Origin of the sequence: Mixta calida, from assembly GCF_002953215.1 — a bacterium.
In the GTDB taxonomy this organism is placed as follows: domain Bacteria; phylum Pseudomonadota; class Gammaproteobacteria; order Enterobacterales; family Enterobacteriaceae; genus Mixta; species Mixta calida.
In genome coordinates, this window is the sequence record NZ_CP026378.1 from 1,601,114 (window position 1) to 1,658,784 (window position 57,671).

45 protein-coding genes and 3 pseudogenes (2 of these 48 running past the window's edge) are annotated in these 57,671 nt (G+C 56.8%); 28 read left to right on the forward strand and 20 right to left on the reverse strand.

Translation table 11 applies throughout. The features are described 5' to 3' along the window. From rpsA to kdsB, 8 genes are all read left to right on the forward strand, one after another. Positions 1–1,136 carry the 3' portion of a 30S ribosomal protein S1 gene (gene rpsA / locus C2E16_RS07545; protein WP_038627041.1) on the forward strand. The gene continues 538 nt to the left of window position 1, outside the view, so only the last 1,136 of its 1,674 coding nucleotides appear in the window; the start codon falls outside the window, past its left edge; the stop codon is at positions 1,134–1,136. Positions 1,137–1,223: 87 nt separating this feature from the next. After that, positions 1,224–1,508, forward strand: coding sequence for an integration host factor subunit beta (gene ihfB / locus C2E16_RS07550; RefSeq protein WP_038627039.1), 285 nt, complete (start codon positions 1,224–1,226; stop codon positions 1,506–1,508). 203 nt (positions 1,509–1,711) lie between these two features. After that, entirely contained in the window at positions 1,712–3,973 is a 2,262-nt protein-coding gene (locus tag C2E16_RS07555) for a ComEC family protein (protein ID WP_084970358.1), read from the forward strand. 35 nt (positions 3,974–4,008) lie between these two features. Further along, positions 4,009–5,757 carry a lipid A ABC transporter ATP-binding protein/permease MsbA gene (gene msbA / locus C2E16_RS07560; RefSeq protein ID WP_038627035.1) on the forward strand — a complete coding sequence of 583 codons (1,749 nt, stop codon included), beginning with the start codon at positions 4,009–4,011 and terminating at the stop codon, positions 5,755–5,757. Beyond that, a complete protein-coding gene (gene lpxK / locus C2E16_RS07565) occupies positions 5,754–6,728 on the forward strand; it encodes a tetraacyldisaccharide 4'-kinase (RefSeq protein WP_038627032.1) in 975 nt (324 codons plus the stop codon). The genes msbA and lpxK overlap by 4 nt, the downstream gene beginning before the upstream one ends. A gap of 58 nt (positions 6,729–6,786) precedes the next feature. Further along, positions 6,787–7,998: a winged helix-turn-helix domain-containing protein gene (locus C2E16_RS07570; RefSeq protein WP_084970357.1), complete on the forward strand. Its 1,212-nt coding sequence runs from the start codon at positions 6,787–6,789 to the stop codon at positions 7,996–7,998. 74 nt (positions 7,999–8,072) lie between these two features. Continuing rightward, complete coding sequence (locus tag C2E16_RS07575; protein WP_038627028.1) at positions 8,073–8,255, forward strand: Trm112 family protein; 183 nt, start codon at positions 8,073–8,075, stop codon at positions 8,253–8,255. Continuing rightward, on the forward strand, positions 8,252–9,001 hold the full coding sequence (gene kdsB / locus C2E16_RS07580) for a 3-deoxy-manno-octulosonate cytidylyltransferase (RefSeq protein ID WP_038627026.1): 750 nt from the start codon (positions 8,252–8,254) through the stop codon (positions 8,999–9,001). Before C2E16_RS07575 ends, kdsB begins: the two co-directional genes overlap by 4 nt. Positions 9,002–9,131: 130 nt before the next feature. On the opposite strand, the gene elyC is transcribed toward kdsB, so the two are convergent. Further along, on the reverse strand, positions 9,132–9,920 hold the full coding sequence (gene elyC, locus C2E16_RS07585) for an envelope biogenesis factor ElyC (RefSeq protein ID WP_038630066.1): 789 nt from the start codon (positions 9,918–9,920) through the stop codon (positions 9,132–9,134). Positions 9,921–10,045: 125 nt separating this feature from the next. Here elyC and cmoM point away from each other — a divergent pair, with 125 nt between their 5' ends. The 7 genes from cmoM to C2E16_RS07620 all read left to right on the forward strand — a co-directional run bounded on the left by cmoM (position 10,046) and on the right by C2E16_RS07620 (position 20,684). After that, complete coding sequence (gene cmoM, locus C2E16_RS07590) at positions 10,046–10,831, forward strand: tRNA uridine 5-oxyacetic acid(34) methyltransferase CmoM (RefSeq protein WP_038627025.1); 786 nt, start codon at positions 10,046–10,048, stop codon at positions 10,829–10,831. Beyond that, on the forward strand, positions 10,828–12,150 hold the full coding sequence (gene mukF, locus C2E16_RS07595) for a chromosome partition protein MukF (protein ID WP_038627023.1): 1,323 nt from the start codon (positions 10,828–10,830) through the stop codon (positions 12,148–12,150). Before cmoM ends, mukF begins: the two co-directional genes overlap by 4 nt. Further along, the gene (gene mukE / locus C2E16_RS07600; protein ID WP_038627021.1) at positions 12,131–12,835 is read left to right on the forward strand and encodes a chromosome partition protein MukE; all 705 of its coding nucleotides are present in this window, start codon (positions 12,131–12,133) and stop codon (positions 12,833–12,835) included. The genes mukF and mukE overlap by 20 nt, the downstream gene beginning before the upstream one ends. Next, positions 12,832–17,316: a chromosome partition protein MukB gene (gene mukB, locus C2E16_RS07605; RefSeq protein ID WP_052133921.1), complete on the forward strand. Its 4,485-nt coding sequence runs from the start codon at positions 12,832–12,834 to the stop codon at positions 17,314–17,316. The genes mukE and mukB overlap by 4 nt, the downstream gene beginning before the upstream one ends. Before the next feature lie 146 nt (positions 17,317–17,462). Further along, positions 17,463–19,274 carry a L,D-transpeptidase gene (ldtD, locus tag C2E16_RS07610; RefSeq protein ID WP_038627018.1) on the forward strand — a complete coding sequence of 604 codons (1,812 nt, stop codon included), beginning with the start codon at positions 17,463–17,465 and terminating at the stop codon, positions 19,272–19,274. A 185-nt stretch (positions 19,275–19,459) separates the two neighbouring features. Next, complete coding sequence (locus C2E16_RS07615; RefSeq protein WP_038627016.1) at positions 19,460–20,008, forward strand: YcbK family protein; 549 nt, start codon at positions 19,460–19,462, stop codon at positions 20,006–20,008. A gap of 46 nt (positions 20,009–20,054) precedes the next feature. Next, a complete protein-coding gene (locus C2E16_RS07620) occupies positions 20,055–20,684 on the forward strand; it encodes an MBL fold metallo-hydrolase (protein ID WP_084970356.1) in 630 nt (209 codons plus the stop codon). Between the two features lie 57 nt (positions 20,685–20,741). Here C2E16_RS07620 and C2E16_RS07625 read toward each other — a convergent pair whose 3' ends face one another. From C2E16_RS07625 to pncB, 4 genes are all read right to left on the reverse strand, one after another. After that, positions 20,742–21,932 carry an amino acid aminotransferase gene (locus C2E16_RS07625; protein ID WP_084970355.1) on the reverse strand — a complete coding sequence of 397 codons (1,191 nt, stop codon included), beginning with the start codon at positions 21,930–21,932 and terminating at the stop codon, positions 20,742–20,744. 187 nt (positions 21,933–22,119) lie between these two features. Further along, entirely contained in the window at positions 22,120–23,295 is a 1,176-nt protein-coding gene (gene ompF, locus C2E16_RS07630; RefSeq protein ID WP_084970354.1) for a porin OmpF, read from the reverse strand. Positions 23,296–23,595: 300 nt separating this feature from the next. Next, on the reverse strand, positions 23,596–24,996 hold the full coding sequence (gene asnS, locus C2E16_RS07635) for an asparagine--tRNA ligase (protein WP_038627008.1): 1,401 nt from the start codon (positions 24,994–24,996) through the stop codon (positions 23,596–23,598). 195 nt (positions 24,997–25,191) lie between these two features. Then, the gene (gene pncB, locus C2E16_RS07640; RefSeq protein WP_167401661.1) at positions 25,192–26,397 is read right to left on the reverse strand and encodes a nicotinate phosphoribosyltransferase; all 1,206 of its coding nucleotides are present in this window, start codon (positions 26,395–26,397) and stop codon (positions 25,192–25,194) included. Positions 26,398–26,649: 252 nt separating this feature from the next. Here pncB and pepN point away from each other — a divergent pair, with 252 nt between their 5' ends. Next, positions 26,650–29,265, forward strand: coding sequence for an aminopeptidase N (pepN, locus tag C2E16_RS07645; protein ID WP_104951457.1), 2,616 nt, complete (start codon positions 26,650–26,652; stop codon positions 29,263–29,265). Between the two features lie 67 nt (positions 29,266–29,332). On the opposite strand, the gene ssuB is transcribed toward pepN, so the two are convergent. The 5 genes and pseudogenes from ssuB to ssuE form a co-directional block, all read right to left on the reverse strand. Then, positions 29,333–30,118, reverse strand: a complete 786-nt coding sequence (gene ssuB, locus C2E16_RS07650) for an aliphatic sulfonates ABC transporter ATP-binding protein (RefSeq protein ID WP_038626999.1) — start codon at positions 30,116–30,118, stop codon at positions 29,333–29,335. Next, a complete protein-coding gene (ssuC, locus tag C2E16_RS07655) occupies positions 30,115–30,906 on the reverse strand; it encodes an aliphatic sulfonate ABC transporter permease SsuC (protein WP_038626998.1) in 792 nt (263 codons plus the stop codon). Before ssuC ends, ssuB begins: the two co-directional genes overlap by 4 nt. A gap of 11 nt (positions 30,907–30,917) precedes the next feature. Continuing rightward, positions 30,918–32,062: pseudogene (gene ssuD / locus C2E16_RS07660) on the reverse strand (FMNH2-dependent alkanesulfonate monooxygenase). A gap of 15 nt (positions 32,063–32,077) precedes the next feature. After that, positions 32,078–33,037, reverse strand: a complete 960-nt coding sequence (locus C2E16_RS07665) for a sulfonate ABC transporter substrate-binding protein (protein ID WP_104951458.1) — start codon at positions 33,035–33,037, stop codon at positions 32,078–32,080. 10 nt (positions 33,038–33,047) lie between these two features. Then, positions 33,048–33,599, reverse strand: a complete 552-nt coding sequence (gene ssuE / locus C2E16_RS07670) for an NADPH-dependent FMN reductase (RefSeq protein WP_038626992.1) — start codon at positions 33,597–33,599, stop codon at positions 33,048–33,050. Positions 33,600–33,844: 245 nt separating this feature from the next. Here ssuE and pyrD point away from each other — a divergent pair, with 245 nt between their 5' ends. After that, positions 33,845–34,855, forward strand: a complete 1,011-nt coding sequence (gene pyrD, locus C2E16_RS07675) for a quinone-dependent dihydroorotate dehydrogenase (RefSeq protein ID WP_038626989.1) — start codon at positions 33,845–33,847, stop codon at positions 34,853–34,855. A gap of 199 nt (positions 34,856–35,054) precedes the next feature. Further along, on the forward strand, positions 35,055–35,600 hold the full coding sequence (locus C2E16_RS07680) for a cell division protein ZapC (RefSeq protein WP_084970487.1): 546 nt from the start codon (positions 35,055–35,057) through the stop codon (positions 35,598–35,600). Positions 35,601–35,613: 13 nt separating this feature from the next. Here C2E16_RS07680 and C2E16_RS07685 read toward each other — a convergent pair whose 3' ends face one another. Continuing rightward, positions 35,614–36,723, reverse strand: coding sequence for a YcbX family protein (locus C2E16_RS07685; protein ID WP_038626984.1), 1,110 nt, complete (start codon positions 36,721–36,723; stop codon positions 35,614–35,616). A 124-nt stretch (positions 36,724–36,847) separates the two neighbouring features. Between C2E16_RS07685 and rlmKL the strand changes: the two genes are divergently transcribed. The 6 genes from rlmKL to rmf all read left to right on the forward strand — a co-directional run bounded on the left by rlmKL (position 36,848) and on the right by rmf (position 44,829). Next, the gene (gene rlmKL / locus C2E16_RS07690) at positions 36,848–38,959 is read left to right on the forward strand and encodes a bifunctional 23S rRNA (guanine(2069)-N(7))-methyltransferase RlmK/23S rRNA (guanine(2445)-N(2))-methyltransferase RlmL (protein ID WP_038630064.1); all 2,112 of its coding nucleotides are present in this window, start codon (positions 36,848–36,850) and stop codon (positions 38,957–38,959) included. 4 nt (positions 38,960–38,963) lie between these two features. Then, positions 38,964–40,889 (forward strand): ABC transporter ATP-binding protein, encoded by a 1,926-nt coding sequence (locus C2E16_RS07695; RefSeq protein WP_038626982.1) that lies wholly within the window; start codon positions 38,964–38,966, stop codon positions 40,887–40,889. Positions 40,890–40,903: 14 nt separating this feature from the next. Then, positions 40,904–42,172, forward strand: a complete 1,269-nt coding sequence (gene pqiA, locus C2E16_RS07700; RefSeq protein ID WP_038626979.1) for a membrane integrity-associated transporter subunit PqiA — start codon at positions 40,904–40,906, stop codon at positions 42,170–42,172. Further along, on the forward strand, positions 42,159–43,802 hold the full coding sequence (gene pqiB / locus C2E16_RS07705; RefSeq protein ID WP_038626976.1) for an intermembrane transport protein PqiB: 1,644 nt from the start codon (positions 42,159–42,161) through the stop codon (positions 43,800–43,802). Before pqiA ends, pqiB begins: the two co-directional genes overlap by 14 nt. Next, on the forward strand, positions 43,799–44,380 hold the full coding sequence (gene pqiC / locus C2E16_RS07710; protein ID WP_038626973.1) for a membrane integrity-associated transporter subunit PqiC: 582 nt from the start codon (positions 43,799–43,801) through the stop codon (positions 44,378–44,380). The genes pqiB and pqiC overlap by 4 nt, the downstream gene beginning before the upstream one ends. Positions 44,381–44,646: 266 nt before the next feature. Next, on the forward strand, positions 44,647–44,829 hold the full coding sequence (gene rmf / locus C2E16_RS07715) for a ribosome modulation factor (RefSeq protein ID WP_071883689.1): 183 nt from the start codon (positions 44,647–44,649) through the stop codon (positions 44,827–44,829). Positions 44,830–44,888: 59 nt separating this feature from the next. Here the strand turns inward: rmf and fabA are convergent, their stop codons facing one another. Together fabA and C2E16_RS07725 are read right to left on the reverse strand one after the other, a co-directional pair. Continuing rightward, positions 44,889–45,407 carry a bifunctional 3-hydroxydecanoyl-ACP dehydratase/trans-2-decenoyl-ACP isomerase gene (fabA, locus tag C2E16_RS07720; protein ID WP_038626971.1) on the reverse strand — a complete coding sequence of 173 codons (519 nt, stop codon included), beginning with the start codon at positions 45,405–45,407 and terminating at the stop codon, positions 44,889–44,891. 67 nt (positions 45,408–45,474) lie between these two features. Continuing rightward, a pseudogene (locus tag C2E16_RS07725) lies at positions 45,475–47,297 on the reverse strand (AAA family ATPase). 116 nt (positions 47,298–47,413) lie between these two features. Here C2E16_RS07725 and matP point away from each other — a divergent pair. Further along, entirely contained in the window at positions 47,414–47,875 is a 462-nt protein-coding gene (gene matP, locus C2E16_RS07730; protein ID WP_038626966.1) for a macrodomain Ter protein MatP, read from the forward strand. A gap of 90 nt (positions 47,876–47,965) precedes the next feature. Here the strand turns inward: matP and ompA are convergent, their stop codons facing one another. Both ompA and sulA read right to left on the reverse strand, forming a co-directional pair. Further along, the gene (gene ompA, locus C2E16_RS07735; protein WP_038626964.1) at positions 47,966–49,039 is read right to left on the reverse strand and encodes a porin OmpA; all 1,074 of its coding nucleotides are present in this window, start codon (positions 49,037–49,039) and stop codon (positions 47,966–47,968) included. 351 nt (positions 49,040–49,390) lie between these two features. After that, complete coding sequence (sulA, locus tag C2E16_RS07740; protein ID WP_038626962.1) at positions 49,391–49,900, reverse strand: SOS-induced cell division inhibitor SulA; 510 nt, start codon at positions 49,898–49,900, stop codon at positions 49,391–49,393. Between the two features lie 210 nt (positions 49,901–50,110). Here sulA and C2E16_RS07745 point away from each other — a divergent pair, with 210 nt between their 5' ends. Beyond that, positions 50,111–50,728, forward strand: a complete 618-nt coding sequence (locus C2E16_RS07745) for a TfoX/Sxy family DNA transformation protein (RefSeq protein ID WP_038626960.1) — start codon at positions 50,111–50,113, stop codon at positions 50,726–50,728. Here C2E16_RS07745 and yccS read toward each other — a convergent pair. Together yccS and C2E16_RS07755 are read right to left on the reverse strand one after the other, a co-directional pair. Further along, a pseudogene (gene yccS, locus C2E16_RS07750) lies at positions 50,725–52,868 on the reverse strand (YccS family putative transporter). The gene C2E16_RS07745 and the pseudogene yccS sit on opposite strands and share 4 nt — an antisense overlap. A 12-nt stretch (positions 52,869–52,880) precedes the next feature. Then, a complete protein-coding gene (locus tag C2E16_RS07755; protein ID WP_038626956.1) occupies positions 52,881–53,327 on the reverse strand; it encodes a YccF domain-containing protein in 447 nt (148 codons plus the stop codon). 135 nt (positions 53,328–53,462) lie between these two features. Between C2E16_RS07755 and helD the strand changes: the two genes are divergently transcribed. Continuing rightward, positions 53,463–55,517, forward strand: coding sequence for a DNA helicase IV (gene helD / locus C2E16_RS07760; RefSeq protein WP_038626954.1), 2,055 nt, complete (start codon positions 53,463–53,465; stop codon positions 55,515–55,517). Positions 55,518–55,536: 19 nt separating this feature from the next. Here the strand turns inward: helD and C2E16_RS07765 are convergent, their stop codons facing one another. Further along, positions 55,537–55,995, reverse strand: coding sequence for a methylglyoxal synthase (locus tag C2E16_RS07765; RefSeq protein ID WP_038626951.1), 459 nt, complete (start codon positions 55,993–55,995; stop codon positions 55,537–55,539). A 69-nt stretch (positions 55,996–56,064) separates the two neighbouring features. After that, complete coding sequence (locus C2E16_RS07770) at positions 56,065–56,715, reverse strand: DUF2057 family protein (protein WP_038626949.1); 651 nt, start codon at positions 56,713–56,715, stop codon at positions 56,065–56,067. Positions 56,716–56,905: 190 nt separating this feature from the next. Between C2E16_RS07770 and C2E16_RS07775 the strand changes: the two genes are divergently transcribed. After that, a complete protein-coding gene (locus C2E16_RS07775; RefSeq protein WP_038626947.1) occupies positions 56,906–57,322 on the forward strand; it encodes a CoA-binding protein in 417 nt (138 codons plus the stop codon). Between the two features lie 84 nt (positions 57,323–57,406). On the opposite strand, the gene hspQ is transcribed toward C2E16_RS07775, so the two are convergent. Continuing rightward, a protein-coding gene (gene hspQ / locus C2E16_RS07780) for a heat shock protein HspQ (RefSeq protein WP_038626945.1) crosses the window boundary here: on the reverse strand, positions 57,407–57,671 show its 3' portion. It continues 53 nt past the right edge of the window; only the last 265 of its 318 coding nucleotides appear in the window; the start codon falls outside the window, past its right edge — the gene reads right to left on this strand; it ends in the stop codon at positions 57,407–57,409.

The following is a 57,671-nucleotide window of genomic DNA, read 5'->3' on the forward strand; positions in this document are numbered from 1 at the left end:
CAGAACGCGATCAGCTGCTGGAAAACCTGCAGGAAGGCATGGAAGTCAAAGGTATCGTTAAGAACCTCACTGACTACGGCGCATTCGTCGATCTCGGCGGCGTTGACGGCCTGCTGCACATCACTGACATGGCATGGAAACGCGTTAAGCATCCGAGCGAAATCGTCAACGTGGGCGACGAAATCACTGTTAAAGTGCTGAAGTTCGACCGCGAACGTACCCGTGTGTCTCTGGGCCTGAAACAGCTGGGCGAAGATCCGTGGGTAGCTATCGCTAAACGTTACCCGGAAGGCACCAAGCTGACCGGTCGCGTAACCAACCTGACTGATTACGGCTGCTTCGTGGAAATCGAAGAAGGCGTTGAAGGTCTGGTGCACGTGTCTGAAATGGACTGGACCAACAAAAACATCCACCCGTCCAAAGTTGTTAACGTTGGCGACGTGGTAGAAGTGATGGTTCTGGACATCGACGAAGAGCGTCGTCGTATCTCCCTGGGCCTGAAACAGTGCAAAGCTAACCCGTGGCAGCAGTTCGCGGAAACCCATAACAAGGGCGACCGTGTTGAAGGTAAAATCAAGTCAATCACTGACTTCGGTATCTTCATCGGCCTGGAAGGCGGCATCGACGGTCTGGTTCACCTGTCTGACATCTCCTGGAACGCGACTGGCGAAGAAGCGGTTCGCGAGTACAAGAAGGGTGACGAAATCGCCGCAGTCGTTCTGCAGGTTGATGCAGAGCGCGAGCGTATCTCCCTGGGCGTTAAGCAGCTGGCAGAAGACCCGTTCAACAACTACATCTCTCTGAACAAGAAAGGTGCGATTGTTACTGGTAAAGTAACTGCAGTTGACGCTAAAGGTGCTACAGTTGAATTAGCAGACGGCGTTGAAGGCTACCTGCGCGCTTCTGAAGCTTCACGCGACCGCGTTGAAGACGCTACTCAGGTACTGAATGTTGGTGACGAAGTTGAAGCCAAATTCACCGGCGTTGATCGCAAAAACCGCGTTGTAAGCCTGTCTGTACGTGCTAAAGACGAAGCTGACGAGAAAGATGCAATTGCTTCTGTTAACAATAAACAGGAAGAAAGCAACTTCTCTAACGCTATGGCTGAAGCATTTAAAGCGGCTAAAGGCGAGTAATCGTCTTATGGAACCGGGTTGCCTGTGGGCGCCCGGCTCCATGAGCAGGCTGTCAGACCATTTCAACAGGGATTAACCGGAGGACTTATGACCAAGTCAGAACTTATTGAAAGACTTGCGGCCCAGCAAACTCATATCCCGGCGAAAGCCGTAGAGGATGCGGTAAAAGAGATGCTTGAGCATATGGCCACAACGTTGGCTCAGGGCGAACGCATCGAAATCCGGGGGTTCGGCAGCTTCTCTTTGCATTACCGTGCGCCGCGCGTTGGTCGCAATCCGAAAACCGGCGATAAAGTGGAACTGGAAGGTAAATACGTTCCGCATTTTAAACCGGGTAAAGAGTTGCGCGATCGGGCGAACATTTACGGTTAAGCAGAAGACGACAAATAGAAAACGACACGCTGGTGTCGTTTTTTTTGCCTGTCATTCAGAGAATGCGCGCTGTCTCGCAGGCAAACTTTTAAGCAGGTAAAAAATAAAATAACTTTGTGCTACGGCTTGCGATAGTCCATAAACCTGCCTGCGCTTAGCGACGTCTCCCGGCATACTCATCCCAGGTTTATAAGGATGAGACTATGCCATACACCCTGTCCGTACTGGCTTTCATGGCGGCAATCGGCACGCTTCCCTTACTCTTTTTGCCCCATTTACCGAGTCTGACGACGTTAATTTTCCTGCTGGGCATGGCACTGGGACTGATGATATTGCCGATGCGGAGCTTGCGCTTTATCGGTATCTACGGATTGTTTTTCGTCTGGGGTGTACTGGCGGCACAGCAGGCGCTGAGCCCTCTTATCCGGCTTACTCAGGGAACGGTAAAGGTGGAGGCGGAGATTCGTCAGGTATTGCTGGAAAAGGAAAGACTGATCGTCAGAATTCGCCAGCACAATGCGCAGCAGATTTTCCCGCCGCTTTATGCCAGCATCTCGATGGGCAAGGTGCAGAATAGATGGTGTGCCAGCCAGCGCTGGGAAATGACGCTGCGATTAAGCCCCGTGCACGGGCGTCTTAATGAAGGCGGATTCGATGCGCAGCGCTTCGCGTTGGCCAACAGTATGCCGTTGCAGGGCACGCTGCTGGCGATAAAATCGGTAAATGCCGACTGCTCATGGCTACATCGCCTGATTAATAAAGCCCAAAAGCAGTATCAGCATCTCCCCTGGCATGGCGTTATGACCGCCTTACTTTTTGGCGACAGACAGGATCTTAGCGCAGAAACGCGCAACATTCTGCGCGACACCGGCATCGCGCATTTAATGGCGATCTCCGGCATGCATATCAGTCTCGCCGCCTCGTTAGGCTGGGCAGCGGCACGGCTGCTGCAGTTTTTGCTCCCTGCGTGGCGCATAAACTATCCGTTGCCGCTGCTGTTTAGCCTGAGCGTGGCTGCGTTTTACTGCTGGCTTTCAGGAAGTCATCCACCAGCAATAAGGGCGATGATAGCGCTAAGCGCATGGGCAATAGTTCGTTTGCAACACATTAACTGCAGCAGCTGGCAAATCTGGCTGGTTTGCGTGGGCAGTATTTTGTTCTTCGATCCGCTAACGATCCTGTCTGACAGCTTTTGGCTGTCGATCATCGCCGTCGCCATCCTGCTGTTCTGGTACCAATGGTTTCCTCTGCCTGTGCGTTGGCGTTATCGCAGGCGCTGGATATTTCTGCAGCTGGCGCATCTTCAGGCAGGCATGTTGCTGCTGCTTATGCCCATTCAGGTCTTTATCTTTCATGGCGTTAGCCTGACGTCCCTGCCAGCGAACATGCTGGCGATTCCGATAGTGACTTTCGTTACCGTGCCGGCGCTGCTGTTTGCGTTGATCATGCCGACCGCCTGGCTGGCTTATCCGCTCTGGTGGCTGGCGGATCGCTCTCTGGCGCTGGTGTTTTATCTGCTCGCGCAGTTGCCTGAAGGATGGCTGCCGCTTGGGAAAACGGCGATGACGGCCAGTGTGGTTGTATGGCTACTGTTAATCGCTTTTCGCCTCGGCTGGTGGCGGCGCACGCCGCTGGCGCTACTGGTCGCCTGTTGTTTACCCTTGCTGTGGCAGATAACCCGTAAAGAGCCGGAATGGCGGCTTGATATGCTGGATATCGGTCATGGCCTGGCGCTGGTGGTTTCGCGCAACGGACACGCTCTACTCTACGATACCGGCAACCGCTGGCCCGGCGGCAGCGCCGCCCGACAAACGGTACTGCCCTGGCTGGACTGGCATGGACTGATTGTCGATAAGGTTGTTATCAGCCATGCGCATCTGGATCATATTGGCGGATTGAAAGATATAGAGCAGGCCTGGCCGGAGGCGGTGGTGCGCAGCGCGCTGATGCAACCGGGACATCAGCCCTGTATTGCCGGAACAGGATGGCGATGGCAAGGGTTAACATTCGAGGCGCTGTGGCCGCCAGCAGTCGGCACTAACGGCGGCAACAATGACTCCTGCGTGCTGCGCATTGATGACGGGCAGCGAAGGGTACTGCTTACAGGCGATCTTGAGGCGGAGGCTGAAAGGAAACTTATGCGTCTCGACCGCGCCGCGTTAAAGGCGGAGATGATTCAGGTGCCGCATCACGGCAGCAAAACGTCTTCCAGCGCCCCGTTTCTGCGTAATGTCGGCGGCAGCGTGGCGCTGGCGTCCGTAGCGCGTTATAACGCCTGGCGTCTGCCTTCCGCGCAGGTCATTAAGCGCTACCGGGCGAATGGCTATCAATGGCGCGATACCGCGCATTCCGGTCAGCTCAGCGTGGCGTTTTATCCTGACGGATGGCAAGTCAAGGGCTTAAGAGAACAAATATTGCCCCGCTGGTATCATCAGTGGTTTGGCGTACAGGATGAATCCAGGTAAAATAAGCGGCTATTTCAAACAATGCTGGTTAAATAATGCATCAAGATAAAGATCTCTCAACATGGCAGACTTTTCGTCGCCTTTGGCCGATGATCGCACCACATAAGGCGGGATTAATTGTGGCGGCCGTAGCGCTGATCATCAACGCGGCAGGCGACACCCTTATGCTGTCATTGCTGAAACCTTTACTGGATGAGGGGTTTGGGAAAGCCGATAAGTCGGTATTAATATGGATGCCGCTGGCCGTAATTGGCCTGATGCTGGTTCGCGGAGTGACCAGCTATGCATCAAGTTACTGTATTTCTTGGGTATCTGGCAATGTTGTGATGAATATGCGTCGCCGGTTATTCAACCATATGATGGGCATGCCGGTCTCCTTTTTCGATCAGCAGTCCACCGGGACGCTGTTGTCGCGCATTACCTACGATTCTGAACAGGTCGCCTCTTCTTCTTCCAGCGCGCTGGTTACCGTGGTGCGTGAAGGGGCATCGATTATCGGCCTGTTCATCATGATGTTTTACTATAGCTGGCAGCTTTCGCTAATCCTGATTGTCCTGGCGCCGATTGTCTCTATGGCGATTCGTACCGTCTCTAAACGTTTCCGCAGCATCAGTAAAAACATGCAGAATACGATGGGCCAGGTGACGACCAGCGCGGAACAGATGCTGAAAGGGCACAAAGAGGTACTGATTTTCGGCGGTCAGGATGTAGAAGCGAAACGCTTCGACAAGGTCAGCAACCGTATGCGTCATCAGGGAATGAAGCTGGTCTCCGCTTCTTCCATCTCCGATCCTGTTATTCAGTTGATCGCTTCTCTGGCGCTGGCTTTCGTACTTTATGCCGCCAGCTTCCCCAGCGTAATGGATACCCTGACCGCCGGCACCATCACCGTCGTCTTTTCCTCGATGATCGCGCTGATGCGTCCGCTGAAATCTTTAACCAACGTTAACGCCCAGTTCCAGCGCGGTATGGCCGCCTGTCAAACGCTGTTTTCCATCCTCGATAGCGAACAGGAAGTGGATAACGGCACGCGTGTCATTGAACGCGCTAAGGGCGATATTGAGTTCCGTAATGTGACCTTCACCTATCCTGGACGCGATATTCCGGCGCTGCGCGATATCAACCTTTCCATCCCGGCAGGTAAAACCGTGGCGCTGGTTGGGCGCTCCGGCTCCGGCAAATCGACGATGGCCAGTTTGTTGACGCGCTTTTATGATATTCAGCAAGGCGAAATTCTGATTGATGGCCACGATTTGCGCGAGTATACCCTGCGCTCGTTGCGCAATCAGGTCGCGCTGGTTTCTCAGAACGTGCATCTGTTTAACGACACCATCGCCAACAATATCGCCTACGCGCGCAACGATGTTTATGACCGCGCGCAGATTGAAAAAGCCGCTGAAATGGCCCATGCGATGGACTTCATCCGCAAGATGGAAAACGGCCTGGATACCGTGATCGGCGAGAACGGCGTGCTGCTTTCCGGCGGTCAGCGTCAGCGTATCGCGATCGCCCGTGCGCTGCTGCGCGACAGCCCGATTCTGATTCTGGACGAGGCGACCTCGGCACTGGATACCGAATCCGAACGCGCGATTCAGTCTGCGCTGGATGAACTGCAAAAAAACCGCACCTCATTGGTCATTGCGCATCGTCTGTCGACTATCGAAAAAGCAGATGAAATCGTGGTGGTGGAAGATGGCCGCATTATCGAGCGAGGCACGCATGATGAGCTGATCGGCCAGCGGGGCGCTTACGCTCAGCTGCATAAAATGCAGTTTGGGCAATGATTGAGCGCATCTGGAGCGGACGTTCGCCGCTGTATTTACTGCTGCTGCCGCTTAGCCTGCTGTATGGGGTGATCACCACCCTGATCCGGCTTAGCTACCGCCTCGGCCTGCGTAAAGCCTGGCGCGCGCCGGTGCCGGTGGTGGTGGTGGGAAATCTTACAGCGGGCGGCAACGGTAAAACGCCGGTGGTTATCTGGCTGGTGGAACGGTTACAGCAGCAAGGGCTGCGCGTCGGCGTTGTTTCGCGCGGCTACGGCGGCAAAGCAGAGCGTTATCCTTTGCTGCTTACGCCGGATACCACGACCCGCGAAGCTGGCGATGAGCCGGTACTGATTGCTCAGCGCACCGGCGCGCCGGTGGCGGTATCGCCGGTGCGCCGCGAGGCTGTCCAGGCGTTGCTCTCCGCGCACCCGCTGGATCTGATTATTACCGATGACGGTCTGCAACATTATGCGCTGGCGCGTGATATTGAAATCGTAGTGGTGGATGGCGAGCGACGCTTCGGTAACGGCTGGTGGCTGCCGGCGGGACCGATGCGGGAGCGCGCCGGACGACTGCGCCAGGTTGACGCGGTGATTGTGAATGGCGGGGAGGCCGGAGAAGGGGAAATCGCCATGCGCCTGCAGCCAGGTGCAGCGATAAACCTGAAAACTGGCGTCAGCGCTCCGCTTTCATCGCTTTCTTCGGTGGTGGCGATGGCAGGCATTGGGCATCCGCCGCGCTTTTTCGCCACGCTGCGTCAACATGACGTGCCGGTGGTTCGCGCTGTGCCCTTCGCCGATCATCAGGCTTATCACGAAGCCGATCTGCTGGCGCTGACGCCGAATAAAGAGGCGCTGCTGATGACGGAAAAGGATGCGGTAAAATGCCGCGCCTTTGCGCATGATAACTGGTGGTATCTACCGGTAGACGCGCAGCTGTCCGCCGCCGAGCCCCTCCTGCAAAAAATCGCCGCGCTCGGTCGCCGATGATTTAAAACTTCTGCGATTAATGATTAAACTGGTGCTATCCGACTGAAAGGAACCGCTGATGGCACCCGTTTCTCTTTCCCTACAGGACGCCCGCAATCTGCATCTTGCGGCGCAGGGCTTGCTGACCCCTCTCAAACGTAAAGCGCGCTACAGCGATCTGCTGAGCGTCATTCGACGCATGTCGCTGCTGCAGATCGATACCATTCATGTTGTGGCGCGTAGCCCTTATCTGATGTTGTTCAGTCGTCTGGGGGAGTATCCCGCAAGCTGGCTGGAACAGGCGCTGGCCTCCGGCAGCCTGTTTGAGTACTGGGCGCATGAAGCCTGTTTTATTCCAGCGGAAGATTACCCCTTGCTGCGCCACCGTATGCTGCAACCGGAAAAGATGGGCTGGAAATACAGCACGGCGTGGATGGCGCAGCACGCGGATGAGATCGCCGATCTGCTGCGGCATATTGCCGATAACGGCCCGGTGCGCTCTGCTGATTTCGCCACCGCGCCCGGCCATCGGCCCGGCTGGTGGTCATGGAAACCGCATAAACGCCACCTTGAAAATCTGTTTACCGCCGGCGAATTGATGGTCAGCGCCCGGCAAAATTTCCAGCGTATCTATGATTTACGCCAGCGCGTTATGCCCGAATGGGATGATGCCCGGGATATGCTCAGCGAGGCCGAAGCGCGTGAGCAGATGCTGCGTAACAGCGCCGCCAGTCTCGGACTGTTTCGCGCCGAATGGCTGCCCGATTACTACCGCCTGAAGCGCGTCGCGTTAAAAGAGACGATAGCGCGCTGGCAGGAGGAGGGCTTTATCTTGCCAGCAATCGTCGAGAAGACAGGCGCGATGTGGCTGCATCGTGACGGCGTAGCGCATCTGGAAAAGCCGCTGCGTGCCAGCCATACGGCGATTTTGTCGCCGTTCGATCCCGTGGTTTGGGATCGTCGGCGAGCGCAGGCGCTTTTCGATTTTAACTACCGTCTGGAGTGTTATACGCCCGCGCCAAAACGTCAGTATGGCTATTTCACGCTGCCGCTGCTGCACCGCGGCGCATTAAAGGCGAGGCTGGACGCGAAAATGCGGCGGCGGGAGCGCTGCCTGCAAATTAAAAACTTGTGGCTGGAAGATAACGTTAAAATCGGCGCGGGATTGGTGGCGGATTTCCAGCGTGCGATAGATCGTTTTGCCCGCTGGCAGGGCGCAGAGCAGATTATACTTGAACAGGCGCCGGACAGGCTCCGGCAGGCGCTGGGGGCGGGCTGGGCGCCAGCGTAAGCGGGAGGTTATCGCCCCTTCTACAGCTGTGTTATGCTTGCCATTCTGAGGCTTCGGTCCATTACGGAGGAACCATGGATCACCGTTTACTTGAAATCGTCGCTTGTCCGGTCTGTAACGGCAAGCTCTACTACAACAAAGAGCAGCAGGAGCTGATCTGTAAGCCGGACGGATTGGCTTATCCAGTACGCGACGGCATCCCTGTGCTGCTGGAAAACGAAGCCCGCACCCTTTCAGCGGACGAGATACACCCATGAGTTTTGTCGCCATTATTCCTGCCCGTTTCGCGTCGACGCGCCTGCCGGGCAAGCCGCTGGTGGATATTCATGGCAAGCCGATGGTCGTGCATGTGATGGAGCGAGCGATGCAGTCCGGCGCCGATCGCGTTATCGTCGCGACCGATCATCCTGACGTGGCGGCGGCGGTGACGGCGGCAGGCGGCGAAGTCTGCCTGACGCGTCCCGATCACCAGTCCGGCACCGAGAGGCTGGCGGAAGTGATAGAGCAGTGCCAGTTCGCCGACGATACCATTATCGTTAACGTGCAGGGCGATGAGCCGTTAATCCCGCCAGAAATTATCTGTCAGGTCGCTAACAATCTGGCCGCTTCCGTTGCAGGCATGGCTACGTTGGCGGTGCCGATTGACAGCGCAGAAGAGGCATTTAATCCCAATGCGGTAAAAGTCGTGCGCGACGCGCAGGGCTATGCGCTCTATTTTTCTCGCGCCACCATTCCCTGGGATCGTGAACGTTTCGCGCAATCACACGATACGGTCGGCGACAGCTTGCTGCGTCATATCGGCATCTACGCTTACCGAGCAGGCTTTATCCGCCGCTATGTCAGCTGGGAGCCCAGCCAACTGGAGCAGATCGAGCTGCTTGAGCAGCTGCGCGTCCTCTGGTATGGCGAAAAAATCCACGTTGATGTGGCGCGCACCACGCCTGCGGCGGGCGTCGATACCGCGGAAGACCTGGCGCGCGTGCGCGCGGTGCTGGCTGGGTAAACAACCGGCTCAGGCAGAACGTATCTGACGAAGGGTGCGTTTCTTCTTGCTGCGTGTAGACAGAGGGAGAAGCCATTGGCCTCTCCCTCTGTAATATCTCCCGCCTCGCTTTTTCATGCGGCCACGGCGGTTATTCCCCGCCTGCGGCGTTATCCGCTGCCTGTTTACCGTTTATCTTCTGCCAGAGACCGCCTAACCCTTCATAGACGGCGCGTTCGCTATGGCTCAGCCACAGCGGCGAAGGCAGCGCTTTTTCCCACCAGTTAAGCGGCGAGTCGATCGCCATTTGATTTGCCGGCGTGGCCAAAGGCGATAAGCCCCGATGGTGGAAAAAGGCCATCGCGCGCGGCATATGATTCGCAGAGGTCACCAGCAGGAACGGGCGCTGCCCGACGATTTTTTTGACCTCCTGCGCCTCATCGTCAGTATCGCGCGGTCGATCAAGCAGAATGATATCCGCCTGCGGCACGCCGAGCGACGCGGCGACCGTTGCCGCCACCTGCGCATTGCTTACCGGATTGCTTAACGCCGGGCCGCCGGTAAAGATCATTTTTGCGCCCGGATGCATGCGCCACTGACGTACGCCCTCGGTGATGCGCGGCAGGCTGTTGCCGATCAGATTGGAGCTGGGCGCCCAGGCGGGATTCCAGGTATAGCCGCCGCCCAGCACCACGATATAGTCGACGTCGGCCGCCTGATTGCGGGTAGGATAGCGATTTTCCAGCGGACGCAGCAGGCCGTCGGCGACCGGCTGCAGACTTAGCGCGAATAAGATAACCCATCCCGCAGAAATGATGATTTTCCCGCTTTTTTGCCAGCGGGTGAACCAAAGCAGCAAAATCCCGACGGCCATGGTCAGAAGCAGGAGCGGTAAAGGCAGCAGTATCCCGCCAGCGATTTTTTTTAAAGTAAAAAACAACATTACGGATTCCTTTTGTCCGAAAAAACATCATCCGACAGCCAGAATTTGCATCAAAGGTTCATTCTGCGCTGGGGTATGACAAAATAGGCGCTACTTAACGGCCATTCACCGGAGCTGCCGCAATGCAGGATCGTAACTTTGACGATATTGCAGATAAATTCGCGCAAAACATTTACGGTACCACTAAAGGGCGTATTCGTCAGGCCATCCTGTGGCAGGAGCTGGACGCGCTGTTGACTACCTTGCCGGATCGGCCGCTGCATGTTCTTGATGTCGGCGGCGGGCAGGGGCAGATCGCCTGCGGCCTGGCGGCGCGCGGTCATCAGGTATTGCTGTGCGACATTTCTGGTGAAATGCTGCAGCGCGCCCGCATCAATGCGGAGCAGCAGAACGTGATTGCCAACATGCAATTTAAACAAATTAGCGCGCAGCAGGTGGCGCAACATTTGGATAACCCAGCCGATCTGGTATTGTTTCACGCTGTGCTGGAATGGGTCGCCGAACCCGAAGCGATCCTCGCCGCGTTGTACGATGCGCTGGCGCCGGGCGGCGTGCTGTCGCTGATGTTTTATAACCTGCACGGCCTGATTCTGCAGAATCTGGCGCACGGGAATTTCGGCTGGCTGGAAGCGGGCATGATAAAGCGGAAAAAGAAAACGCTGTCGCCCGATTACCCGCGCGATCCCCAGCAGGTTTATCAGTGGCTGCAGACGTGCGGCTTTAGCATTGAACGCCGCGCCGGCATTCGGGTATTTCATGATTACATGCACGATAAGCAGTTAAGAATTGATGAATTTGATCGGGTGCTGGCGATGGAAACACGCTATTGCCGACAGGAACCCTTTATCAGCCTCGGGCGCTATATCCATGTTACCGCGCGGAAACCCGCCCAGAAGGACCAACTATGAGTGATTTTTCCCAGACTGTCCCGGAGCTTGTCTCCTGGGCGCGGAAGAATGATTTTTCCGTTTCGTTACCTACCGAACGTCTGGCCTTCCTGCTGGCTATCGCCACGCTCAACAGCGAGCGGATGGATGGCGAAATGAGCGAAGGCGAGCTGATTGACGCGTTTCGCCACGTCAGCAAAGCTTTTGAGCAGACGCATGAAACCGTCATGGTGCGCGCCAACAATGCGATAAACGATATGGTGCGCCAGCGTTTGCTTAACCGCTTTACCAGCGAAATGGCCGACGGCAACGCGATTTATCGTCTCACGCCGCTGGCTATCGGCATTACCGATTACTATATCCGTCAGCGCGAATTCTCCACGCTGCGTCTGTCGATGCAGCTTTCCGTGGTGGCGCAGGAGCTGAAGCGCGCGGCGGACGCGGCGGAAGAGGATGGCGATGAGTTTCACTGGCACCGCAACGTCTTCGCGCCGCTAAAATATTCCGTCGCGGAAATCTTCGACAGCATCGACTTAACTCAGCGCCTGATGGATGAACAACAGCAGGCGGTGAAAAGCGATATCGCCGAGCTGTTGAATCAGGACTGGCGCGCCGCGATTTCCAGCTGCGAGCTGCTACTCTCCGAAACTTCCGGCACGCTGCGCGAGCTGCAGGATACGCTGGAAGCCGCGGGCGATAAGCTGCAGGCCAACCTGCTGCGCATTCAGGACGCCACGCTCGGCAGCCCCGATCTCGGCTTTGTCGATAAGCTGGTGTTCGATCTGCAAAACAAGCTGGATCGCATTATCAGCTGGGGTCAGCAGGCGATCGATCTCTGGATCGGCTATGACCGCCACGTCCATAAATTTATTCGTACCGCCATCGACATGGATAAAAACCGCGTCTTTGCGCAGCGGCTGCGCCAGTCGGTGCAGAACTACTTCGATCAGCCCTGGGCGCTGACCTACGCCAACGCGGATCGTCTCTTCGATATGCGTGACGAAGAGATGGCGCTGCGTGACGAAGAGGTGACCGGCGAGCTGCCTTCCGAACTGGAATATGAAGAATTCAATGAAATCCGCGAGCAGCTTGCAGCAATGATTGAAGAAGCGCTGCAGATTTACAAAACGGAAAATAAACCGCTTAACCTCGGCGAGGTGATGCGGGATTATCTGGCGCAGTATCCACGAGCCCGTCATTTTGATGTGGCGCGTATCGTCGTCGATCAGGCGGTGCGCTTAGGCGTGGCGGAAGCTGATTTTTCCGGGTTGCCTGCGCAATGGCAGCCCATTAATGATTACGGAGCCAAGGTGCAGGCGCATGTCATCGACAAATATTGAACAAGTGATGCCGCTTAAGCTGGCACAGGCGCTGGCGAATCCGATTTTTCCCGCGCTGGACAGTCAGCTGCGTGCGGGGCGACATATTGGTATCGAAGAGCTGGACAACCACGCCTTCCTGATGGATTACCAGGAATATCTCGAAGAGTTTTATGCGCGTTATAACGTGGAGCTGGTACGCGCGCCGGAAGGTTTTTTCTATCTGCGCCCGCGCTCCACGACGCTAATCCCGCGCTCGGTGCTGTCGGAGCTGGATATGCTGGTGGGGAAAATCCTCTGCTATCTCTATCTCAGCCCGGAGCGCCTGGCCAACGAGGGCATTTTCTCTCAGCAGGAGCTTTATGACGAGCTGCTGAGCCTGGCGGACGAAGGCAAGTTGCTGAAGCTGGTGAACCAGCGTTCCACTGGATCCGATCTCGATCGGCAGAAGCTGCATGAAAAGGTGCGCGCCTCATTAAGCCGCCTGCGCCGTCTCGGCATGGTGTGGTTTATGGGCAACGACAGCAGCAAGTTTCGCATTATGGAATCGGTATTTCGCTTCGGCGCGGATGTGCGCAGCGGCGACGACCCGCGCGAGGCGCAGCTACGCATGATCCGCGTCGGTGAAGCGATGACGCTGGAAAACAGCGTCGAAGAACAGAGTGCTGAGCGCCAGACAGAAACGGCGGAGGATGAAGAGGAATGATTGAACGCGGCAAGTTTCGCTCGCTCACGCTGATTAACTGGAACGGTTTTTTCGCGCGCACCTTTGAGCTTGATAATCTGGTGACCACGCTTTCCGGCGGCAACGGCGCCGGCAAATCCACCACTATGGCGGCGTTTATTACGGCGCTCATCCCCGATCTGACGCTGCTGCATTTTCGTAACACCACCGAGGCTGGCTCCACCAGCGGCTCACGCGATAAAGGCCTGCACGGCAAGCTGCGCCCCGGCGTCTGCTACTCCGTTCTCGACGTGGTCAACTCACGCCATCAGCGGGTAATCGTCGGCGTGCGACTGCAACAGGTGGCCGGACGCGATAAAAAAGTGGATATTCGTCCCTTCAGCATTCATGGCCTGCCGAGCGCGCAGCATCCTACCGAAGTGCTGACGGAGACGGTCGGCACGCGTCAGGCGCGCGTACTGCCGCTGAATGAGCTGAAAGATCGCGTCGAGGCGATGGAAGGCGTGCAGTTTAAACAGTACAACTCCATCATCGACTACCACAGCCTGATGTTTGAACTGGGCATTGTGGCGCGTCGTCTGCGTTCCGCCAGCGATCGCAGCAAATTCTATCGCCTGATTGAAGCCTCGCTGTACGGCGGTATTTCCAGCGCCATCACCCGCTCGCTGCGCGATTACCTGCTGCCGGAAAACAGCGGCGTGCGTAAAGCGTTTCAGGATATGGAAGCCGCGCTGCGTGAAAACCGCATGACGCTGGAGGCGATTCGCGTCACCCAGTCCGATCGCGATCTTTTTAAGCATCTTATTTCCGAAGCCACCAATTATGTGGCGTCGGACTATATGCGCCACGCCAACGAACGTCGCATCCATCTGGACGGCGCGCTGGCGCTGCGCAACGAGCTTTTCGCCAGCCGTAAACAGCTGGCCGCCGAACAGTATCGCCATGTCGAAATGGCGCGCGAGCTGGCTGAACACAGCGCTGCCGAAAGCGATCTGGAGACCGACTACCAGGCCGCCAGCGATCATCTTAATCTGGTGCAGACAGCGGTGCGTCAGCAGGAGAAGATCGAGCGCTACGAGGCCGATCTCGATGAGCTGACCTATCGTCTGGAAGAGCAGAATGAAGTGGTGGCCGAAGCGCGCGAAGTGCAGGACGAGAGGGAAGCGCGCAGAGAAGCGGCCGAGCTGGAAGTCGATGAGCTGAAAAGCCAGCTGGCGGATTACCAGCAGGCGCTGGATGTGCAGCAAACGCGCGCGATTCAGTATCAGCAGGCGCTGGCGGCTTTGAAGCGCGCGCAGGAGATCTGCCGTCTGCCGGAGTTGACTATCGACAACGCCGAAGCGTGGCAGGAGACGTTCCAGGCGCGCGAACAGGAAGCGACGGAAACGCTGTTGCAGCTGGAACAGAAAATGAGCGTGGCCGAGGCGGCGCACAGCCAGTTTGAGCAGGCATTCGAGCTGGTATGCAAAATTGCCGGACCGGTCAGCCGCAGCGAAGCCTGGCAAACCGGGCGGGAGCTGCTGCGCGACGCCGCCAACCAGCGTCATCAGGCCGAACAGCTCGCTTCGTTGCGCATGCGCCTCTCCGAAATGGAACAGCGTCTGCGCGAGCAGTATGAGGCGGAGCGTTTGCTGAATGAGTTCTGCAAACGTCAGGGCCAGCAGTATGAGGCTCATGAGCTTGAAGCGCTGCAGCATGAGCTGGAAGCGCGCATCGAGCAGCTGGGGCAGAGCGTCGCCGACGCGGGCGAACAGCGCATGATGATGCGTCAGGAGCTGGAGCAGGTGCGTGAGCGCATCAGCCAGCTCACCGCGCGCGCGCCGCACTGGCTGGCGGCGCAGGAGATCCTGACCCAGCTCAGTGAGCAGACCGGGCAACCGCTGGAAAACAGCCAGCAGGTGACCGAGTTTATGCAGCAGCTGCTGGAGCGCGAGCGTGAGACCACGGTTGAGCGCGACGAGGTAGCGGCGCGTAAACGTGAAACCGAACAGCAAATTGAACGCTTAAGCCAGCCCGGCGGCTCGGAAGATCCGCGCCTTAACGCGCTGGCCGAACGCTTCGGCGGCGTGCTGCTCTCTGAAATTTATGATGACGTCACCTTTGAAGACGCGCCTTACTTCTCGGCGCTCTATGGTCCGTCGCGCCACGCTATCGTGGTGCCCGATCTGTCTCTGGTGCGCGAACAGCTGAACGGTCTGGAGGATTGCCCGGAAGATCTTTATCTGATCGAAGGCGATCCGCAATCCTTCGACGACAGCGTGTTCAGCACTGAAGAGTTGGACAGAGCGGTCGTGGTGAAAGTGGCGGAGCGTCAGTGGCGCTATTCCCGCTTCCCGAAAGTGCCGCTGTTCGGGCGCGCCGCGCGCGAGAAGCAGCTGGAACTGCTGCATAACCAGCGCGAGCAGCTGGCGGAAACGTACGCCACGCTCTCCTTTGACGTGCAGAAAACTCAGCGCCTGCATCAATCCTTCAGCCGCTTTATCGGCACTCATCTGGCGGTGGCGTTTGAAGAAGACCCGGAAGCGCAGATTCGCCAACTCAATGCGCGCCGCGGCGAAATCGAACGCGCGCTGAGCGCGCATGAAAGCGAAAACCAGCAGCAGCGTCAGCAATATGATCTGGCGAAAGAGGGCGTGGCGCAGTTAAACCGCCTGCTGCCGCGCGTGAACCTGCTGCTTGACGACACGCTGGCCGATCGCTGCGAAGAACTGCGTGAGCTGCTCAGCGAAGCGCAGGAGGCAGCGCGCTTTATTCAGCAGCACGGCGGCCATCTTTCCCGGTTGGAGCCGCTGCTGAGCGTACTGCAAAGCGATCCGCAGCAGCATGAACAGCTGAAAGCAGATTACCAGCAGGCGCAGCAGGCGCAGCGCGAGGCGCGTCAGCAGGCGTTCGCCATCACCGAGGTGGTGCAGCGCCGCGCCCATTTCAGCTATGCGGATTCCGCCGGCATGCTGACCGGCACCAGCGATCTAAACGAAAAACTGCGTCAGCGTCTGGAACATGCCGAAGCGGAGCGCGCCCGCGCCCGTGAACAGCTGCGCGAACATCAGGCGAAGCTGACCCAGTATTCGCAGGTGCTGGCCTCGTTAAAGAGCGCCTATGACGCCAAGCGTGACATGCTGAAAGAGCTGCAGCAGGAGATGCTGGATATCGGCGTTCAGGCGGACGCCAGCGCCGAAGAACGCGCGCGCATTCGTCGCGACGAACTGCATAACGCGCTCAGCCATAACCGTTCCCGTCGCAACCAGCTGGAAAAACAGCTGACCTTCTGCGAAGCGGAGATGGATGGACTGCAGAAGAAATTGCGCCGTCTGGAGCGCGATTATCATATCAGCCGTGAACAGGTGGTCAGCGCTAAAGCGGGCTGGTGCGCGGTCATGCGCATGGTAAAAGATAACGGCGTTGAGCGGCGTCTGCATCGGCGCGAGCTGGCCTACCTTGGCGGCGACGAGCTGCGCTCGATGTCGGATAAGGCGCTGGGCGCGCTGCGTCTGGCGGTAGCCGACAACGAACATCTGCGCGATGTGCTGCGTCTCTCGGAAGATCCGAAGCGGCCGGAGCGCAAAATCCAGTTCTTTATCGCGGTTTATCAGCATCTGCGCGAGCGTATTCGTCAGGATATTATCCGCACGGACGATCCGGTAGAAGCGATCGAGCAGATGGAGATCGAGCTGAGCCGTCTGACGGAAGAGTTGACCGCGCGCGAGAAAATGCTGGCGATCAGTTCGCGCAGCGTCGCGAATATCATCCGTAAAACTATTCAGCGCGAGCAGAACCGCATCCGTCAACTTAACCAGGGGCTGCAAAGCGTCAGCTTTGGTCAGGTCCGCAGCGTGCGGCTGAACGTCAATGTGCGCGAAAGCCACGCCACGCTGCTGGATGTGTTGTCGGAACAGCATGAGCAGCATCAGGATCTCTTCAACAGCAACCGACTGACCTTCTCGGAAGCGCTGGCGAAGCTGTGGCAGCGCCTGAATCCGCAGATTGATATGGGACAGCGCACGGCGCAAACCATCGGCGAGGAGCTGCTTGACTACCGTAACTATCTGGAAATGGAAGTCGAGGTCAACCGCGGTTCGGACGGCTGGCTGCGTGCGGAGAGCGGGGCGCTGTCAACCGGCGAGGCGATCGGTACCGGTATGTCGATTCTGGTAATGGTAGTGCAGAGCTGGGAAGAGGAGGCGCGTCGCCTGCGCGGTAAAGATATCAGCCCGTGTCGTCTGCTGTTCCTGGATGAAGCGGCGCGTCTGGATGCCAAGTCGATCGCTACGCTGTTTGAGCTTTGTGAACGTCTGGAGATGCAGCTGATTATCGCCGCGCCGGAAAATATCAGCCCGGAGAAAGGCACGACTTACAAACTGGTCCGTAAAGTCTTTAACAATACGGAACATGTTCATGTCGTCGGGCTACGCGGTTTTTCTGCCGATCCCATACCGGGCGCGGGTTTGCCGCAGACGCAGGTAGAACAGGGCCAGCGTGAGGATGAAAAAACGCAGGTTTGATATAGTAAAAGCATTGCGTGACGTTTAATCTAATCAACGGCATTTGCTCTTTGAGACAAATGCCGTTTTTCGTTTATATACTTATTATAATAATTAACAGGTTTGACGGTGTGTTAACCGTCGATAAAAACAGGCAGGGGGCAAGGATGTTGCTGGCAAAAAGTAATGCAGTAAAAAAAACAGCGCTGGCCTGTGCGGTCGCCATTAGCCTGCTACAGACGGTAACGGCCGAAGCGGCGATTATCACGGCCGTACCCGGCCAGATTGTTGGCGACACGATGAGCGCAGCCGCGGCGCAACAGAAAATGCTGGCCGCATTGCCGCAGGGCGTTAAACCTTTTTATACCGGAACGCTGGCCACCCTCTACGCTGCGCGCCAGATGCAGCCGCTCTGGCAGGACAGAGAGGGAGTACAGCAGTTCCAGCAGCAGCTGGCGGAAATGGCGCTCTCCGGCGTTCAGCCGCAGTTTACTCAGTGGGTACAGCAGTTAACTAATCCCGACATTACCGGTATGGCGCGCGATGTGATTTTATCGGACGCTATGCTCGGCTATTTGCAGTTTGTTTCCAGTGTGCCACAGCAGGGCGAGCAGTGGCTTTACAGTCGTGTGCCATACAAAATGGCGCTGCCGCCGATGTCCGTGACGAATCAGTGGATCTCAGCCGCTGACGCCGGTCATCTGTCAACCTTTGTTCGTTCGCTGGCACCGCAGCATCCGCAGTATGCGCGCATGCACAAGGCGCTGAAAACGCTACTGGCGGACACTCATCCCTGGCCGCAGCTCAAAGATAAGCAGACGCTTCGTCCAGGCCAAATCAGCGATGACGTGCCGGCGCTAAGAGAGATTTTACAGCGCACCGGTATGCTTACGCATAGCGATACGCCAGCGCCCAGCGATGATGCAGCGCCCGCTGACGCGCGCGCGCTAAATCATCACAGCCAGACGGCGGTCGTCAGCCCATCGGCGGCAAATGTTGCCGACCTGCCTGCCGCGACGCCGGAAAATCCCGGCAATGTCGCGGCGTCGCAGCCGGTAGCGAACAGCGATAATGTTTACAGCTCTGAGCTGACCGAAGCGGTAAAACGTTTTCAGCGCTGGCAGGGGCTGGACCCTGATGGCTCTGTCGGTCCGCGCACGCGTGAGTGGCTGAATGTGTCGCCGCAGCTGCGCGCCGCACTGCTGGCGTTGAACATCCAGCGGCTGCGTCTGCTGCCGGATGATATGCGTAACGGCATCATGGTGAATATTCCCAACTATTCGCTGGTCTACTATGCCGACGGCAATAAGATCCTCTCTTCGCGCGTTATCGTCGGGCGTCCCGATCGTAAAACGCCGTTGATGCGCAGCGCGTTGAATAACGTGGTGCTGAATCCGCCGTGGAATGTGCCTACGACGCTGGTGCGTCAGGATATTATTCCTAAGGTTAAGCGCGATCCCAGCTATCTCTACAAACATGGCTATACGCTGCTGTCGGGCTGGAGCAATGATGCAGAAGTTATCGACCCCAGCATGATTGACTGGAGTATGGTGTCGGCGTCAAATTTCCCGTACCGGCTGCGTCAGGCGCCGGGCGCGACTAACTCGCTCGGCCGCTTCAAGTTTAATATGCCCAGTTCTGATGCCATCTATCTGCATGACACGCCCAATCACGGTCTGTTTCAGAAGGATATTCGTGCGTTAAGTTCAGGCTGCGTGCGGGTGAATAAAGCGTCTGAATTGGCCAATCTGCTGTTGCAGGACGCAGGCTGGAACGACGCGCGTATTTCCAGCAGCCTGAAGCAGGGCGATACGCGCTATGTGCCTATTCGTCATCGCATCCCGGTTAATCTGTTTTATTTGACTGCCTGGGTTACTGATGATGGCGAGACACAGTTCCGAACAGATATTTACAATTATGATACTACGGCTCAGTCGGGCACCCGCATTCTCGCCCAGGCAGGCCAGCTGTTACTTTAGTCGTTGATTTTTTATTCTTTTCTCCGGCTCGCCTGCCTGCTCAGGCAGCCGGTTTCTTAATCCCTTCTCCTTTTATCTTCACATTCCTGTCCCTGGTACCTTGACGTTAATAAAAGTGGCGGTTATGGTGCGGGCTTGTGTACTTTTTGCACGCTTCGCTTTCTTTTTGTAGGTAAACGCATTTTATGGCTACTATTGATTCTCAACGTCGTAAGCTGCTGGTTTTTGGTGGTGCGGCAGCAGGGCTTGCGCTGCTTCCTGGCTCAGCTCTTGCCTCAGTTTCGACTTCTCGCCCCCGCATTCTGACGCTTAACAACCTTCATACTGGCGAAACGCTGAAAACGGAATTTTTTAACGGCAAAAGTTACGATAAAGATGAGCTGGCACGGTTAAACCATTTTTTCCGTGACTATCGGGCAAATAAAATTAAAAGTATCGACCCGAAATTGTTCGATCAGCTCTACCGCTTACAGGCGATGCTGGAAACCCGCAAACCGGTTCAGCTTATTTCGGGCTATCGCTCGCTTTCCACCAATAATATGCTGCGTGAAAAAGGCAGTGGCGTAGCTAAACACAGTTACCATACGCTTGGGCAGGCGATGGATTTTCATATCGAAGGCATTTCTCTGAGCAATGTGCGTAAAGCGGCGCTGAAAATGCGCGCGGGTGGTGTAGGATATTACCCCCGCAGCAACTTTGTGCATATTGATACCGGGCCGGTTAGGCACTGGTAACTGAGAGAAATTCCGCGGCGCTGCTGGCTGCGGATAATGGAGCATTATGGATTATCACATTATTCCCGTAACGGCGTTCGCGCAGAACTATTCATTAATCTGGTGTAGTGAAACGCGCGAGGCGGCGCTGGTGGATCCTGGCGGCGATGCGCAGCTGATTAAGCAGCAGGTAACAGCGCAGAATGTGACGGTAAAAGCGGTGCTGCTTACCCATGGCCATCTCGACCACGTTGGCGCGGCGGCAGAACTGGCCGCGCACTATAACGTATCGATTATTGGGCCGCAGAAGCAGGATGCTTTCTGGCTGGAGGCGCTGCCGGTACAGAGCCAAATGTTTGGGCTGGCGGAATGCGCGCCCCTGACGCCCGATCGTTGGCTGGAAGAAGGGGATAAGGTACAGGTAGGGCAGGCGACGCTGGACGTTTTACATTGTCCCGGCCATACGCCCGGACACATCGTCTTTTTTCATCGCGCGGGCCGTTTACTGATTTCCGGCGACGTTATTTTTAGCGGCGGCGTAGGGCGCACCGATTTCCCGCAGGGAGATCATCAGACGCTAATAGACTCGATTAAAAATAAACTGTTGCCGCTTGGCGATAATATTACTTTTATTCCTGGTCACGGGCCAATATCGACGCTGGGCCGTGAACGCATCAGTAATCCTTTCCTGAACTGATAACCGCAGAAAAGAAAAATGGGCCAGCAGAGGCCCATTTTTTACATTGTATAAAACTTAAAGCACAGCCACGATCGCTTCGCACAGCGCCGCCATATTATCCGGCGTCATACCCGCCACGTTAACACGTCCAGAATTTACCGCATAAACGCCAAACTCTTCGCGCAGGCGAACAACCTGATCTTTGTTCAGGCCGCTAAATGAGAACATGCCGTTCTGGCGAATGATAAAGCTGAAGTCGCGATTCGCGCCTTTCTCCTGCAATGTATTCACAAACAGCTGACGCATACGATGAATACGCTGACGCATATCGGTCAACTCCTGCTCCCAGATAGCGCGCAGCGTATCGTTGCCAAGAATAGTGGCGACAACGGCCGCGCCATGCGCCGGCGGGTTAGAGTAGTTCGCGCGGATGGTGTATTTCACCTGACTGAACGCGGTATCTGCAACGCTTTGATCGGCGGCAACCAGCGTCAGGGCGCCTACACGCTCATTGTAGAGGCCAAAGTTTTTGGAATAGGAGCTGGCGACGAGCAGTTCGCTGTGGCTGGCGGCAAAGATACGCAGGCCTTCCGCATCCTCTTCCAGACCGCGTGCAAAGCCCTGATAGGCGAAGTCGAACAGCGGCAGCCAGCCGCTCGCTTTGGACAGCTCCGCCAGCTGCGCCCACTGTTCAGATGTCGGATCAATGCCGGTTGGGTTGTGGCAGCAGCCGTGGAACAGCACTACGTCGCCTGCTTTAGCGCCGCGCAGGCTGGCCAGCATAGCGTCAAAGTCGAGCTGATGAGTCTCGGCGTCATAATAGTTATATTCGCAAACTTCGAGTCCTGCGGAGCTGAAGACGTTTTTATGGTTGGGCCAGCTTGGATTGCTGATCCAGACGCGTTTCGCTTCGGTTTGCGTCGCCAGGAAATCAGCCGCGACACGCAGCGCACCGGTGCCGCCAGGCGTCTGCGCCGTGCGGGCGCGTTTGCCGCTGATAATCGCGCTATTCTGGCCGAACAGCAGCGCCTGAGTACAGCGGGCGAAATCGGCCAGGCCATCAATGCTGAGATAATTTTTAGTGGTTTCGTTTTCCAGCAGATACTGCTCAGCTTTTTTGACGCTGGTTAATACCGGCGTCTGGCCGGTTTCATCTTTATAAACGCCGATGCCAAGATTTATTTTATTTGGGCGATCGTCGGCGCGGAAAAGATCGGCTAAGCCAAGAATAGGGTCGGCGGGTGCAGCACTAATATTTTCAAACATATGAGAGGTCCGTAAGCTTCAAGAAAAGCGAATGAGGCTTCAGGTTAACGCCAGAATGTTTAAATGCCAACCGTTTGCGAGAAAAAGAACGCGGGAAATATAAAGCTGAAAATAAGGAAACAAAAACGGGGCCAGAGGCCCCGTTTTTCGCTTTGGCGCAGAGTATTCGCTCTGCATCCATCGCCTCTTAGAACTGGTAAACCAGGCCCAGTGCTACGGTGTCGTCGGTATTCAGACCCAGCGGGTTGTTATCATCCAGCTGGTTGATACGGTAGTCAACGTAGGTAGACATATTTTTGTTGAAGTAGTAGGTCGCGCCCACATCAACATATTTAATCAGATCCGCATCGCCGACGCCTTCAATGTCTTTGCCTTTAGACTGAACGTAGGCGATAGACGGACGCAGGCCAAAGTCGAACTGGTACTGAGCAACAATCTCAAAGTTCTGTGCTTTATTTACGAAGCCGGACGTGGTGGCATTTTCGTAAGTTACACCGTTGTTGGCAACAAAAGTGCCAGAGCGAGAAACGCTGACAGGCGTTGCGTTACGGGTTTCACCATACATAGCCGCCAGATACAGGTTGTTGGCGTCATATTTAATGGCAGTAGCCCAAGACTCAGCTCGTTTACCCGCGCCTTCGCCAGTAACGTCGGTGGTACTGGTTACGTTTTCACCAGAATAGACAGTGCGTGCGCCAGCAGCCTGTACATCAGTACGGTCGCTGCTGCTATAACCAGCGGCGAAGCCTACGCCAATTGGCGTTTCGTAGCTGGTGGACACGCCCCAGCCGTCGCCATTCGCACGACGCGGATCGTCGTTACGTTCGTTTTTGCCCTGATACTGAACGGCAAAATTCCAGCCATCCACCAGGCCAAAGAAGTTGGTGTTACGGTAGGTCAGCAGACCGGTGCTACGACCGTTCATGAAGTTGTCGGAATAAGCAGAGTCGCCGCCGAATTCCGGCAGCATATCGGTCCAGCCCAGCGCGTCATATACTACGCCGTAGTTACGGCCATAATCGATTGAACCGAAGTCGCCGAATTTCAGACCGGCAAAGCCCAGACGGGTTTTGTTGCCATTCTGAGCGTCACTGCCGCCTTCAGAGTTATTAGCCTGGATGTTGTATTCCCACTGGCCGTAGCCGGTCAACTGATCGTTGATCTGGGTTTCGCCTTTGAAGCCGAAACGAACGTAAGTGTTATCACCGTCGTCGCCAGCGTAATCAGAGAAGTAGTGCAGACCGACAGCTTTACCATACAGATCCAGCTTATTGCCGTTTTTATTATAGATTTCCGCTGCATTTGCTGCACTGGCAGCTAACAGAGCAGGAATAACCACTGCCAGAATGTTGCGCTTCATCATTTTTTATTACCCTCATTGGAGTTATTTGGACACCTGCCACTGCCGTCAAGAATTATTTACAAATGCTTGATGAGAGTTTGGTGTCTTCCTGTGTCTGCTGGCATCTTTCCATTCACCGGCAGGTAATTCTACTCCGAAAATGCTACTAAACCCTAATAGTAGTTTCAATAGGAAAATATGTATTACAAAATGTAAAAATTGGGGAACTTTGTGAGATATCTCAAAATTTACAAAAATAAAAAAAGGCTGACAGAGTCAGCCTTCTTATATATATGAATTTCTTATATTTAATGTCAGATTTTAGAAACTGGCGTTGCGCGGCGTTCGTGGGAACGGGATAACATCTCTTACATTTTGTACGCCAGTGACATAGGCGATTAAACGTTCGAAACCTAAACCGAAACCGGAGTGAGGAACGGTGCCGTAGCGACGCAGGTCGCGATACCACCAGTAATCTTCTTTGTTCAGGCCCATTTCATTGAGACGCTGATCCAGCACGTCGAGACGCTCTTCACGCTGCGAACCGCCGATAATCTCCCCGATACCCGGCGCCAGCACATCCATCGCCGCCACAGTTTTACCGTCGTCGTTAAGGCGCATATAAAAAGCCTTAATGTCTTTCGGATAGTTTTTCACTACCACCGGCGCTTTGAAATGTTTTTCCGCCAGGTAGCGCTCATGCTCGGAAGAGAGGTCAATGCCCCATTCAACCGCGTTTTCGAATGCCTGACCGCTGGCGAGCAGAATGTCGATAGCGTCGGTGTAATCCACGCGGGCGAAATCGGCGGTAACAAATTTTTCCAGGCGGCTGACCGCTTCTTTGTCTACGCGCTCGGCGAAGAACGCCATATCATCGGCGCGCTCGTCCAGCACCGCTTTAAAGACATACTTCAACATCGCTTCCGCCAGATCGGCGGCGTCATCCAGCGAGGCGAAGGCGATTTCCGGCTCCAACATCCAGAACTCCGCCAGGTGGCGGCTGGTATTGGAGTTTTCGGCGCGGAACGTTGGGCCAAAGGTATAAATTTTTGACAGCGCGCAGGCGTAGGTTTCGCCGTTCAGCTGACCGGATACGGTCAGGAACGCCTCTTTGCCGAAGAAGTCTTCGTTAAAGTCGACCTTGCCCTGCGCGTCACGCGGCAGGTTTTCCAGATCCAGCGTAGAGACGCGGAACATTTCGCCGGCGCCTTCGGTATCGGAAGCGGTGATCAGCGGCGTGGAAACCCAGAAATATCCATTCTCATGGAAAAAGCGGTGCAGCGCCTGCGCCAGCGTATGACGCACGCGTGCCACAGCGCCGATCAGGTTAGTGCGCGGACGCAGGTGCGCTACTTCACGCAGGTATTCGATGCTGTGACGTTTCGCCGCCATCGGATAGGTGTCGGGATCATCTACCCAGCCCACCACCTCAATTGCAGTCGCCTGAATCTCAAAACTCTGTCCCTGGCCCGGAGATTCAACCACTTTGCCCGTAACGATGACGGAACAACCGGTCGTTAAACGCAGCACTTCGCTCTGGTAATTAGGCAGAGAATTATTGACGACAGCCTGAACGGGATTAAAGCAGGAGCCGTCATACACGGCGACAAAGGAAATACCGGCTTTTGAATCTCTTCGGGTACGTACCCAACCGCGCACGGTGACATCGCTGCCAACCGCAACCTGGCCGAGCAGTACGTCCGCTACAGGCACTACGCTCATAAAGTTCTCTCTTTATTAGTTCGAAAATAAACGGGTTAACCCCGAAATTAGGGCTAATCTATGTTACTTGCCGTCCGGCAGGACACAAGCAGAATTCATCGCTGGCGGAAAGTTTTCTGTTTATTTCGTCGATTAATCAGAAGGCGCGGCGGGGAAGAGCGTCAGCACGCGGAAAAAACGTGCTGACGCGTCGGGTCAGCTGGCTTTTTTCACCAGCGGCAAATCAAACGCTTTGCGCAGGGCGCGGACAAAGGCTTTATCCTGACAGATGGTTTTGCCCGGACTGTCGGAGAGTTTCGCTACCGGTTTGCCGTTGCACTCCACCAGCTTAATCACGATATTCAGCGGCTTCACCTGCGGAATATCGCAGGTCAGACGTGTGCCGATGCCAAAGACGACATTGGTGCGCTGGCCGAAGTGACGATAGAGATCGATCGCCTTGTTGAAATCGAGGTTGTCGGAAAAGACCAGCGTTTTACTGTGCGGATCGATAGCCAGCTTCTCATAATGCGCCAGCGCTTTCTCGCCCCATTCCACCGGATCGCCTGAGTCATGACGCAGCCCCTGATAGCGGTTGGCGAAGCCGGGACCGAAATCGCGCAGAAAGGCGTCCATCGTAATGCAGTCCGTTAGCGCGATGCCGAGCTTATCGTCATATTCATCCAGCCAGGCCTGCAACGCCGCCCGCTGGCTGTTGGCCAGCACCGGACTGATCTGCTGATGCGCCTGGAACCATTCGTGCGCCTGAGTGCCGACCGGCGTAATGTCGAGCCGACGGGCGATGTCGTAGTTGCTGGAGCCCACCAGCCAGGGGAAATCGCGCTGTAGCGTGCTGACGATGGCGAACTGCACATCGCGCGAAAAGCGGCGACGGGTGCCGAAATCCATCAGGCGGAAGCGCGACAGATCGATATCCGCCGTAACCTGTTTGAAATCATCGATTTTTTGTAGCAGACGCTCAACGGCCATCTCCGGTGTCGCCTGCGGTGAGCGGTGGCGGTGAACCACTTCGCTGATCAGCGCCAGCAGCGGCACTTCCCACATAATCACTTCGCGCCACGGCCCGCTGATGCGGATATCCAGTTTGCCGTCGTGGTTGCGTACCTTGACCTGATCGGGGTTGTAGCGAAACGCCTTCAGCCAGTCGAGGTAATCCTGCTTAAAGAAGGGACGGCTGGCGAGATAAGCATATTCCTCATCGCTTAGCGCCAGCTGCTGCATATGCGCAATCTCGGCGCGAATCTCATCGGCGTAGATACCTAACAGATCGTCGCCCCGACAACGGAACTCTGCGGTAACGGTCACGTTGTGATAGCGATGAAATACAGCCTGCTGCATATGAAGCTTGTAGGCATCGGTATCAAGCATCGTGGTTAAAATCGGGGAAGCGTATCGTGTCATGGTGCGTTTCAGCATCCTCTCGCGCGGGGCGTTTCCGTAGGTGTAAACAGGTATTCAGAAGAAAAAGTATAACCTGCCGGCAGATTTATTGAAGCCAATCACAGCATAAAACGGGGGGAAAGGTCGAGGAGAAACGTATCCCTGTAAACAGGATGTAGCATTAACTGCGAAAAGCGCCGTTTCGACGTGGCAAGCCGCAGTCAACCGGAATAGACTTAGCGGGTTAAATCATTGTAGACGCGAGAAGAATGTATGACGCAAAAGCCGCAAGTAAAGTACCGCCATGACTACCGTGCGCCGGATTATACCATTACCGATATCGATCTGACCTTTAACCTCGACGCCAGCAATACGCGCGTGACGGCGGTCAGCAAAGTTAAACGCCTCGGTGACAGTCAGGCCGCGCTGCGTCTTGACGGTGGAGATTTAACGCTGGTTTCGCTGATGGTAGATGACCGTCCGTGGCAGGATTATCAGCTGGAAGAGGGCGCGCTGGTGCTGACCAACCTGCCCGATAATTTTACCCTGACCATCGTCAACGACATTCACCCGGACGCCAACACGGCGCTGGAAGGGCTTTATCAGTCCGGCGACGCGCTCTGCACCCAGTGCGAAGCGGAAGGCTTCCGCCATATCACCTGGTATCTCGATCGCCCTGACGTACTGGCGCGTTTTACCACCACGCTGATTGCCGATCGCGCGCGCTATCCGTTCCTGCTCTCCAACGGCAACCGCCTCGAAGCGGGCCAGATGGACGATGGCCGCCACTGGATCAAGTGGCAGGACCCGTTCCCGAAACCCTGCTATCTGTTTGCGCTGGTGGCGGGGGATTTCGACATCCTGCGCGACAGCTTCACCACCCGTTCGGGCCGCGACGTGGCGCTGGAGATCTATGTCGATCGCGGCAACCTCGATCGCGCCGACTGGGCGATGACCTCGCTGAAAAACAGCATGAAGTGGGATGAGGAGCGCTTCGGCCTGGAGTATGACCTGGATGTCTTTATGATCGTCGCGGTCGATTTCTTCAACATGGGCGCGATGGAGAATAAAGGGCTTAATATCTTTAACTCCAAATATGTGCTGGCTAAGGCGGAAACCGCCACTGATAAAGATTATCTCGGCATCGAAGCGGTGATCGGCCATGAATATTTCCATAACTGGACCGGCAACCGCGTCACCTGCCGCGACTGGTTCCAGCTCAGCCTGAAAGAGGGGCTGACGGTGTTCCGCGATCAAGAGTTCAGTTCCGATCTCGGCTCGCGCGCGGTGAACCGCATCGATAATGTGCGCATCATGCGCGGCGCGCAGTTTGCCGAAGACGCCAGCCCGATGGCGCATCCGATCCGTCCCGATCAGGTGATTGAGATGAATAACTTCTATACCCTGACGGTGTATGAGAAGGGATCGGAAGTGATCCGCATGATGCACACGCTGCTGGGCGAAGAGAACTTCCAGAAAGGGATGCAGCTCTACTTCGAACGTCATGACGGCAGCGCCGCCACCTGCGACGACTTCGTTCAGGCGATGGAAGACGCCTCGCATATCGATCTGACGCAGTTCCGCCGCTGGTACAGCCAGTCCGGCACGCCGGTGCTGACCGTGCGCGACGACTACAACCCGGAGCTGGAGCAGTATACTCTGCACGTCACTCAGGCGACGCCGCCGACTGCCGATCAGCATGAAAAGCTGCCGCTGCATATTCCGCTCGATATCGAACTCTACGACGATAAAGGCGAGCCGATTCCGTTACAGCATAACGGCGAACCGGTGCATCACGTACTGAACGTGACCGAAGAGTTCCAAACCTTTATTTTCGACAAGGTTTATCATCAGCCGGTGCCGTCGCTGCTGCGCGAATTCTCCGCGCCGGTGAAGCTCGACTATAACTGGAGCGACGCGCAGTTAACCTTCCTGATGCGTCACGCCCGCAACGATTTTTCCCGCTGGGATGCGGCGCAGAGCCTGCTCGCCACCCATATCAAGCTGAACGTTGCGCGCTATCAGCAGGGGCAGCCGCTGTCGCTGCCGCTGCATGTCGCCGACGCGTTCCGCGCGGTACTGCTGGATGATCGGCTCGATCCGGCGCTGATGGCGCTGATCCTGACGCTGCCGAGCGAAAATGAGATCGCCGCGCTGTTCGAGATCATCGATCCTGAAGCGAACGCCGCGGTGCGCGACGCGCTGATGCGCACGTTGGCCGTCGAGCTGGCGGACGAATGGCTGGCGGTTTATCACGCCCATCAGACGCCGGAGTACCGCGTTGAGCATGGCGACATCGGCAAGCGCGCCCTGAAGAACGTCTGCCTGAGCTACCTGGCGCTGGGCGACGCCGAACTGGCCAACCGTCTGGTACGGGCGCAGTATCAGCAGGCCAATAACATGACCGATGCGCTGGCCGCGTTGTCGGCGGCGGTGATGGCGCAGCTGAAATGTCGCGATGAGATGTTGCGCGTCTGGGATGAGCGCTGGCATCAGGATGGCCTGGTCATGGACAAATGGTTTACGCTGCAGGCGACCAGCCCGGCGCCGGATGTGTTAAACCGCGTGCGTGAACTGCTGTATCATCGCTCCTTCAGCATGGGCAACCCGAACCGCGTGCGTTCGCTAATCGGCGCCTTCGCCTCGGCGAATCCGGCCGCGTTCCACGCCAAAGACGGCAGCGGCTATCGCTTCCTGGTGGAGATGCTGACCGATCTCAACCGCCGTAACCCGCAGGTGGCTGCGCGTATGATTGAACCGCTGATCCGTCTGAAGCGGTATGACGCGGATCGTCAACAGATGATGCGCAGCGCGTTAGAAGAACTACAGGGACTGGAGAAACTTTCCGGCGATCTCTATGAGAAAATCAGCAAAGCGCTGAATGCCTGACGGCATGACGTGAAGAGTAGAAAGGGCGGCGCAGGCCGCCCTTTCTGTTGCCCGGGCCGCGGTCGTTTCAGCGACGGGCGTAGCGAGGCTCCGCCGCCGCAGGCTGCGTGCGCTGCATCACCCGCTCCAGCACCTGCGCCTCCAGCTCCGCCAGGCGGGCGGAACCGCGTCGGCGCGGACGCGGCAGATCGATAGCCAGGTCCAGCCCAATTCTTCCCTCCTCAATCAGCAACACCCGGTCGGCCAGCGTCACCGCTTCGCTGACATCATGCGTCACCAGCAGCACGGTAAAATTTTGCTGACGCCAGAGATTCTCAATCAGTCCCTGCATTTCAATACGCGTCAGGGCGTCCAGCGCCCCCAGCGGTTCGTCCAGCAACAGCAGACCGGGCTGGTGGATCAGCGCGCGCGCCAGCGCCACGCGCTGCCGCTGGCCGCCGGAGAGCGCGGCGGGCCATTCATCAGCGCGATCGGCAAGGTTCACCGCCTCCAGCGCCCGCAGCGCCGACGGGCGCCAGTCACCGCGCAGCCCCAGCCCCACGTTATCCATCACCCGCTTCCACGGCAGCAGGCGGGCATCCTGAAACATCAGGCGCGTCTCTTCCTGCGCGCTGGCCAGCGGCGCCTGACCCGCCAGCAGTTCGCCTTCGCTGGGCGACTCCAGCCCGGCAAGCAGGCGTAGCAGGGTGCTTTTGCCGCAGCCGCTGCGCCCCACCACGGCGACAAACTGACCCGATGGAATGTGCAGATCGATATTGTGCAAAATGGAGCGATCGCCAAAGCGTTTGCTGATGCCCTGTAGCCCAACAGGCGTGCCGACATTGAGGCGCGACGGGGTTGAGACAGCATTCATATTACGGCCTCCTTCTGTTGATAAGCGGGATGCCAGCGCAGCCACAGGCGCTCCAGCAGTACGGCGCTGACGTCCGCCAGCTTGCCCAGCAGCGCATAAAGCACGATCGCTACCACTACCACGTCGGTTTGCAGGAATTCGCGCGCGTTCATCGCCAGATAGCCGATGCCGGAGTTGGCGGAGATGGTCTCCGCGACGATCAGCGTCAGCCACATCAGGCCGAGGGCGAAGCGCACGCCGACCATGATGGAGGGCAGCGCGCCGGGCAGCATCACCTGGCTGAACAGGCGCCAGCCGGAGAGCCCGTAACTGCGCGCCATCTCCACCAGGCCGCGATCGATATTGCGAATGCCGTGGAAGGTATTGAGATAGATCGGAAACAGCGTGCCGAGAGCGACAAGAAAGATTTTGGCCGACTCATCGATGCCGAACCATAAAATCACCAGCGGAATCAGCGCCAGATGCGGAATATTACGCAGCATCTGCACCGAGGTATCCAGCAGACGCTCTCCCCAGTATGACGCGCCGGCGATCAGGCCGAGCGAAAGGCCAATGGCGCCGCCGATGGCGAAGCCGGTCAGCGCGCGCCAGCTGCTGATGGCGAGATGCTGCCACAGCTCGCCACTGGCGCTCAGACGCCAGAAGGTCAGCACCACGCTCTCCGGCGCGGGCAGAATGCGCGTCGAAAGCCATCCGCTTTGGGAGGCGATCTGCCAGATCGTCAACAGCAGCACCGGCAGCAGCCAGGGCACCAGCGGATGCCGGGCGCCCGATTTACGCTTGCTCATGGCGGTCTCCCTCAGCTTTGCGAGACTTTCTGCGGCGCGAAATCATTGGCCACCGCTTCGCCATGCGCCTGCGCTTTACGCGGCGCAGGCACGTCGGGCACCGCCAGATCGAGATGGGGGAACAGCAGTTCGCCGACCCGATACGCCTCTTCCAGATGGGGATAGCCGGAGAGGATAAAGGTTTCGATGCCGAGATCGGCATACTCCTGCATCCTGGCGGCGATGGTCGGGCCATCGCCTACCAGCGCCGTGCCGGCCCCGCCGCGCACCAGACCGACGCCCGCCCACAGGTTCGGGCTAATCTCCAGCCGATCGCGACGTCCGTTGTGCAGCGCCGCCATCCGCTGCTGGCCGACCGAATCGGTACGCGCCAGCGCCGCCTGCGCTTTGGCGATGGTCTCGTCGTCGAGATGGGAAATCAGCCGATCGGCGGCCTGCCAGGCTTCGGCGTTGGTTTCCCGCACGATGATGTGCAGACGAATGCCAAAGCGCACTGAACGCCCCTGCGCCGCCGCTTTGGCGCGCACCTGATCAATCTTCTCCTTCACCAGCGCTGGCGGCTCCCCCAGGTGAGGTAGACATCCACCTGTTCCGCCGCCAGATCCTGCGCCACCGGCGAGGAGCCGCCGAACCAGAGCGGCGGACGCGGCTGCTGCACCGGTTTAAACATCAGACGCGCGCCGCGCACCTGGAGATAGTCGCCCTGATAATCGACGGTTTCGCCTTCCAGCACGCGCCGCCAGATGCGGGTGAATTCGGCCGATTCAGCATAGCGCTCGGTGTGATCGAGGAACACGCCGTCGCCCGCCAGCTCCTCTGGATCGCCGCCGGTCACGAGGTTAAACAGCGCGCGGCCGTTGGAGAGGCGATCGAGCGTCGCCGCCTGGCGCGCCGCCTGGGTCGGCGATATTACGCCGGGACGCAGCGCCACCAGGAAACGCAGCCGTTGCGTCACAGGAATCAGCGAGGCGGCTACCAGCCAGGCGTCTTCGCAGGAGCGCCCGGTTGGAATCAGTACGCCGCCGAAGCCTAATCGATCCGCCGCCTGTGCAATCTGCTGTAAATAGCCGTGATCAACCGGGCGCGCGCCGTCCGCCGTGCCCAGATAGTGACCGTCGCCGTGGGTGGGTAAAAACCAGAATACGGATAATGCCATGATAATTCTCCTTACTCACTGAGCGGATGCGCCGCGCCAGATATGGCTGGCAATGTCGAGCTTCACAGGAAGCAGATGATTTTGATAAAAGAGATCGGCGGTGCGCTGCTGCGCCTGCACCGTCTGCTGGCTGACCGGCGAGATGCGGGTCGGCGGCCGGTGATCGAGATAGCTGGAAATCACCGCTTCAGGCAGGCCCATGCTCTGCGCCAACAGCGTGGTGCTTTCCGCGCGCTGGCTCTGCGTCAGCGCGTCCGCCTGGCTGAAAATATCCAGCACCGACTGGATGAAGTCGCTGTGGGATTCCGCGTAGCTGCGGGTCGCCAGGTAGAAGGAGCCGGTCAGGTGCAGCGCGCTGCCGTCGGTCAGTACCCGCACATTGCCCTGTTGCAGCGCGGCGGAGTAGTAGGGATCCCAGATCGCCCAGGCGTCAACGTTCCCCTGTTGAAAGGCGGCGCGGGCGTCGGCGGGCGTCAGCCAGACCGGCTGAATGTCCTGAAATCCCAGGCCAGCCTGTTGCAGCGCGCGCAGCAGCAGGTTGTGCGAGCTGGAGCCTTTTTGCAGCGCCACCTTACGGCCTTTCAGATCGGCCACCGTTTTGATCTTGCTGTCGGTGGGCACCAGAATCACTTCCGCTTTCGGCTTGGGCGGCTCCGCGCCGACATAGAGCAGGTCGGCGCCCGCCGCCTGAGCGAAAAGCGGCGGAATATCGCCGGTGCTGCCGAGATCGATACTGCCGACGTTAAGCGCCTCAAGCATCTGCGGCCCGGCGGGGAACTCCACCCAGCGAATCTGCGTTGAAGGGTAGCGCTGCTCCAGCAGGCGATGGGCCTTCGCCAACACCATGCTGACGGAGCCTTTTTGATAGCCGATACGGATCGCTTCCGGCGCCTGCGGCGCGGCGTGAAGCGCGGCGCTGACGCTCAGCAGGCCGGGCAGCAGCAGAGCAATGAACTGGCGGATAACAGATTTCATGCGCTTCTCCTTATACCGCCTGCGCCAGTCGCGCTTCGCGCTGTTGCAGGGCGTAGTAAAAGGTTGCCAGCGCATCGTCGAGGCGGCCGGACAGGAGGTCGCTGATTTCCGGCGTACGATCGTAATGCGCGATCTGGCTGTCGTCAGCGAAGACGCCGTGCAGTACCTCTTGCGCTTTCAGCGCGTTAAGCACCGGTTTCAGGGCATAATCCACCGCCAGCATATGCGCCAGCGTGCCGCCGGTCGCCAGCGGCAGCACCACTTTATGCTCCAGCGCGCGCTCCGGCAGCAGATCCAGCAGGGTTTTCAGCGCGCCGGAAAAGGAGGCTTTATAGATTGGCGTCGCAACAATCAGGCCATCCGCCGCCGCCAGATCCTCTTTTAACGCCAGCAGTGCAGGGGAATCGAAGCGCGCACCGATCAAATCTTCCGGACGAAAGTTATGAATATTCCACGGGATCACCTCAATGTTTCGCTGTTCCAGCGCATGCTGGCACAGCGTTAATAATGCCGTGGACCGCGAGGGAAAACGCGGACTTCCTGCCAGAGTAATAACGCGCATAGCGACTCCTTATAACTATAAGTTATTGGTTAAACGTTATTGAGAACTTATGGCTTCATACTGGCAGAGGGGACGGCGACGCTTAAATGATTTATCCGGTAATAGAAAGCCGTTTTTGCGCTAAAGCAGGGCGCGACGGGTGGGTTATGCGGTTAACTGGCATCACGATTTAACATTTCTGGCTTTTTAGCGCCGTTATGCCGGATAATAACGTCCCGTTTGCCACCGGGAATTCAGGAGAGCCCATGTTTTACCCCCTCGCACGTAAAGCGTTATTCCGCCTTGATGCGGAGCATGCCCATGAACTGACCCTGCAACAGCTACGCCGTATCGGCGGCACGCCGCTGGAAGGACTGATTCGCCAGCGTTTGCCGGCGCGTCCCGTGAAATGTATGGGGCTGACGTTTAAGAATGCGCTTGGCCTGGCGGCCGGACTGGATAAAAACGGCGAATGCATTGACGCGTTCGGCGCGATGGGCTTCGGATTTGTCGAGGTGGGCACCGTCACGCCGCGTCCTCAGCCAGGCAATGAGAAGCCGCGGCTGTTTCGTCTGATTGAGGCGGAGGGGATTATTAATCGTATGGGATTTAATAACCTGGGCGTAGATCGGCTGGTAGAAAATGTAAAACGCGCCAGCTTCAGCGGCGTGCTGGGCATCAATATCGGCAAAAATAAAGATACGCCGGTCGAGCAGGGTAAAGACGATTATTTGACCTGTATGGAAAAAGTCTATCCGCACGCCGGTTATATTGCGGTAAATATCTCTTCGCCCAATACGCCTGGATTAAGAACGCTTCAATATGGCGAGGCGCTGGATGATTTGCTGATGGCAATAAAAGCGCAGCAGAAATTGCTGGAGAAGCGCCATCTGAAATATGTGCCGGTGGCGGTGAAAATTGCCCCAGATCTTTCTGAAGAGGAGCTGGTACAAATTGCCGATAGCCTGGTGCGTCATCAAATTGACGGCGTTATCGCCACTAATACTACGCTGGATCGTTCGCTGGTGAGCGGAATGAAATATAGCGATGAGGCGGGGGGATTGAGCGGTCGGCCGGTACAGCTGCGCAGCACCGAAGTTATTCGGCGGCTCTCGGCAGAATTGCAGGATAAATTGCCGATCATCGGCGTCGGCGGCATCGACTCGGTGGTGGCGGCGCGGGAAAAAATAGCGGCAGGCGCCACGCTGGTGCAAATTTATTCCGGCTTTATTTATAAAGGGCCCGATCTGATTAAAGAGATTGTGACGCATCTCTGACCTTCCTGAAGAATCTGGCCGGGGGCTTTTAATCTGTTTCCGGCTGGTTTATATTTTGTACACTCTTTGTTCCTGACAGGATATTTATTATTTACGGCGCCTGATGTTTCTTTTTTGCCGTATCTGACGAACATCGATTATTGCTTCAGGTTGGCGATTAACCTGAATTTCGGATCCCTCAACTGTAGTAAGGCAAACCATGAGGATAAAACCTGACGACAACTGGCGTTGGTTTTTCGACGCAGAGCAGGATCGTATGATGCTCGACCTGGCGGATGGTATGCTGTTTCGCTCCCGTTTTCCCCGCAAAATGCTGACGCCCGACGCGTTTCGCGACACTGTTTTCAGCGTTGACGACGCGGCGCAGTTTTTCGCCTGGCATGAGAGCTGCCGTGAGGCGCCGCTCAGCGACGAGCAACGTGATGAGCTGCTGCTGAACGCGCTGGCGGCCTGGCGTTTCCTCAAGCCGCTGATGCCGAAAAGCTGGCACTTCCGTGTCTGTCAGCGTTCTCACTGGCAGCCGGGCGAAAGCGATCTGGTGACGGTCACGCTGGTTGAGAATGGCGATGAGGCGCGACTGCTGGTGATTGAGGCGGGAGAAAGCGCGGCGCTCTGCATTCTGGCCCAGCCTGAGCTGGTGGTGGGCGGAAAGACCATGGTGTTGGGCGACGCGATTAAAATTATGCACGATCGCCTACAGCCCTGGCACGCTGAACAGGCGCAGCGTTACGCCCGAGCCGGTTAACCGACTCGCCGCCTCAGGCGAGTTCGATATCGCCGGCGGGAATGCAGCTGCAGCTAAGGACGGTGCCGTCATCGCGCACCGCATCCTGCTTCAGCGCTTTGACCTTGCCGGAGACCAGCCGCATTTCACAGCTGCCGCATAGCCCTGCGCGACAGCTGTAGGGAATGCGGTAGCCCTGCATTTCCAGCTGCTCAAGCAGTACCTGCTGATTATTGCCGCTGAAGCGGCTGCCCCGATAACTGATGCTGACACGGCTTTCCGCCTCGGCTTCTACCTGCATCGTCTCCACTATCTTACCTGCGCCGTACTGTCGCGGCGTCTGGGTTTGCAGCACCTCAACCGTATCGCCGACGCGTATCACCCCGCTGTTGCAGGCGAGCAGATTCAGACCGAAATCGACGTCGCCGCTCTCATCCTGCGCGCTGCGAAAGCTTTGCAGCGTTTTAAGCGGCTCGCCGTCCGGATGCTTTTCGCCGCGCTCCGGGCTGATGGTGGTAAAAATGCAACGGCTGCAGGGCTTCGCCACCTCAAATTCCACCTCGCCAACGCGCACGCGCGCCCAGCTATCCTCTTCCCAGGCGCGCGCGCCGGTGACCGCCAGATTAGGGCGGAACTGCTCCAGCCGAACGCCCGCCGCGCAGCGCTGTTGCAGGTTGTACAACGACGCTTCGTTCACCAGAAGAAAAGGGTAGCCGTCGGCGAAGCCGAGCGGAACGTCAGGACGTCGTTTCACCCGTCGCGTCATTTCCGGGCCGACCCAGCGTAGCTGCACCGGACGCGGGAAGAAACCGCTCAGCCAGTCGTTGATGACCTGCGGCGCGATGCGCGCGGTAAAATGATTGCCCCAGACTTCGGTTTCCGCCGCCTGCGGCTGAAAATCATCAAAACGCAGCGCTGCGCTGCTGCCGTCCGGCGCCTGCAGCCACAGGCCGTCGGGCGTCAGCGCCGGGATAAACTGTACCAGCTGCGGGTGCTGGCGCGCGGTAATAAAGGTGCCGTCAGGGGTGGTCAGCATAAAAAGGCGATCGAAAGCCAGTCCGCTCCCGGCGACCTGCGCATGAGAGACCTGCAATCCCCGCATCGATTTCACCGGATGAACAAACAGGCGTGACAGGACAATCATAAGGCTCTCCGTGCTGGGCTGGTGATGACAAAAGGAATCTGCGGCTAAAGGAAGCTAACTTTATGACATGCGGCGGCGATTAGCTATAATGCGCAACAATTTTCCCAATACTGTAAGTGACGATATGAATTCTCTGTTTGCCAGTACGGCGCGTGGGCTCGAAGAGCTGTTAAAGAGTGAACTGGAGACGCTGGGGGCGCAGGACCTACAGGTTGTCCAGGGCGGCGTACATTATCAGGGAGACGATCGTTTGATGTATCGCAGCCTGCTGTGGAGCCGTTTGGCGTCGCGCATTCTGCTGCCGCTGAGCGAATGCTCGGTCTACAGCGATCTGGATCTCTATCTCGGCGCGCAGGCGATCGACTGGACGAACCTGATTGACGGCACCTTTGCCGTACATTTCAGCGGCACCAACGAGGCGATACGCAACAGCCAGTTCGGCGCCCTGAAGGTAAAAGATGCGATTGTCGACAGCTTTACGCGCAAAAACCTGCCGCGTCCTGACGTCGATCGCGAGCAGCCGGACGTGCGCATTAACGTCTGGCTGAATAAAGACACCGCCAGCATCGCGCTCGACCTGAGCGGCGAAGGCATGCATCAGCGCGGCTATCGTCAGCAGACCGGACTGGCGCCGATGAAAGAGAACCTGGCGGCGGCCACCGTGCTGCGCTCCGGCTGGCAGCCGGGCACGCCACTGCTCGATCCGATGTGCGGCTCCGGCACTCTGCTGATCGAAGCGGCGCTGATCGCCAGCGATCGCGCGCCAGGCCTGAACCGCCGTCAGTGGGGATTTAAAGGCTGGAAAGCGCATCAGCCGGAACTGTGGCGCGAATTGATCGACGAAGCGCAGACCCGCGCGCGTCAGGGCGTGCAGCAAACCACATCGCGCTTCTTTGGCTATGATAATGATGAGCGCGTGCTGGAGCGCGCGCGCGGCAACGCCCGTCGCGCTGGCGTGGCAGATCTGTTTACTTTCGGCGTGCAGGATGTGGCGCAGCTGCGCAATCCGCTGCCTGACGGGCCGGTCGGCACCGTGATCAGCAACCCGCCGTACGGCGAGCGTCTGGAAAGCGAACCGGCGCTGATCGCGTTGCACAGTCAGCTGGGCCGCGTGATGAAAAGCCAGTTCGGCGGCTGGCATCTCTCGCTGTTCAGCGCCTCGCCCGATCTTCTCAGCTGTTTGCAGCTGCGCGCCGATCGCCAGTTCAAGGCGAAAAACGGCCCGCTGGAGTGCGTGCAGAAAAACTATCAGCTGGCGGCCAGCAGCAGCGCAAGCGCGCCGGCGCAGATTGCAGAAGATTACGCCAACCGTCTGAAGAAGAATATGAAGAAGCTGGACAAATGGGCGCGTCAGGAGGGCATCGAATGCTATCGCCTGTACGACGCCGATTTGCCGGAGTATAACGTCGCCGTCGATCGCTACGCCGACTGGGTGGTGATTCAGGAATATGCGCCGCCGAAAACCATCGACGCCCTGAAAGCGCGTCAGCGGCTCTTTGATGTCATCAGCGCCACGCTGACGGTGTTGGAGCTGCCGGCGAACCGTCTGGTGCTGAAGACGCGCGAAAAGCAGAAGGGCAAAAGCCAGTATCAAAAGCTGGGCGAGAAGGGCGAATATTTTGAAGTGCGCGAGTTTAACGCCCGCTTCTGGGTCAACCTGACCGACTACCTCGATACCGGTCTGTTTATCGATCACCGTCTGGCGCGCCGTATGCTGGGACAGATGAGCAAGGGCAAAGATTTCCTTAACCTGTTCGCCTATACCGGCAGCGCCAGCGTGCATGCCGGCCTTGGCGGGGCGCGCTCCACCACCACGGTGGATATGTCGCGCACCTATCTGGAGTGGGCGGAGCGCAATATGCGTCTCAACGGCCTGAGCGGGCGTCAGCACCGCCTGATGCAGGCGGACTGCCTGAGCTGGCTGCGCGAAAGTCATGAGCAGTTCGATCTGATCTTTATCGATCCGCCGACCTTCTCTAACTCGAAGCGTATGGAAGAGAGCTTTGACGTGCAGCGCGACCATTTGCAGCTAATGCGCGATCTGAAGCGCCTGCTGCGCGCCAGCGGCACCATTATGTTCTCCAATAACAAGCGCGGTTTTAAGATGGATCACGAGGGGCTGGCCACGCTCGGCCTGCGCGCTCAGGAGATCACCGCCAAAACGCAGTCGCAGGATTTTGCCCGCAACCGCCATATTCACAACTGCTGGCTGATTACTCACGCCGGTAAGGAATAGCCGTATGTCATTAATTAGTATTCACAACGCTTACCTCTCTTTCAGCGATGCGCCGCTGCTGGACTATACCGAGCTGCATATCGAAGAGAATGAGCGCGTCTGTCTGGTCGGACGTAACGGCGCCGGTAAATCGACGCTGATGAAAATCATTAACGGCGAACAACCGCTGGATGACGGTCGCATCATTTATGAGCAGGATCTGGTGGTGGCGCGTCTGCAACAGGACCCGCCGCGCAATATTGCCGGCACGGTTTATGATTTCGTCGCGGAAGGCGTGGCGGAGCAGGCGGAGCATCTGAAAGCCTATCACGCCATTTCGCACGTAGTAATGAACGATCCCAGCGATAAAAACCTGAACGAGATGGCGCGCCTGCAGTCGGTGCTGGATCACCACAACCTGTGGCAGCTGGAGACACGCATCAACGACGTGCTGGAGCAGATCGGTCTCCAGCCGGAAGTCGAGCTTTCCTCTCTGTCGGGCGGCTGGCTGCGTAAGGCGGCGTTGGGCCGCGCGCTGGTCAGCAATCCGCGCGTACTGCTGCTGGATGAGCCGACCAACCACCTGGATATCGAAACCATCGACTGGCTGGAAACATTCCTGAAAACTTTCCAGGGGAGCATCATCTTTATTTCGCACGATCGTTCCTTTATCCGCAATATGGCGACGCGCATCGTCGATCTCGATCGCGGCAAGCTGGTCTCCTGGCCAGGCGACTATGATAAATACCTCGCCGGTAAAGAAGAGGCGCTGCGCGTCGAAGAGATGCAGAATGCCGAATTCGACCGCAAGCTGGCGCAGGAAGAGGTCTGGATTCGTCAGGGCATCAAGGCGCGCCGCACCCGCAACGAAGGGCGCGTGCGCGCGCTGAAGGCGCTGCGCCGCGAGCGCTCAGAACGCCGTGAGGTGATGGGCAAAGCGCAGATGCAGGTGGAAGAAGCGTCGCGCTCCGGCAAAATCGTCTTTGAGCTGGAGAACGTCAACTACAGCATTGAAGGCCGTCAGCTGGTGAAAGATTTCAGCGCGCAGGTGCAGCGCGGCGACAAGATTGCGCTGATCGGTCCGAACGGCTGCGGCAAAACCACGCTGCTGAAACTGATGCTGGGCCAGCTTAAGGCGGACAGTGGGCGCGTGCACAGCGGCAGCAAGCTGGAAGTCGCCTATTTCGATCAGCATCGCGCCATTCTCGATCCCGATCGCACGGTGATGGATAACCTCGCCGAAGGCAAACAGGAAGTGATGGTCAACGGCAAGCCGCGCCACGTTCTCGGCTATCTGCAGGAGTTCCTGTTTCATCCCAAGCGGGCGATGACGCCGGTGCGGGCGCTTTCCGGCGGCGAGCGCAACCGTCTGCTGCTGGCTCGCCTGTTCCTGAAGCCCAGCAACCTGCTGATCCTCGATGAACCGACCAACGACCTGGACGTCGAAACGCTGGAGCTGCTGGAAGAGCTGATCGACGGCTATCAGGGTACCGTGCTGCTGGTCAGCCACGATCGTCAGTTTGTCGACAACACCGTGACCGAATGCTGGATTTTTGAAGGCAACGGCGAAATCGGCGCCTTTGTCGGCGGCTATCACGACGCGCAGCAGCAGCGCGCCGCTTTCCGTCAGAGCCGCGCCGTCGCGCTAAAAACGTCAGCGCCGGTGGAAAAAAGCGCAAAGGTTGATACGGTTAAAAGCGACGCCGCAAAACAGCCCGCCGCCAAGCTGAGCTACAAGCTGCAGCGCGAGCTTGAGCAGCTGCCGCAGCAGCTGGAAGCGCTGGAGACACAGATTGAACAGCTGCAGGCGCAAATGGCGGACGCCAGTTTCTTCAGCCAGCCGCATGACAAAACGCAGCCGGTGCTGGATGCCCTGGCGGAAGCGGAACAGCAGCTGGAGAGCGCGTTTGAACGCTGGGAATATCTGGAATCGCTGAAAAACGGCGCCTGAGATCGGGAGTAGGTATGTGTTCAGCTGAACACCCGCAACACTGGATGCTTTGCCCGCAGTGCGATTTGATGACGCGGCTGCCGCCGCTGAATACCGGACAAAAGGCGAGCTGCCCGCGCTGTCATACCACGCTGACCGCTAACTGGAGCGAGCCGCGCAGACGGCCCTCCGGTTATGCGCTGGCCGCGTTGTTTATGCTGTTGCTGGCTAACCTGTTTCCCTTCGTCAATATGCATGTCTCCGGCCTGAGCAGCGAAATCACCCTAATGGAAATTCCTCAGGTCATGGTCTCTGAGGACTACGCCAGCCTGGCCACGCTGTTCTTGCTGTTTGTGCAGGCGGTGCCCGCTTTCTGTATGGTGGCGATCCTGCTGCTGGTGAATCCGCTGCCATTGCCGCAGCCGCTGCGCGTCCTGATGGCGCGCATTCTGTTTCAGCTCAAAAGCTGGGGCATGGCGGAAATTTTTCTCGCTGGCGTGCTGGTAAGCTTCGTCAAGCTGATGGCCTATGGCGATATCGGCATCGGCAGCAGTTTCCTGCCCTGGTGTCTGTTCTGCCTGTTGCAGCTGCGCGCTTTTCAGTGCGTCGATCGGCGCTGGCTCTGGCGGCAGATTGCGCCGGAGCCGATGTTCTCCTCTGCGCCGCGCGCTGGCATTAGCGGTTTGCGCCAGGGATTGCGATCCTGTCCGTGCTGCACCGCGGTGCTGCCGGTCGATCGCTACCGCTGCACGCGCTGCGGCACCGCAGCTTACGCACGTCGCCGCCATAGCCTGCAGTGGACGATGGCGCTGCTGCTCACCTCATTCCTTATCTATATCCCTGCCAATATCATGCCGATTATGGTGACCGAAGCGCTGGGCGATAAGATGAGTTCCAACATTATGGCCGGGGTTATTCTGCTCTGGAGCGACGGCTCTTACCCGGTGGCGCTGGTGATTTTTATCGCCAGTATCATGGTGCCCTCGCTGAAAATGCTGGCCATTGGCTGGCTCTGCTGGGATGCGCGCGGCCACGGCAGTCGCGACAGTGAAAAAATGCATCTGGTCTATGAGGTGGTGGAGTTTGTCGGTCGCTGGTCGATGATCGATGTTTTTGTTATTGCCGTACTGTCGGCGCTGGTGCGTATAGGACAGTTAATGAATATTTATCCCGCGGTGGGCGCCTTGCTGTTTGCAGCAGTGGTGATTCTGACGATGTTCGCCGCCATGACGTTCGATCCGCGCCTTACCTGGGATCGTGAGCCAGAAAATAATTTGAAGGAGTCGAGTCTTGACGGAAAATAATCACGGCGTCGCGAAGGTGGAACAGATCAAACGCTGGTCGCCGGTCTGGATAGTCCCTATCGTCACCGTACTGATCGGTGCCTGGATCCTGTTTTATCATTTCAGCCATCAGGGGCCGGAAGTTACCCTGATCACCACCAATGCCGAAGGCATTGAGGGCGGCAAAACCGCGATTAAAAGCCGCAGCGTCGATGTCGGCGTGGTGGAGAGCGCGGTGCTGACCGACGATCTGCATCACGTAGAAATCAAGGCGCGTCTGAATGCCGGCATGGAGAAACTGCTGCATGAAGACAGCGTGTTCTGGGTGGTGAAGCCGCAGGTGGGGCGCGAAGGGATCACCGGCCTCGGCACGCTGCTTTCCGGCGCCTATATTGAACTGCAGCCGGGTAGCAAAGGCGAAAAGCCGAATCACTATCAGTTGCTGGATGCGCCGCCGCTGGCGCCGCCGGACGCGAAGGGCATCCGTATCGTGCTCGACAGTCTCAAAGCGGGCCAGCTGAATCCCGGCGATCCGGTGCTGTTTCGCGGCTATCGCGTCGGCTCGGTGGAAACCAGCAGCTTCGATGCCGACAAGCGCGCCATGCAGTATCAGCTCTTCGTCGCCGCGCCTTACGATCGGCTGGTGACTTCCAACGTGCGCTTCTGGAAAGACAGCGGCATCGCCGTTGAAATGTCCGCTTCAGGCATGCGCGTCGAAATGGGATCGCTGACCACGCTGTTCAGCGGCGGCGTGAGCTTCGACGTGCCCGACGGCTGGGAACTGGGCGTACCGGCGGAAAATAAGGCGGAATATCATCTTTACGACGATCAACGCAGCATTCAGGATTCGCTCTATAGCACGCATCTCGATTTCCTGATGTTCTTCAGCGATTCAATTCGCGGCCTGCAGGCGGGCGCGCCGGTCGAATTCCGCGGTATTCGTCTCGGCACCGTGGCGGAAGTGCCTTATACCGTTCCGGGCTGGAACCAGTCGCTGAACAACGACTACCGTATTCCGGTGCTGGTGCGTATCGAACCCGATCGCTTTATCAAACGTCTGGGCGCCGATTTCGATATCCGACAGCACCTTGAAGATGGGAAAAAACGTGGCCTGCGCGCCTCGCTTAAAACGGGCAACTTACTTTCCGGCTCGCTGTATATCGATCTCGATTTTTATGACAAGGCGGCGCCCTACAAAGGACCGGATAAAGTGGCCGGACTGGAAATTATTCCGACCGTGAGCGGCGGCCTGAGCCAGATCCAGCAGAAACTGATGGATGCGCTGGACAAAATTAATAGTCTGCCGCTCAACCCGATGATTAATCAGGCTACCGGCACGCTGAAAGAGAGCCAGCGCACCCTGCGCGAGCTGCAAAAAACGCTGGATAATGTGAATAAAATCACCGCCAGTCCGTCCATGCAGCAGCTGCCGCAGGATATGCAGCAGACGCTGCGCGAACTGAATCGCAGCATGAAGGGCTTGCAGCCCGGCTCTCCGGCTTATAACCAGCTGGTAGGCGATATGCAGCGGCTCGATCAGGTGCTGCGTGAGCTGCAGCCGGTACTGAAAACGCTCAATCAAAAGAGCAACGCGCTGGTGTTTGAAGCGAAACCGGGCGAGGACCCGCAGCCGAAGAGGGCGAAACAATGATGAAATGGATGCCGCTGGCGATGGCTCTGGCGCTCAGCGCCTGTAGCAGCACCACTAAAACCACAATGTATCAGCTGCCGACGGGAACGTCGGCGCCGCCGCCGGTGACGCAGAGCGCGCTGCTGACGGAGACGCAGTTGCCGCTGTGGGTTGAGCGGGTCGCCGTGCCAGATTATCTCGCCGGCAACGGCGTGGTCTATCAGACCAGCGATGTGAAGTATGTTATCGCGGCAAACAATTTGTGGGCCAGTCCGCTCGATCAGCAGCTACAGCAGACGCTGGTCACCAATCTCAGCAACGCGCTGCCCGGCCGACTGATATCCGCCGCGCCGCTGGGCGAACTGCACGATACGCTGAATGTAAACGTCACCGGCTTTCACGGCCGCTATGATGGACAGGTTGTGATTAGCGGCAGCTGGACGCTGGAGCATAATGGACGCATCACGCGTCAGGCTTTCAACCTGACGCTGCCGCAGCAGGAGGATGGCTACGACGCCATGGTCAGGACGCTGGCTGCGGGCTGGCAGCAAGAGGCGCAGCGGATGGCTATGGCCTTTTCTTCGCTAAAAAATAATTAATTATTCTTAACTATTAATTCCGGTTACATAAGGCGCTTCAGCTGTATGGGCCGGAATTTTTTTATTTCAGAATCAATCCGTTGTCTGGCAGCTCGCGCGACGCCCTAAGAAAACCTCTAAAAATAGCGTATTCATGTGACAATGGCGTGAAATTTGCGCATTGATCTTTCGTGCTGATGAGGGTAGAACTGAAATGTGGTTGCGCATTTTGTGACCATTGTTTTCTTTCCACCAGTTCCACCATACCTGAATGAGGGAAATGAGGCATGAAGAGACAGAAACGAGACCGCCTGGAACGGGCACACTCACGTGGTTATCAGGCAGGCATTACCGGGCGCTCAAAAGAAATGTGCCCTTATCAAATGATTGAGGCTCGGTCTCACTGGTTGGGAGGTTGGCGAAAAGCCATGGAGGACAGGTCGGTCAGCGTCGGGGCGACGATGGCGTAAACGCCTGGTCAGAAAAGGGATAAACCTCCGCGGCAGCGGAGGTTTTTTATTGCAGAAGATTAGAACGCGGTGGTGTCTTTAAACAGGCCCACTTTCAAATCGCTGGCGGTATAGATCACATGGCCATCCACCAGCACTTCGCCGTCCGCTACGCCCATCACCAGTTTGCGGTTAATGACGCGTTTGAAATGAATGCGGTAGGTCACTTTTTTCGCCGTCGGCAGTACCTGACCGGTAAATTTCACTTCGCCTACGCCCAGCGCGCGGCCTTTGCCTTCAGCGCCCAGCCAACCCAGATAGAAGCCTACCAGCTGCCACATCGCATCCAGACCCAGACAGCCCGGCATGACCGGATCGCCAATAAAGTGACAGGCGAAGAACCAGAGGTCAGGATTGATATCCAGTTCAGCTTCGACATAACCTTTATTAAAGTTACCGCCTTCTTTGCTCATTTTGACCACGCGGTCCATCATCAGCATATTGCCAGACGGCAGCGGCGGGCCTTCAGCGCCAAACAGTTCACCGCGACCAGAGGCAATGAGATCTTCTTTTGTATAGGATTCGCGTTTTTCTACCATGTTTCAATAAGCCTTTTTCTAGTGAATCACGAAGGTTAGCTAACAGGTGTAAGCTGAACAACTCCGATCAGCTGTGGTTAAACCAGTTTAGCCAACGCAGAGGCCAGGGGCGCTGACGCGCTTCCTGCTGATTAAATTCTGTGATGCGGTCCTGAATAGTTTGCAGCAGGCAGGGCGCATTCTCTTTTTTCCACTCGACGCCGGTCAGCAGCGGCAGCGCTTCGTCAACCTCATTGACGGCCCAGATATGGAACTGACCGTCGCGCACGGCATCGACAACCTCCTGCTGCAAACAGAGATGACGTACATTGGCTGCCGGAATAATCACGCCCTGATGACCCGTCAGACCACGCTGCTGGCAAACCTCGAAAAATCCTTCGATTTTTTCATTCAGTCCGCCTACTGGCTGAACATGACCAAACTGATCGACCGACCCGGTCACGGCGATCTGCTGATTGACAGGCTGTTCCGCCAGGGCGCTGATCAACGCGCAAAGTTCGGCAAGCGAGGCGCTGTCGCCGTCAACTTCCGAATAGGATTGTTCAAAAACCAGCGAGGCGGAGAAAGGCAGTTGCTGATCGAGTTCGAGTTCAGCGATCAGAAACGCCTGCATGATCATCATGCCCTTAGCGTGAATATTGCCGCCCAGTTCAGCCTTGCGCTCAACGTCGGTAAACTCGCCGTCGCCGACGTGCACTACGCAGCTGATGCGTGAAGGTTCGCCAAACGCGCGTGGATGACCAGGGAATTCAATCACTGACAGACCGTTAATCTGTCCGACCACCGCGCCTTCGGTGTCGATCAGGATCTGATCGAGCAGTATTTCGTCACGCATCTGCTCTGGCAGATAGTTTTCCCGCCAGCTGCGGGCGTCGAGCGCCGCCTGCAGCGCTTCCGCGTCGAGTTTTTCGCCATACTGCGCCGCCTCGCGCAGCTGTCTTCCAAGCCAGGCGGGGCAGAGCGGCAGCATATCCTGATCGCCGCTGTAGCGCGCCGATTCGCGCAGCAGGAGCGGCCAGAAATCGGCCTCGATAGCGGGCAGCGCCGCCTGACGCGACAGCGCCGTGACCCAGCGGCACCACAGCGCCATATCTTCCTGGTCTTCCACTCGCAGGCTTTCTTCATACTCGCTGTAAATAGCCAGCGACGTCAGCTCAGGCTCCATTTCCTGGAAGTCGGCCATCGCTTCGCGATCGCCGCAAAGCACCAGCTTGAGCTGCATCGGCATTGAGGGAATGGCGACGGGCAGCGGACGCGTTTCATCAGGCGACAGCCAGTCGAAACGGCGCTGCATCACGATCTGCTTCAGACGGAGCCACATCAGCGGTTGCGCCAGCACGGCGCGCAGCGAAAGCAGAAGAACGCCGCCGTTGGCGCGATGAATCAGGCCCGGTTGCAGACTAATGCGCTGTGCGAACAGCCGCACGCAGCCAAACAGCTGCTCAGGTTCGATCCAGTCGGCAAACTGCACTTCGCCGCAGCTGGCAAATGGCTCATCTGAGCTTTGCGCAGGTTGCCAGCTAATCTGATCGTCATTTATCAGATAGTTACCGCCGTAAAGTGCTTTCTTCTTCCCTCTGTTATGCTGTAATGTCTGCGCCAGCAACGACAGATTTTCACTGTTTTCAGCACAGCGAATCAGCATCAGTGGAAAAGGCGCGCTGCTGCGCTGCAGCAGGTTTGCTGCATCAAACAGGCGAGGCTGAATCTCCGGTAGAATATCGCTGCCGTCATCGCTAAAAACGCTGGAAAAAAGGGGCTGGAAGCTCTCGGCATCAGGCTGTAGCGCCTGCCATGCAAGTCGGTTGCTGGTCAAAGTAATCGTATTTGTCTTGTATTAATGAAAAGCGCGATTATACAGCTTTTCAGGTTGTTACGCACGGCAGAGATCTCACCGATTCTGAATGAAAGCGGGAGCCTGCGAAGCTGGCGTTACGCCTTTCTCTGTCTCAAGAAAGAAAAAAACTGTTATTCTTAGTTTGTTACCTGCGCATGATGAGATTCCGATGAAATATCAGCAGCTGGAAAACCTTGAAAGCGGATGGAAATGGAAATACCTGGTGAAAAAGCACCGGGAGGGTGAACCGATCACCCGATACGTGGAAATCAGCGCCGCCCAGGAAGCCGTTAAAGCGTTGCTGGCCATGGAAAGCCATCCGATAGACGTGCTGAAATGGATTGAACAACATATCAATCCGGCACTGGAAAATCGTATGAAGCAGACGATCCGCGCACGGCGTAAACGCCATTTTAACGCTGAGCATCAGCATACGCGTAAAAAATCCATCGACCTGGAATATCTGGTATGGCAAAGGCTGGCGGGGCTGGCGCAGCGCCGCAGCAGCACGCTGTCTGAAACTATCGTCCAGCTTATTGAAGATGCAGAGCGTAAAGAGAAATATGCCAGCCAGATGTCTTCGTTACGACAGGACTTGCAGGCGATTCTGGGAAAGGATGACGTCAGTTAATTCTTGGGCCTTCATTCAGTTATACCTCGCTTTTTACTGTTTTTCACCCATAAAAAAACCCCGCCTGAGCGGGGTTTTTTAACGTATTACTTAAGCCTGCGGCTGAGTAACAACGTCTTTCAGACCTTTAACTTCGATTTCTACGCGACGGTCCGGACCCAGGCAGTCGATCAGGGCGTTACGGCCTTTCACGCTGTCACAGGTGTTGCCGGTAACCGGGTTAGATTCACCCATGCCACGTGCAGAGATCTTGTCAGCCGGGATACCTTTAGATACCAGGTAGTCAACCACGGACTGAGCGCGTTTCTCAGACAGTTTCTGGTTGTACTGCTCTGAACCGATGCGGTCAGTGTAGCCCAGAACAACAACGGAACCGTCTTTCGGATCCATTGAGCTCAGCTGAGAGTACAGCTGATCCAGCGCCTGCTGGCCTTCGCCTTTCAGGGTCGCTTTGTTGAAGTTGAACAGCACGTCTGATTTCAGAGTGAAGTGCTTGGTTTCAACAACCGGAGCCGGAGCCGGGGTCGGAGCAACAACCGGAGCAGCCGCGTCATCCTGACCGAAACGGTAGGACAGGCCCAGGCTCAGCATGGCGTTGTCAGGACGGGTGCCAACGGTACCAGCGTCACCGATGTTGTTAACCCACTGGTAGTCCAGGCGAGTCGCCCAGTTTTTGTTCAGCGCATACTCAACACCTACAGCAGCCAGCGGAGAAACGCCGGTGTCGTGGTCGTTGCGGCTGATGTTGGTGCCTACAACGTGCTGAGTGGAGTCAGCGCGCCATACCATGCCACCCAGACGGGTGTACACGTCCAGATCATCCATAATCGGGTAGCTCAGTTTCGCTGCCAGCTGGATGCCCTGTGCTTTAAAAGCGCCGTTTACTGCATCGCCTTTGTTCGGCATACGGCCGAGCCAGTCGTAACCCAGCTCGAAGCCCAGATAAGGATTAGCCTGATAACCAACGAATGCACCAGCGCCCAGCTGGCTTTCGTGAGTCGGGCCATCGTTATTTACATAGTTGTTACCGTAGTAACCAGTATCGTGATACTGAGACCAGCCCAGTTTAGCACCGGTGTACCAGGTGTCATCTTTCGGAGCGGCCTGCGCTACGGTAGCGAAGCCAGCCAGTGCCACTGCAATTGCGATAGCTGTCTTTTTCATTTTTTGCGCCTCGTTATCATCCAAATAGGCAAGGAGCTTAAAACTAAGCTCTTGGTTGTAATCCTTCGCCGGGTCCTTTTGCTCGATTATTACTCTACCGGAAAACGGAGGTTATTGAGCACCCTGGCGAGATAAAGTCTACAACGTGGCGAGAAACTTACAAGTAAGATGTGAGCCCGGTCTGCAAAAAAAGGATGTTTCATACACAAAATTTAACATCCAACACGGTTTTTAGCGGCAAAAAAAGGCTTATCTGACGCGGCGAAAGCAAGGCTCAGCCGCGTCAGAGTAGAATCAGCGGGTTATCAGAGAGAACTGCCTGTTTTTAGCTGAGATTTATCTTATATTTACTTAATGATACAAAGTTGAGTGAATTTTCAGCCGGTTTTTTTGTCCGTCAAGTGACGAAGCGACCGATTGGGGACGCATAATCAGTCCAAGCGCCTGACCGACAGAAGCCGCTTCTTCGAGCTGACGACGCTCACTTTCACTAATATCCTTCGTAATCCATCCAAGCACTACGCTGTAATTACCCGTTTGCAGCGCTTTTACCATCGCCTCCACTGTACTGAAACCCTGATGGTAGGACATTTGCATCATCTTATTCAGCGGCAGGCCCGATGATTTCAGCCAGTGTCGACTGATCTTCTGGGGCGGCGTTAACCAAAGCTGCCAGCGCGCCTGAGTGCCGAGTTGCTGTAAGAGCGGCAGCAGCAGCAGTTGCGTCAGGCCAGGTTGCGCTTCACTGTAGCTCAGTTCGCTAATCCAACCGGTTGTCAGCGTTGATGAAGACAGCGCAACGCGCGAATGGCCAGCCAGAGAAGAAGAGGCAAAAGAGGACTTCAGTAAATGAGTACGCATGATTATCAGCTCACGTGGTTACTGTATGGATATACAGTAATGCGATGGCGGGTTAAGATCAACCTCAATTTTTGAAAACGTCTCGCACTTTTAATATGCAAATAGATGAAAGCTGATTTAGCAATTGAACCATTAATCAGAATTGCCTATGTTTTTAGCTGATACAAAACAGGGGGTTAGTCACAGTTTCTTAAGGAAAAGGAGCCACGTATGAATTCGCATCAACGGATTGCCCAGTCAAAAGCGCAGCTGGCGGCATTAGGGAATATTACCGTTCGTTCTCAGTTTGGCGGTTACAGCCTGGCGGTAGAAAAGGTGGTATTCGCATTAATTACCGAGGGAGAGCTTTATTTGCGCGCCAGTGACACGATGGCCAGCTACCTCAGTAAACAGTCGCTACCGCCACTGGTAATTAATAAAAAAGGGATGCCGGTGACGCTGCACTATTACCGCATTGATGACGTGGTGTGGAACGATCAGCCGCTGCTGATAAAACTGTCAAAGTCAGCGCTGGCGTTGGCGCGACGACAGAAAAATGAACGGCAGAACAACCTGCGCGTTAAAGATTTGCCCAATATGGGCATTCGCATGGAAATATTACTGCGGGAAATCGGCATCGACAGCGTTCATGCTTTGCGCGAGGCGGGCGCAAAAGACTGCTGGCTACGTCTGCGCGCCCTTAATCAGTCTCTGGGGCTGAACTGCTTGCTGGCTCTGCAGGGCGCCATATCTGGACGTCACCAGGCGGCGCTGCCTGCAGAGGTGAAAGAAGAACTACGTTACTGGTTTTATAACACGTTGAACGCGGACAAAGATCCCCACGGCTAGCGCCCCGACACCGCCAGCTGTTTTTTCAGCTGGGCGATTTCGGGAAGAAGGGCGATCAGCAGGCCTATCTGTTGTAAAACCAACTGCCCTTTAGAGTCCGCCTCGCTTTCTAAACGGCTAATGCGCGCAGAGAGATCGCTTAATATTTGCTGAGCCTGCTGTTCGCTGATGATATTGACCTGCAAAACGTCGTCAACATAGCAGACTGCGTCATCCAGCAGCGACAACAGCGCTGGCTGCGTGATTTTCTCGCGGTGCGCCCCAAGCGCGGAGATGTAGCTCAGGAATGAGTGATTCAGGCACAGCAGGCGAAAAGCCGCTTCGCGCTGCTGCGGATCGGGCCGCATTTCGGTAGAAAGATTAGAGACTACTGAAGCCAGTTCGGCATCGCCGTTATGCGCATCGCGTCGGGCTATGCGGTAGGCGAGGCGGTTATCTTTGCCCTGATGATACTGCTCCAGGATCGCATCCAGATAGCGGCAGTTAGCGGTTAACGTCTTTTCCGCGACGGCTGGCAGCCGCCGGAAGCGCCAGTCTGGCCAGATAAAGCTGACCGCCAGCCACGCCATGCCGCAGCCGAGCAGCGTATCGACAATGCGTGGCACCGCGACATCGAAGCCTTCTCCCAGAAGGTTAAAGCAGAGCAGCACCAGCAGCGTAATAAACATGGTGGCGTGCGCATACTGTACCTGTCGGAAAGCGAAAAACAGCACGCCCGACAGCACGATCAGCAGCAGTTGGCCATCAACCGACGGCACCAGCCACAGCACCGGCAGGCCGATAGCAATGCCTGCAAGGGTGCCGATAATGCGCAGCGCCAGTCGACGGCGGGTAGCGTTATAACCGGGCTGGCAGACAAACAGACTGGTCAACAGAATCCAGTAGCCGCGCTCCAGGCCGGTGAGCTGAATAAAGGCGTAGCCGATGCAAAGCACCAGCGACACGCGCACCGCATGACGGAACAGCGGCGATTCCGGCGTTAAGTGACGGCTGATGCGCAGCCGGATATCGCTCCAGCCGGTCAGCCCTTCGCTGGAGAGATGCGTATCGCTGCCGCCGTGATGCGCCTGTTCCAGCGCCTGCTCCGATTCAATGGTTGCCAGCTGAGCGTCAATTGCCTTCAGGTTGCTGAGCAAATAGCGCAGCGCTTTCTGCCGCGCTTTATCCTGCGCCGTGTCAGGCAATCGCTCCAGCGCCGCCTGCAGATGGTTGAACGCCTGCTCGAAGCGGGTATCGTGCTGATAGCTCTGCCGCAGCAAAATGGCGTTGGAAAGCTGACGGCAGGCCTGGGCCTGCATGGTCAGCAGACGCTGGAAGCGAAACAGAATTTCGCTGTAGCGCCACTCCTGGCGCAGCGCGTGATACTGAACGTGCGAGGAGCTGGCGCGTTCATGAATATCCTGCGCGACAAAGTAATAGTGCAGCGTACGCCGTGTGCCGCGTTGACCCCGATCGCCGCGCAGGCGGCTTTGTATCGAAGTCTTCGTCTCGTTAAGCCCCGCCACCAACTTGCTGTTGGCCATCGCGACCTCAACCAGACCGCGATCGTCATTTTCCGCCATATCCGGGTCAAACAGGTTGGCTTTGGCTTCAAGGTAATGCGCGAGCAGGCTGTAGCTGCGCGCCAGGTTTTCCTGCAATGGCCGAATAGGGAACAGCAAATGGCCCACCAGCGTCAGCAGGTTATACCAGACGGCGCCCAGCAGCAGCAGCGCCGGCTGAAGATACCATTGCGGAAACAGGCTAACGCCCAGCATGGTGTAGATAGCGATCAATAGCGCGCCGAAAGCGATGGTGGCGTAACGTTGCCCAAGCGCGCCCAACAAAATAAATCCCCAGGCGGAGATCGCCAGCCCGATGATAAATAACCAGGGATGGGGAAAAGCAGCTCTACCGAGACCGAAGCGATACAGAAGCAGAGCAGGGTAATTAAAAGATTGCGCAGGCGACCGGTGAAACGATCGTCCAGGTCGGCCAGCGCGGCGGCGACCACGCCGAGCGTCAGCGGCAGTGTCCAGATAATTTGCTGGAGCCACCAGGGAAAGGCGGCTGCTCCCGCCAGCGCAAGGAAAATGCGGGTTAAATATAACCCGGTGCTGTTGGCAGTATAGCGACGTAAACCTGCGGTCAGCGCTGTCATAGCGTGGTCACCTTACTGATAGCGACGGCGTGCGTTAGCTTCGCGCGCGGCGCGCGCTTCTTCGGTGGAAACCACGCGACGACCAACTGGCCAGAGCGCGATCGCCGCCAGCTTGAAGTTAGCGATGCCGACCGGTATCCCGATAATTGAGATGCACTGCGCGATCCCGACCATAATATGGGAAATGCAGAGCCACCAGCCGAAGAAGATAAACCACAGGATATTCAGCAAGGTGCCGCCGGTGTTCAGCAACGCGTTGCGTTGGTCCGGGCGCAGCTCGTCAACATGCACCGCCTCATTGCCATAGGGCACCAGCGAGAGTTTGGTGATCTCCCAGCAGGAGCGTGTTAACGGCAGAGTAAAGATCAGAACAATGCTGACCAGAGTAGCGAACAGCCAGCTCAGCGTGGTAAAGAAGCCACCCAGCACGAAATTAAGGATATTCAAAACGGTACGCATTACGGCTTCCTTCAGAAAAACGGAATGAATCAAAGATAGCAGCGTTTGATTGTAACCTGTTTTAACGGTGGAGCGGTAAACTGCGGACCGGTAGACTAGCAACCAACAGAATCTGCATACCTTTGGTTATCACGCATGGAATTAAAAGCAACCTCGCTTGGCAAACATCTGGCGCAGCATCCTTATAATCGGGTACGTCTGCTCAGCGCCGGAGTGGAAGTCAGCGGTGAAAAACATGAGTATCTGATCCCGTTTAATAAGCTGCTGGATATTAGATGCAAACGCGGGATGATCTGGGGTGAGCTGGAGTTCACTTTGCCGGATGAAAAGGTGGTGCGGCTGCACGGTACGGAGTGGCAGGAAACGCAGCGTTTTTACCACTATCTGACGCAGGCATGGCAACAGTGGAGCGCGGAGATGAGCGACATCAGCGCGCAGGTGTTGACCGGGCTGATTGCGGAGCTACAGCAAACCGAAGCGCAGGACCGCTGGCTGAAGCGAAGCGAGCTGGCGCGGATGCAGGCGAAAATAGAAGAGGCGTTCAGCGCATTGCCGATGCCGGTTGCCCGTCTCGACGGCTTCGATAATTGCCGTGATCTCTGTCAGCAGTGTTTACAGTGGCTGCGCAGGGGCGAAGCGATGCTGACCCAGCGTAATGCGCTCTGGACTGATCATATGCTGGAACAGCATGCGGATTTTTTTGCGACGGTGGAATCGACGCCGCTTAATGCGGCGCAGGCGCGCGCCGTGGTCAATGGCGAAGATGCGCTGCTGGTGCTGGCGGGCGCTGGCACCGGCAAAACCTCGGTGCTGGTAGCGCGTGCGGGCTGGCTGCTGCTGCGTCAGCAGGCGCAGCCGCAGCAGATTCTGCTATTGGCGTTTGGCCGCGAAGCGGCGGAAGAGATGAACCAGCGTATTAAAACGCGCCTGCAAAATGAGAATATCGAAGCGCGTACCTTTCATGCGCTGGCGTTGCACATTATTCGTGAAGGCAGCAACAAGCAGCCGACCATCTCCCGACTGGAAAGCGACGATGCGGCGCGACGGCAGCTGCTGATCGAAACCTGGCGTCAGCAGTGCGCCGAGAAAAAAGCCCATGCCAGCGGCTGGCGACAGTGGTTGACGGAAGAGCTGGCGTGGACGGTGCCGGAAGGCGATTTCTGGCAGGACGAGATGCTGACCCAACGCCTCGCCAGCCGACTGGAACGCTGGCTTGGCCTGATGCGTATGCATGGCGGCGCCCAGGCGGCGATGATCGCCGATGCGCCTGAAGCGGTGCGCGACAGCTTCGCTAAACGCATAAAGCTGATGGCGCCGCTGCTGAAGGCCTGGAAAAGCGCTCTGAAAGAAGAGGGCGCTGTCGACTTTTCCGGTCTGATGCATCAGGCGATTAATCTACTGGAGAAAGGGCGCTTTATCAGCCCCTGGAAGCACATTCTGGTGGATGAATTTCAGGATATCTCACCGCAGAGAGCGGCGCTGCTGGCCGCGCTGCGCAAGCAAAACCGGCAAACCAGTCTGTTTGCCGTTGGCGATGACTGCCAGGCGATTTATCGCTTCAGCGGTGCGGAAATGAGCCTGACAACCGCTTTCCATCACTATTTTGGCGAAGGCGACCGTTGCGTGCTGGATACTACCTGGCGTTTTAACGATCGCATCGGCGATATCGCAACGCGTTTTGTGCAGGAAAATCCGCATCAGCTGGTAAAACCGCTGAACAGCGTGACGAAAGGCAATAAAAAGGCGATCTCGCTGCTGCCTGACGACAGGCTGGAGGAGCTGCTGGATAAAATCAGCGGCTATGCCCGGCCAGAGGAGCGCGTACTGCTGCTGGGACGTTATCATCATCTGCGGCCCGCGTTGCTGAGCAAAGCCAAAACGCGCTGGCCAAAGCTTCACCTCGATTTTATGACCATTCACGCCAGTAAAGGGCAGCAGGCGGACTATGTGATTGTGCTTGGCCTGCAGGCGGGCAACGATGGCTTTCCCGCCGCTGCGCGTGAAACGGTGCTGGAAGAGGGACTGTTACCCCCGACAGAAGATTTTCCTGACGCGGAAGAGCGCAGGCTGGCCTATGTTGCGCTGACGCGGGCGAAACAGCAGGTATGGCTGCTCTATAATCGGCAGCAGCCATCGGTATTTGTAGAGGTGTTCAAGCGCCTGGGCGTTCCGCTATTGCGTAAACCATAAGCCCGGCGCAACAGATAAGTTATTTCAGGCGCGCGTGCAGATAATTTTGATAATCGGGGATCTGAATCGCGACGGTCTGGCTAAACAGCGGCGAGTTGATCAGGAAATCGGCGGTGGAACGGTTGGTAGCGGTAGGAATATTCCATACTGTCGCCAGACGCAGCAGCGCTTTTACGTCAGGATCGTGCGGCACCGCGTTCAACGGGTCCCAGAAGAAAATCAGCATATCGATTTTCCCCTCGGCAATCAGCGCGCCGACCTGCTGGTCGCCGCCCATCGGACCGCTGAGCATCGCATTCACCTCAAGACCGGTTTCTCGCTGGATCAGGTTTCCGGTGGTGCCGGTCGCGTAGAGCGTATGCGCGCTGAGCAATGCTTTATGCTGGCTGACCCACTCAAGCAGAGAGGATTTACAGTGGTCATGCGCCACCAGGGCAATTTTTTTCGCTTCGGCAAGAGTACGGCTGGTCTGCTCCATTCAGGCATCCTGTTGAGATAAGGTCAAAAAAGGAATCAGACCGAGTTTACCTTTGCCGGGCAGTAAACATCAACTTGCCCGTAGCGCCTTCATCCATCTCAGCAGGCGTTGACGCGTGGCGCTGTCGACCTGATGAAACCACAGCTGTAAAAGGGGTTCGGCAGGCAGGTTAGCGCCGACGACATCGATCGGAAACTTTTGCTGTCTGACGCTTAAGGGCGGCTGTTGCGCAAAGCGCGGCACCGAGGCGCTCTGGCCGCTGCGGTTATATGCCATTAACGCTTTTTCCAGATCGGTCTGCTGCCCGTCATGTAAGGGAAGGCGATCGCGGCGGCTGGGCACCGTCTGGCCTTTTTCATCGACCATGATAAAGGTGCTGTTTTTATCAAACAGGCGGCGATCATGCAGGGAGTCAAGCTGCGGCAGGCGCACGGAAATAGATTTTGCATTGGCGATAAAAGTTACGATCAGCGGATCGGAAATATAGCTGCGGCGTGCGCCGCCGTGCGTCAAGCCAACTGTTTTTTCAACACGGAACAGCAGCTGATGCTCTCCATTGTCCAGTTCCAACCCTTCGGCGCCCTTAAGCAGTGAGCCTGAAATTTTGCGTCCGTCCAGCACCAGCAAATCGATATCGGGATCGAGCCTGAGCGTAGTCGCATAACAGGATGTTGCGAACAGCAACGCAAGCAAGCCTGAGCAGATCAAACGCAGCTTCATTATTTCTCCAAAAGGCGCACGGGAAATCCGGCAGTGAATGTATCAAATTCTTACATTATGGCATTGTGTTAACATTTTAACATATTATTTTGTGCCCTGAATCGCTAAATGCGTACATCCGTGTCGCCTGTTCATTCCCCCGACAGATTTCACCTAGAATGGGGGAAATACATATCCTCAGGAGAAGATTATGAATGACCAAATGATTGCCGATGTATTGACCTCAACGCGCACAATTGCGCTGGTGGGAGCCAGCGACCAGCCCCATCGCCCCAGCTACGGCGTGATGGCCTGGCTATTGCAGCAGGGTTATAAAGTGATCCCGGTGAATCCGGGCCTGGCGGGACAGACGCTGCTGGGACAAAAAGTGTACGCTTCGCTGGCGGAGATTCCAGATCCGGTGGATATGGTAGATGTCTTTCGCAATTCCGAGGCGGCCTGGGGCGTGGCGCAGGAAGCGATCGGTATCGGCGCGAAAACGCTGTGGCTGCAACAGGGCGTGATCAATGAACAGGCGGCCACGCTGGCGGCAGATGCGGGGCTGAATGTGGTGATGGATCGCTGTCCGAAGATTGAAATCCCACGGCTGGGGTTACTGAAAAAGTGAACGATAAATAGCAAAAAAGGCCTGACGAGCATCGCCAAATCAGGCCTGGCCGACCTGTTCCGACGTTGCCCGACATAACCTGATTTAGTGACGTAAACGGGGAGCCATCAGCTGCTGACGAATCGACTCCGCCAGTTCATCCAGCGAAGGTTGTTCGGGATGAATGGTTTGCGGCTCGCCGGAAAGCTGGGCTTCGGCAAGATAAGTGTGGATGGGCTCGCCGTCATCATCTTCAGTGACAACGTGATACCAGGGCGCAGCAAGCAGGGCATCATTGGCGTCAACATCTTCCACACCGGGATCGTCTAACGAATACTCGGGATCGACATCAACCACCACCCCCAGAAAG

What these genes read in the sequence shown, in the direction of transcription:
- ihfB (WP_038627039.1), top strand. Translation starts at nt 1,224, where the DNA reads ATGACCAAGTCAGAACTTATTGAAAGACTTGCGGCCCAGCAAACTCAT.
- C2E16_RS07555 (WP_084970358.1), top strand. Translation starts at nt 1,712, where the DNA reads ATGCCATACACCCTGTCCGTACTGGCTTTCATGGCGGCAATCGGCACG.
- msbA (WP_038627035.1), top strand. Translation starts at nt 4,009, where the DNA reads ATGCATCAAGATAAAGATCTCTCAACATGGCAGACTTTTCGTCGCCTT.
- lpxK (WP_038627032.1), top strand. Translation starts at nt 5,754, where the DNA reads ATGATTGAGCGCATCTGGAGCGGACGTTCGCCGCTGTATTTACTGCTG.
- C2E16_RS07570 (WP_084970357.1), top strand. Translation starts at nt 6,787, where the DNA reads ATGGCACCCGTTTCTCTTTCCCTACAGGACGCCCGCAATCTGCATCTT.
- C2E16_RS07575 (WP_038627028.1), top strand. Translation starts at nt 8,073, where the DNA reads ATGGATCACCGTTTACTTGAAATCGTCGCTTGTCCGGTCTGTAACGGC.
- kdsB (WP_038627026.1), top strand. Translation starts at nt 8,252, where the DNA reads ATGAGTTTTGTCGCCATTATTCCTGCCCGTTTCGCGTCGACGCGCCTG.
- cmoM (WP_038627025.1), top strand. Translation starts at nt 10,046, where the DNA reads ATGCAGGATCGTAACTTTGACGATATTGCAGATAAATTCGCGCAAAAC.
- mukF (WP_038627023.1), top strand. Translation starts at nt 10,828, where the DNA reads ATGAGTGATTTTTCCCAGACTGTCCCGGAGCTTGTCTCCTGGGCGCGG.
- mukE (WP_038627021.1), top strand. Translation starts at nt 12,131, where the DNA reads ATGTCATCGACAAATATTGAACAAGTGATGCCGCTTAAGCTGGCACAG.
- mukB (WP_052133921.1), top strand. Translation starts at nt 12,832, where the DNA reads ATGATTGAACGCGGCAAGTTTCGCTCGCTCACGCTGATTAACTGGAAC.
- ldtD (WP_038627018.1), top strand. Translation starts at nt 17,463, where the DNA reads ATGTTGCTGGCAAAAAGTAATGCAGTAAAAAAAACAGCGCTGGCCTGT.
- C2E16_RS07615 (WP_038627016.1), top strand. Translation starts at nt 19,460, where the DNA reads ATGGCTACTATTGATTCTCAACGTCGTAAGCTGCTGGTTTTTGGTGGT.
- C2E16_RS07620 (WP_084970356.1), top strand. Translation starts at nt 20,055, where the DNA reads ATGGATTATCACATTATTCCCGTAACGGCGTTCGCGCAGAACTATTCA.
- C2E16_RS07625 (WP_084970355.1), bottom strand. Translation starts at nt 21,932, where the DNA reads ATGTTTGAAAATATTAGTGCTGCACCCGCCGACCCTATTCTTGGCTTA.
- ompF (WP_084970354.1), bottom strand. Translation starts at nt 23,295, where the DNA reads ATGATGAAGCGCAACATTCTGGCAGTGGTTATTCCTGCTCTGTTAGCT.
- asnS (WP_038627008.1), bottom strand. Translation starts at nt 24,996, where the DNA reads ATGAGCGTAGTGCCTGTAGCGGACGTACTGCTCGGCCAGGTTGCGGTT.
- pncB (WP_167401661.1), bottom strand. Translation starts at nt 26,397, where the DNA reads ATGACACGATACGCTTCCCCGATTTTAACCACGATGCTTGATACCGAT.
- pepN (WP_104951457.1), top strand. Translation starts at nt 26,650, where the DNA reads ATGACGCAAAAGCCGCAAGTAAAGTACCGCCATGACTACCGTGCGCCG.
- ssuB (WP_038626999.1), bottom strand. Translation starts at nt 30,118, where the DNA reads ATGAATGCTGTCTCAACCCCGTCGCGCCTCAATGTCGGCACGCCTGTT.
- ssuC (WP_038626998.1), bottom strand. Translation starts at nt 30,906, where the DNA reads ATGAGCAAGCGTAAATCGGGCGCCCGGCATCCGCTGGTGCCCTGGCTG.
- C2E16_RS07665 (WP_104951458.1), bottom strand. Translation starts at nt 33,037, where the DNA reads ATGAAATCTGTTATCCGCCAGTTCATTGCTCTGCTGCTGCCCGGCCTG.
- ssuE (WP_038626992.1), bottom strand. Translation starts at nt 33,599, where the DNA reads ATGCGCGTTATTACTCTGGCAGGAAGTCCGCGTTTTCCCTCGCGGTCC.
- pyrD (WP_038626989.1), top strand. Translation starts at nt 33,845, where the DNA reads ATGTTTTACCCCCTCGCACGTAAAGCGTTATTCCGCCTTGATGCGGAG.
- C2E16_RS07680 (WP_084970487.1), top strand. Translation starts at nt 35,055, where the DNA reads ATGAGGATAAAACCTGACGACAACTGGCGTTGGTTTTTCGACGCAGAG.
- C2E16_RS07685 (WP_038626984.1), bottom strand. Translation starts at nt 36,723, where the DNA reads ATGATTGTCCTGTCACGCCTGTTTGTTCATCCGGTGAAATCGATGCGG.
- rlmKL (WP_038630064.1), top strand. Translation starts at nt 36,848, where the DNA reads ATGAATTCTCTGTTTGCCAGTACGGCGCGTGGGCTCGAAGAGCTGTTA.
- C2E16_RS07695 (WP_038626982.1), top strand. Translation starts at nt 38,964, where the DNA reads ATGTCATTAATTAGTATTCACAACGCTTACCTCTCTTTCAGCGATGCG.
- pqiA (WP_038626979.1), top strand. Translation starts at nt 40,904, where the DNA reads ATGTGTTCAGCTGAACACCCGCAACACTGGATGCTTTGCCCGCAGTGC.
- pqiC (WP_038626973.1), top strand. Translation starts at nt 43,799, where the DNA reads ATGATGAAATGGATGCCGCTGGCGATGGCTCTGGCGCTCAGCGCCTGT.
- rmf (WP_071883689.1), top strand. Translation starts at nt 44,647, where the DNA reads ATGAAGAGACAGAAACGAGACCGCCTGGAACGGGCACACTCACGTGGT.
- fabA (WP_038626971.1), bottom strand. Translation starts at nt 45,407, where the DNA reads ATGGTAGAAAAACGCGAATCCTATACAAAAGAAGATCTCATTGCCTCT.
- matP (WP_038626966.1), top strand. Translation starts at nt 47,414, where the DNA reads ATGAAATATCAGCAGCTGGAAAACCTTGAAAGCGGATGGAAATGGAAA.
- ompA (WP_038626964.1), bottom strand. Translation starts at nt 49,039, where the DNA reads ATGAAAAAGACAGCTATCGCAATTGCAGTGGCACTGGCTGGCTTCGCT.
- sulA (WP_038626962.1), bottom strand. Translation starts at nt 49,900, where the DNA reads ATGCGTACTCATTTACTGAAGTCCTCTTTTGCCTCTTCTTCTCTGGCT.
- C2E16_RS07745 (WP_038626960.1), top strand. Translation starts at nt 50,111, where the DNA reads ATGAATTCGCATCAACGGATTGCCCAGTCAAAAGCGCAGCTGGCGGCA.
- C2E16_RS07755 (WP_038626956.1), bottom strand. Translation starts at nt 53,327, where the DNA reads ATGCGTACCGTTTTGAATATCCTTAATTTCGTGCTGGGTGGCTTCTTT.
- helD (WP_038626954.1), top strand. Translation starts at nt 53,463, where the DNA reads ATGGAATTAAAAGCAACCTCGCTTGGCAAACATCTGGCGCAGCATCCT.
- C2E16_RS07765 (WP_038626951.1), bottom strand. Translation starts at nt 55,995, where the DNA reads ATGGAGCAGACCAGCCGTACTCTTGCCGAAGCGAAAAAAATTGCCCTG.
- C2E16_RS07770 (WP_038626949.1), bottom strand. Translation starts at nt 56,715, where the DNA reads ATGAAGCTGCGTTTGATCTGCTCAGGCTTGCTTGCGTTGCTGTTCGCA.
- C2E16_RS07775 (WP_038626947.1), top strand. Translation starts at nt 56,906, where the DNA reads ATGAATGACCAAATGATTGCCGATGTATTGACCTCAACGCGCACAATT.